This window comes from Paenibacillus aceti (assembly GCF_003614185.1).
Classification (GTDB): domain Bacteria; phylum Bacillota; class Bacilli; order Paenibacillales; family Paenibacillaceae; genus Fontibacillus; species Fontibacillus aceti.
Genome location: NZ_KZ987724.1, coordinates 2,611,462 through 2,656,198 on the forward strand (window position 1 = coordinate 2,611,462; position 44,737 = coordinate 2,656,198).

At 47.4% G+C, this 44,737-nt stretch carries 47 protein-coding genes (1 of these 47 cut by a window edge); 13 read left to right on the top strand and 34 right to left on the bottom strand.

From position 1 onward, the window contains the following. The 27 genes from BFJ94_RS11680 to BFJ94_RS25395 form a co-directional block, all read right to left on the bottom strand. Positions 1 to 346, bottom strand: the 5' end (the start) of a protein-coding gene (locus BFJ94_RS11680) for an FtsX-like permease family protein (RefSeq protein ID WP_162944248.1). 1,421 nt of this gene lie to the left of the window's left edge; 346 of the gene's 1,767 nt are visible here — the first part of the coding sequence; the start codon lies at positions 344 to 346; the stop codon falls past the left edge of the window. Continuing rightward, a complete protein-coding gene (locus tag BFJ94_RS11685; RefSeq protein ID WP_120462832.1) occupies positions 340 to 1,047 on the bottom strand; it encodes an ABC transporter ATP-binding protein in 708 nt (235 codons plus the stop codon). Before BFJ94_RS11685 ends, BFJ94_RS11680 begins: the two co-directional genes overlap by 7 nt. A 28-nt stretch (positions 1,048 to 1,075) precedes the next feature. Continuing rightward, positions 1,076 to 1,666: a TetR/AcrR family transcriptional regulator gene (locus BFJ94_RS11690; protein WP_120462833.1), complete on the bottom strand. Its 591-nt coding sequence runs from the start codon at positions 1,664 to 1,666 to the stop codon at positions 1,076 to 1,078. 191 nt (positions 1,667 to 1,857) lie between these two features. Next, on the bottom strand, positions 1,858 to 2,571 hold the full coding sequence (locus BFJ94_RS11695) for a GntR family transcriptional regulator (protein WP_120462834.1): 714 nt from the start codon (positions 2,569 to 2,571) through the stop codon (positions 1,858 to 1,860). A gap of 11 nt (positions 2,572 to 2,582) precedes the next feature. After that, positions 2,583 to 3,599: a sugar kinase gene (locus BFJ94_RS11700; protein ID WP_120462835.1), complete on the bottom strand. Its 1,017-nt coding sequence runs from the start codon at positions 3,597 to 3,599 to the stop codon at positions 2,583 to 2,585. Then, positions 3,592 to 4,347, bottom strand: coding sequence for a 2-dehydro-3-deoxy-phosphogluconate aldolase (gene dagF / locus BFJ94_RS11705; RefSeq protein ID WP_120462836.1), 756 nt, complete (start codon positions 4,345 to 4,347; stop codon positions 3,592 to 3,594). The genes BFJ94_RS11700 and dagF overlap by 8 nt, the downstream gene beginning before the upstream one ends. A 1-nt stretch (position 4,348) precedes the next feature. Beyond that, entirely contained in the window at positions 4,349 to 5,452 is a 1,104-nt protein-coding gene (locus BFJ94_RS11710) for a DgaE family pyridoxal phosphate-dependent ammonia lyase (RefSeq protein ID WP_120462837.1), read from the bottom strand. Further along, positions 5,418 to 6,611, bottom strand: coding sequence for an amidohydrolase/deacetylase family metallohydrolase (locus tag BFJ94_RS11715; RefSeq protein ID WP_120465203.1), 1,194 nt, complete (start codon positions 6,609 to 6,611; stop codon positions 5,418 to 5,420). The genes BFJ94_RS11710 and BFJ94_RS11715 overlap by 35 nt, the downstream gene beginning before the upstream one ends. Positions 6,612 to 7,345: 734 nt before the next feature. Beyond that, on the bottom strand, positions 7,346 to 7,567 hold the full coding sequence (locus tag BFJ94_RS11720; protein ID WP_120462838.1) for a phage holin: 222 nt from the start codon (positions 7,565 to 7,567) through the stop codon (positions 7,346 to 7,348). A gap of 4 nt (positions 7,568 to 7,571) precedes the next feature. Continuing rightward, positions 7,572 to 8,477 (bottom strand): glycoside hydrolase family 25 protein, encoded by a 906-nt coding sequence (locus tag BFJ94_RS11725; protein ID WP_120462839.1) that lies wholly within the window; start codon positions 8,475 to 8,477, stop codon positions 7,572 to 7,574. A 53-nt stretch (positions 8,478 to 8,530) separates the two neighbouring features. After that, on the bottom strand, positions 8,531 to 8,791 hold the full coding sequence (locus BFJ94_RS11730; protein ID WP_120462840.1) for a hemolysin XhlA family protein: 261 nt from the start codon (positions 8,789 to 8,791) through the stop codon (positions 8,531 to 8,533). 403 nt (positions 8,792 to 9,194) lie between these two features. Continuing rightward, the gene (locus tag BFJ94_RS25620) at positions 9,195 to 12,560 is read right to left on the bottom strand and encodes a phage tail protein (RefSeq protein WP_205571022.1); all 3,366 of its coding nucleotides are present in this window, start codon (positions 12,558 to 12,560) and stop codon (positions 9,195 to 9,197) included. A 119-nt stretch (positions 12,561 to 12,679) separates the two neighbouring features. Then, positions 12,680 to 18,082, bottom strand: a complete 5,403-nt coding sequence (locus BFJ94_RS11740) for a phage tail protein (RefSeq protein WP_120462841.1) — start codon at positions 18,080 to 18,082, stop codon at positions 12,680 to 12,682. Continuing rightward, positions 18,082 to 18,369, bottom strand: a complete 288-nt coding sequence (locus BFJ94_RS11745; protein WP_120462842.1) for a ketopantoate hydroxymethyltransferase — start codon at positions 18,367 to 18,369, stop codon at positions 18,082 to 18,084. The genes BFJ94_RS11740 and BFJ94_RS11745 overlap by 1 nt, the downstream gene beginning before the upstream one ends. Further along, a complete protein-coding gene (locus tag BFJ94_RS11750; RefSeq protein ID WP_120462843.1) occupies positions 18,366 to 18,950 on the bottom strand; it encodes a putative phage tail protein in 585 nt (194 codons plus the stop codon). The genes BFJ94_RS11745 and BFJ94_RS11750 overlap by 4 nt, the downstream gene beginning before the upstream one ends. Further along, positions 18,943 to 20,022: a baseplate J/gp47 family protein gene (locus BFJ94_RS11755; RefSeq protein WP_120462844.1), complete on the bottom strand. Its 1,080-nt coding sequence runs from the start codon at positions 20,020 to 20,022 to the stop codon at positions 18,943 to 18,945. The genes BFJ94_RS11750 and BFJ94_RS11755 overlap by 8 nt, the downstream gene beginning before the upstream one ends. Continuing rightward, positions 20,015 to 20,413, bottom strand: coding sequence for a DUF2634 domain-containing protein (locus BFJ94_RS11760; protein ID WP_120462845.1), 399 nt, complete (start codon positions 20,411 to 20,413; stop codon positions 20,015 to 20,017). Before BFJ94_RS11760 ends, BFJ94_RS11755 begins: the two co-directional genes overlap by 8 nt. Further along, entirely contained in the window at positions 20,410 to 20,751 is a 342-nt protein-coding gene (locus BFJ94_RS11765) for a DUF2577 domain-containing protein (RefSeq protein WP_120462846.1), read from the bottom strand. The genes BFJ94_RS11760 and BFJ94_RS11765 overlap by 4 nt, the downstream gene beginning before the upstream one ends. Next, positions 20,751 to 21,704 (bottom strand): XkdQ/YqbQ family protein, encoded by a 954-nt coding sequence (locus tag BFJ94_RS11770; protein ID WP_120462847.1) that lies wholly within the window; start codon positions 21,702 to 21,704, stop codon positions 20,751 to 20,753. Before BFJ94_RS11770 ends, BFJ94_RS11765 begins: the two co-directional genes overlap by 1 nt. A gap of 17 nt (positions 21,705 to 21,721) precedes the next feature. Continuing rightward, positions 21,722 to 22,405, bottom strand: a complete 684-nt coding sequence (locus tag BFJ94_RS11775; RefSeq protein WP_120465204.1) for a LysM peptidoglycan-binding domain-containing protein — start codon at positions 22,403 to 22,405, stop codon at positions 21,722 to 21,724. 1 nt (position 22,406) lies between these two features. Continuing rightward, complete coding sequence (locus tag BFJ94_RS11780; protein WP_229717156.1) at positions 22,407 to 24,515, bottom strand: tape measure protein; 2,109 nt, start codon at positions 24,513 to 24,515, stop codon at positions 22,407 to 22,409. Positions 24,516 to 24,752: 237 nt separating this feature from the next. Next, positions 24,753 to 25,172, bottom strand: coding sequence for a phage tail assembly chaperone (locus tag BFJ94_RS11785; protein ID WP_120462849.1), 420 nt, complete (start codon positions 25,170 to 25,172; stop codon positions 24,753 to 24,755). An 11-nt stretch (positions 25,173 to 25,183) separates the two neighbouring features. Further along, on the bottom strand, positions 25,184 to 25,651 hold the full coding sequence (locus BFJ94_RS11790; protein ID WP_120462850.1) for a phage tail tube protein: 468 nt from the start codon (positions 25,649 to 25,651) through the stop codon (positions 25,184 to 25,186). A 13-nt stretch (positions 25,652 to 25,664) separates the two neighbouring features. Next, positions 25,665 to 26,993 carry a phage tail sheath family protein gene (locus BFJ94_RS11795; protein ID WP_120462851.1) on the bottom strand — a complete coding sequence of 443 codons (1,329 nt, stop codon included), beginning with the start codon at positions 26,991 to 26,993 and terminating at the stop codon, positions 25,665 to 25,667. A gap of 1 nt (position 26,994) precedes the next feature. Next, complete coding sequence (locus tag BFJ94_RS11800) at positions 26,995 to 27,243, bottom strand: hypothetical protein (RefSeq protein WP_229717155.1); 249 nt, start codon at positions 27,241 to 27,243, stop codon at positions 26,995 to 26,997. Further along, positions 27,221 to 27,676, bottom strand: a complete 456-nt coding sequence (locus BFJ94_RS11805; protein ID WP_120462852.1) for a phage tail terminator family protein — start codon at positions 27,674 to 27,676, stop codon at positions 27,221 to 27,223. Before BFJ94_RS11805 ends, BFJ94_RS11800 begins: the two co-directional genes overlap by 23 nt. Then, the gene (locus tag BFJ94_RS25395) at positions 27,673 to 27,849 is read right to left on the bottom strand and encodes a hypothetical protein (RefSeq protein WP_162944249.1); all 177 of its coding nucleotides are present in this window, start codon (positions 27,847 to 27,849) and stop codon (positions 27,673 to 27,675) included. Before BFJ94_RS25395 ends, BFJ94_RS11805 begins: the two co-directional genes overlap by 4 nt. Positions 27,850 to 28,140: 291 nt before the next feature. Between BFJ94_RS25395 and BFJ94_RS11810 the strand changes: the two genes are divergently transcribed. After that, positions 28,141 to 28,953 carry a copper amine oxidase N-terminal domain-containing protein gene (locus BFJ94_RS11810; protein ID WP_162944250.1) on the top strand — a complete coding sequence of 271 codons (813 nt, stop codon included), beginning with the start codon at positions 28,141 to 28,143 and terminating at the stop codon, positions 28,951 to 28,953. A 54-nt stretch (positions 28,954 to 29,007) separates the two neighbouring features. Here the strand turns inward: BFJ94_RS11810 and BFJ94_RS11815 are convergent, their stop codons facing one another. Both BFJ94_RS11815 and BFJ94_RS11820 read right to left on the bottom strand, forming a co-directional pair. Then, positions 29,008 to 30,714, bottom strand: a complete 1,707-nt coding sequence (locus BFJ94_RS11815) for a DUF4127 family protein (RefSeq protein ID WP_120462854.1) — start codon at positions 30,712 to 30,714, stop codon at positions 29,008 to 29,010. A gap of 205 nt (positions 30,715 to 30,919) precedes the next feature. Beyond that, a complete protein-coding gene (locus tag BFJ94_RS11820; protein WP_120462855.1) occupies positions 30,920 to 31,438 on the bottom strand; it encodes an ArpU family phage packaging/lysis transcriptional regulator in 519 nt (172 codons plus the stop codon). 286 nt (positions 31,439 to 31,724) lie between these two features. Between BFJ94_RS11820 and BFJ94_RS11825 the strand changes: the two genes are divergently transcribed. The 4 genes from BFJ94_RS11825 to BFJ94_RS11840 all read left to right on the top strand — a co-directional run bounded on the left by BFJ94_RS11825 (position 31,725) and on the right by BFJ94_RS11840 (position 34,550). Next, positions 31,725 to 32,099, top strand: a complete 375-nt coding sequence (locus BFJ94_RS11825; protein WP_120462856.1) for a helix-turn-helix domain-containing protein — start codon at positions 31,725 to 31,727, stop codon at positions 32,097 to 32,099. A gap of 123 nt (positions 32,100 to 32,222) precedes the next feature. Beyond that, positions 32,223 to 32,828 carry an ImmA/IrrE family metallo-endopeptidase gene (locus BFJ94_RS11830; RefSeq protein WP_120462857.1) on the top strand — a complete coding sequence of 202 codons (606 nt, stop codon included), beginning with the start codon at positions 32,223 to 32,225 and terminating at the stop codon, positions 32,826 to 32,828. A 3-nt stretch (positions 32,829 to 32,831) separates the two neighbouring features. Further along, positions 32,832 to 33,167 (top strand): hypothetical protein, encoded by a 336-nt coding sequence (locus tag BFJ94_RS11835; RefSeq protein ID WP_120462858.1) that lies wholly within the window; start codon positions 32,832 to 32,834, stop codon positions 33,165 to 33,167. Positions 33,168 to 34,007: 840 nt separating this feature from the next. After that, the gene (locus tag BFJ94_RS11840) at positions 34,008 to 34,550 is read left to right on the top strand and encodes an NADPH-dependent FMN reductase (protein WP_120462859.1); all 543 of its coding nucleotides are present in this window, start codon (positions 34,008 to 34,010) and stop codon (positions 34,548 to 34,550) included. 73 nt (positions 34,551 to 34,623) lie between these two features. Here the strand turns inward: BFJ94_RS11840 and BFJ94_RS11845 are convergent, their stop codons facing one another. Continuing rightward, positions 34,624 to 35,001: a MerR family transcriptional regulator gene (locus BFJ94_RS11845; RefSeq protein ID WP_120462860.1), complete on the bottom strand. Its 378-nt coding sequence runs from the start codon at positions 34,999 to 35,001 to the stop codon at positions 34,624 to 34,626. A gap of 94 nt (positions 35,002 to 35,095) precedes the next feature. On the opposite strand from BFJ94_RS11845, the gene BFJ94_RS11850 reads away from it, so the two are divergent. The 6 genes from BFJ94_RS11850 (at position 35,096) to BFJ94_RS11875 (ending at position 39,623) form a co-directional block, all read left to right on the top strand. Next, the gene (locus BFJ94_RS11850) at positions 35,096 to 36,022 is read left to right on the top strand and encodes an aldo/keto reductase (protein WP_120462861.1); all 927 of its coding nucleotides are present in this window, start codon (positions 35,096 to 35,098) and stop codon (positions 36,020 to 36,022) included. 188 nt (positions 36,023 to 36,210) lie between these two features. After that, a complete protein-coding gene (locus BFJ94_RS11855; RefSeq protein ID WP_120462862.1) occupies positions 36,211 to 36,690 on the top strand; it encodes an RNA polymerase sigma factor in 480 nt (159 codons plus the stop codon). Next, complete coding sequence (locus BFJ94_RS11860; protein WP_120462863.1) at positions 36,687 to 37,007, top strand: zf-HC2 domain-containing protein; 321 nt, start codon at positions 36,687 to 36,689, stop codon at positions 37,005 to 37,007. The genes BFJ94_RS11855 and BFJ94_RS11860 overlap by 4 nt, the downstream gene beginning before the upstream one ends. A 96-nt stretch (positions 37,008 to 37,103) precedes the next feature. Then, positions 37,104 to 38,285 carry an oxalate decarboxylase family bicupin gene (locus tag BFJ94_RS11865; protein ID WP_120462864.1) on the top strand — a complete coding sequence of 394 codons (1,182 nt, stop codon included), beginning with the start codon at positions 37,104 to 37,106 and terminating at the stop codon, positions 38,283 to 38,285. 229 nt (positions 38,286 to 38,514) lie between these two features. After that, complete coding sequence (locus BFJ94_RS11870; RefSeq protein ID WP_120465206.1) at positions 38,515 to 39,096, top strand: bifunctional transcriptional activator/DNA repair enzyme AdaA; 582 nt, start codon at positions 38,515 to 38,517, stop codon at positions 39,094 to 39,096. Then, positions 39,096 to 39,623, top strand: a complete 528-nt coding sequence (locus BFJ94_RS11875; RefSeq protein WP_120462865.1) for a methylated-DNA--[protein]-cysteine S-methyltransferase — start codon at positions 39,096 to 39,098, stop codon at positions 39,621 to 39,623. The genes BFJ94_RS11870 and BFJ94_RS11875 overlap by 1 nt, the downstream gene beginning before the upstream one ends. Before the next feature lie 3 nt (positions 39,624 to 39,626). Here the strand turns inward: BFJ94_RS11875 and BFJ94_RS11880 are convergent, their stop codons facing one another. Beyond that, the gene (locus BFJ94_RS11880) at positions 39,627 to 40,028 is read right to left on the bottom strand and encodes a DUF2871 domain-containing protein (protein ID WP_120462866.1); all 402 of its coding nucleotides are present in this window, start codon (positions 40,026 to 40,028) and stop codon (positions 39,627 to 39,629) included. A 211-nt stretch (positions 40,029 to 40,239) separates the two neighbouring features. Here BFJ94_RS11880 and BFJ94_RS11885 point away from each other — a divergent pair, with 211 nt between their 5' ends. Beyond that, positions 40,240 to 40,536: a YusW family protein gene (locus BFJ94_RS11885; protein WP_268238243.1), complete on the top strand. Its 297-nt coding sequence runs from the start codon at positions 40,240 to 40,242 to the stop codon at positions 40,534 to 40,536. A 78-nt stretch (positions 40,537 to 40,614) separates the two neighbouring features. On the opposite strand, the gene BFJ94_RS11890 is transcribed toward BFJ94_RS11885, so the two are convergent. Further along, positions 40,615 to 41,304 (bottom strand): DNA alkylation repair protein, encoded by a 690-nt coding sequence (locus BFJ94_RS11890; protein ID WP_120462868.1) that lies wholly within the window; start codon positions 41,302 to 41,304, stop codon positions 40,615 to 40,617. Between the two features lie 95 nt (positions 41,305 to 41,399). Then, entirely contained in the window at positions 41,400 to 42,479 is a 1,080-nt protein-coding gene (locus BFJ94_RS11895; protein WP_120462869.1) for a Gfo/Idh/MocA family protein, read from the bottom strand. A 346-nt stretch (positions 42,480 to 42,825) separates the two neighbouring features. Between BFJ94_RS11895 and BFJ94_RS11900 the strand changes: the two genes are divergently transcribed. Beyond that, positions 42,826 to 43,635 carry a lipase family protein gene (locus BFJ94_RS11900; RefSeq protein ID WP_229717153.1) on the top strand — a complete coding sequence of 270 codons (810 nt, stop codon included), beginning with the start codon at positions 42,826 to 42,828 and terminating at the stop codon, positions 43,633 to 43,635. A 322-nt stretch (positions 43,636 to 43,957) separates the two neighbouring features. On the opposite strand, the gene BFJ94_RS11905 is transcribed toward BFJ94_RS11900, so the two are convergent. After that, positions 43,958 to 44,737, bottom strand: a 780-nt coding sequence (locus BFJ94_RS11905) for an ABC transporter permease (protein WP_120462870.1), incomplete at its 5' end; no start/stop codon positions are given.

Consider the following 44,737-nt stretch of genomic DNA (forward strand, 5'->3'; position numbering starts at 1 on the left):
TACCAATTTCCTGTTGATGCTGACTAAAATAATGCTTGTAAAACAGAGATGTTACCAGAACAGTTATCAGCAAAAGACATATCAGGAATGTCGCAGCCAAGGACGCATTGGATCGCAAAGCAATCAGCAGGGCATGTTGTTCCTCTGACAGCGCTCCGCCACCGCCATATTGTGAAATAGTATTTAATCTATCCAAGTTCTTATCTACGGAAAACTGAACGAAGAAATACATAAAAGAAGTTAGCATGATGAATAGAAAAATAAGCATGATGTAGCTCTTATTTTTGAATATGCTCCTTATGACTTCCTTGCAAAAAGGCCTTTCACGCCCTTGAATAATCAACATGAAATCCCCCATCTAATTTCATCTGCACGAAGCGGATTTTCATTCCATCTGTCATTATGAATAAATCCGTCCTTCATCGTAATTATGCGTTCAGCAGTATCTGCAATTTTTAGATTGTGAGTTACGAAAATAATCGTTATACCGTACTGCTTTTTTATGAGGTGCAGCAATTTCAAAACACGTAGGCTGTTTTCTTCGTCTAATGCTCCCGTAGCTTCATCACAAAACAGAATTTTAGGATTCTTAATGATCGCCCTGGCGATCGATGTTCTTTGCTGCTGTCCACCAGATAACTGCGAAGGGAATTTGTGCAAAATGTCATCAATTCCAAGCATCTCGGTAATATCCTTAAAGGGCAACGCTTTATTGCTTTGGGAAATTCCGATCCGAATGTTCTCAGCTACTGTTAAATTAGGGAGCAGCAGATAGTTTTGAAACACACTACTGATTTCATGCTTCTTAAATTTAGATAGCTGGCTATCATTCAATGAGGTCACTTCTAAATCTTGATAGAATACTTTCCCTGATGTAGGACGTAACAGCCCCGCCATAATATTTAACAATGTAGTTTTGCCTGAACCGCTAGAACCGATAATTACATTAAAAGAATTGCGATAAATCGATAGATCTACACCTTTTAATACCGTTTCATGATGATTGAATTTCTTTATTATTTTTTCAGCTCTTATTAGGGTCTCCACTTAAATCCCCCCGTTCCCGTTACATAGATTAGCTTATTAATTTTTTTAGTAGCTCGATCTGCTCTTGAATCAAATTCGGTGAAATGGACGTACTCAGCGCCAAAATATTCAATCCTTCAAGTGTAATCACGATATGCCTTGCCGTTCTCTCAACGTCCTGTTCATCCAAATGCACAATTTCCTTCCGTCTAATGCCATAGAATAGAATTTCTGATAGAATGGCTACCGCATCATTAAAATATTGATCTAAAGTTTTCTGGGAACTTCTCTTTCCTTGGGACAGAAAGTATTCATAGACGGCTACTCTAATCGTATTTTGGGTATTTAATAATTCATTCTTCTGCGAGCTGAAAAACTCGTTTATCGTCTCTAAAGCACTTACTTCATTTTTCATGCTCATCGCAAAATAAGAATAGTCCGCCTCTTTCCCCATTGCCAAAATATCCTCAAAAATCTGCTGTGTGGAACCATAATACTTGTATAGTCCCCCTCGGCTTATGCCGCATTCTTCAACGATGTCTTTCATTGTTACAGTGGTATATCCTTCGCGAATGAAGACATTTGTGGCCTTCTCCAAGATGTATTTCTTTTTCTCCATCGCTTTTGGTGTTAAAGACATATAGGGCTCCCTCCAATATCGAAAAAGTGACACATGTGTCGATAATCATAATTTACGACACGCGTGTCACTTTGTCAAGATGCATAACGGAAATGAGGTACGCTATTTAGCGAGAACAGGCTGCTTCTCTACGGGATCAACCCACAGGAAACAGCCTGTTCGTGTCAGAACGCTATTTTCACGTCGCCAAGTTACATTTCATAATTCACCACATAATTCTGTAGTGCTGTGTTGTAGTAGCCTACGCTGAACTCGATGAGTCTTCCCAGCAGATCATACGAGTAACGCAGCCGCTCTAAGGCTGGGGTTCCAGCCGTTAGCTGCAAGGCTTGCAGCACCGGCTCCGGCGGTACAGTAACTCCGAACTCGTCACGAAGCTTGTCGAGACTGAGCTCCCGTTCCTCCAGCAGCTCATATAGGGACCCCGCATCCAAATCCTCCAGACTGATCGATCCCGCCTCTGAAATCAGATAATGCGTATAGTGGATATAAGGACTACCATCCAAATAATAGATCCGTTCCAAACATAGGCACTGCTTCCCGAACCGACGATATAACTCGCTGTCCGCATCGTTCTGGATCATCTCGGCGCGGAGCCATTTTTTCTCGATACGATGCCCCTGCTCCACCAGAATCTCGGTAAAGTGCTTCCACTTGGACAGCTTGGACGCAGCTCTATTGCGGATCACCTTCGTTCCCCGCCCGCTGCTCTTCTCGACATAGCCCTCCTGGGCCAGCTCCTGGATCGCATTGCGAACGGTAATCTTGCTGACAGCAAACTCCTGCTCCAGCTGCGGCTCGGAAGGGATATTCTCGCCCAAAGGATATACGCCGTGCAGAATCCGTTCTTTGATTATATTTTTAATTTGCAAATAGAGGGGTTTATCTTTACGGGACAAGCTCAACTGTCGTTCAACTACCTTTCTACGTCACCTGCGGATGCCGTCATTGCTCGCAGCACCTCCGGCTCGGAAGCCATCGGCGTATCCCCGGACACTGTATGGGCCAGCATCGCTGCGGCTGCGGCGAACTTAACTGTCTTCTCCAGCTCGAAGCCCTCCAGCACGCCATGGATAATTCCGCTGGCATAGGCATCTCCAGCCCCTATTCTATCATAGACGGAAAAGGTCAGCCTATCCGAATAAGCAAAGCGACCGTCTCGCAAAAGAAACCCGCGCAAAGAATGCTCATTACTGCTATGAATGGATCGATGAGTTCCGGCAATTACAGAGATTTGATAACGCTCCGCCACCTGTGGCAGCAGCTCCTCAAGCTGATCCTCGCGCTGCTCCTTGGTCGTGCTCATGCCAAGCGTATGCAGCGCATCCTGTTCATTCATCATCACGATGTCTGACAGCTCCAGCATTTCCTCATAATGCGGCTTGGCCTTGACATGGCCGTCTTCTCCCCACAAGGAAGGCCTGTAATTGCAATCGAAGATCACTGTCCCGCCGCGCTGCTTGACCGCCTGGGCCAAGGCTTTTATATGCTGCCGCACCCCGTCGTTCATCGCCAGAGCTATGCCGCAAAAATGCAGCGCATCGATTTCTCCGGCAATCGCTTCATAATCATAGGCATCCGCCGGAGCTGTATTGAAGCTGCTCTCCAGTCGATTCGTATACGTCACCCGGCTCGGTCTGGCGCCGAATCCATTTTCGAGGAAGTAAAGGCCTATATATTTTCCGTTTCGTTGAACCAAGGAAGTATCGATCCACAGCTTGCGCAAGTAAGCCTCGGCTGCATCGCCAAGCCCATTCTCCGGCAATCTCGTAATCAGTTTCCCTTGATGCCCGTAGCGAGCCAGTGCTGACACCACATTAACGCCAGTTCCGGAAAAAGAATAGTTCAGTGTGCTTGCTTGCGACAGCAAATCATAGCCCGGCACCTGCAGCCGCATCATCACTTCGCCAAAGGCAGCGATACGCTTAGGCATATTGATCCGCCAGCCTCTTCATAATCGCGGTCAGCTCGCGTACTTGCTCGGTATTAGTCTTTCCTGTATCTTTATCGATAATCGAGGAGTACACATGCGGGATAACCTGCTTCACTCCAGCTTCCAGGGCAATCGACAGAATCGGCTCAAAATTGTCCATATCAATCCCGCCGGTCGGCTCCAGTGCGAAGCCCTCTTCAGCACAGGCTACCGCCAGCGCGCGATACTCCTCTTCACGGCTCAGACCCTGCATCGGGAAGTATTTCAGCGCGTTACCGCCCATGTCTCTGACTAGAGCAATCGCCGATTTCACCGGCACAATCGCCTGGTCAGTTGCGGCCGCACTGATCGGTCCTGTGGAAATATTAACGAAGCCTGGCTGCCCGCAAGGGGAGACGAGGCTGTTGATCCAGCTGTCCTTATCGCCCAGATTGGCGCGTGTTGCTCCTACTGCCGGGAACACTTGATTGATATGGCTGCCCGGGTAATGCTTCACTATTTTTGCCACGACTGCTGCCTGGCGGTTATCCCCCGCTCCGAGCCCGATAGACACCGCTTCCTCAATCCCGCTGCCATGTTGTTTCATCGACTCGACAGCTTCTTCCACGGAGGAATAGTTTTTGGAGAGAACGCCGACCAGGACATAGCCTTCCGCCGCTTCGAAAATCTCCTTCGCATTGGCAACATCCTTCGCCAGCACATTCAGGGCCACACGCCCTCTATAGAAACGCTTATCAATTAGAGCCATCTTATTTACCTCCTGCTAATTCACGGATTCTGGATTCAATAACGTGGATATCATCGCCTAACAGCGGGCGCGGATCGATATCGAAATAGCCTTGTCTTACCCCGTAATCCCGTGTATATACGGCAATGTCTCCATCCTTGAGACCTGCTACTACATCCTTGGCTGTTACGCCAGCTTGCTGCGGATCAATTTGTACTCTAGCCCGGAAAATAGCCCGTCCCGCCTCATCCTGCACGATTGTAACTTGGATTCCGGCTAGCTCGTTCAACGGCATTAACACTTGCAGGGCTTCTTTTTCCTGTTCACTATGGTCTTCCTTCACCATGTATTCATCCAGCGCCTGCAGCAGGCCGAAGGATGTCTCCTTCCCGACCTTCATGCTGCGGCCGATGCCTGACAATTGCACCTTCACCCATTCGATATAGGTACGTTTGCCAGCCACAATGCCTGAGGTCGGGCCTTCGATCGCTTTGGAGCCGCTATAAATGGCCAGATCAGAGCACTTCACGTATTTCTGCAGATCCTCCTCAGCAGCCGCATCCACAATAAGCGGAACTCCGTTGCGCTGTGCCACCGTCCACGCCTCTTCAACCGAGATCATGTTCTTCTGTACAGCATGATGTGATTTTACATATAAAATAGCTGCGGTCTTGTCGGAAATCGCGTCTTCGATATGCTCAGCGCGGCCTTCATTGGCATAGCCGACCTCAACCAGTTTGCCGCCGCCCAGATAGACCATCGTCTCCACCGGAGCGCCGTATTGTACATTGTGGCCTTTGAGAATAATGATCTCATTCTGATAGATCGCTTCCTGATGAAGCCGCTCGCTGGGGCGTCGCTTCCCCTTGGTGACGATCCCGGCGACAGAGAGCGCGATTCCGCTGGACGCCGAATTGACGACAACCGCCGCTTCCGAGCCTAAGATCCCGGCAATGTGGTCTCCGGCTTTATCGACCAGATCGGCGATTTCCACATAGCTCTGCCCACCCTGCTTCATAGCCTCCATCACGGTATCGCTCGGTGCGGATACGCCAAGAATGCTCATGCGCCCACTGGCATTGATGACACGCTTAAGGCCGTACTTCGCATTTAATGAATGTCCCATTCGTATACACTCCTTTGGCTTTGATGAGCTGATTCGTCGTCCGCTGCTCCCCTTCCGAATCGGTCAGTATGGCGGATTCCTGCTCCAGACTGAATAGCGTTAAGTTGGCCACATCTCCGGTGCGGATGCGTCCAAGATCTGGCCGACCCAGCCATTCGGCAGCATTCGTCGTAACAGCCGCGATGATCTGTTCGAGCGGATAGCCGAGCAGCAGAAATTTAGATAGCACATTGGCCATACTGTACACAGGGCCGTTCAACCGGTTGCCGCGGTATATGTCCGTGCTGATCGTATTCGGCGAAATGCCGTATTGCTTGGCCGCTTCAGCTACTTGGAAGGAGAAGCTGGCTGTCCCATGGCCCACATCCAGATGTACGCCCCGGGCTACCGCCTCCTGCAGTACCTGGAGCGGCTGTCCCTGCTCATCGAACAGTTTGTTCTTCTTGCCATTTAAATAGTGCGTAATAATATCTTTTCGCTCTAATAATGGAATTACCTCCGTAATGTCCGGAGGAGCTGAGCCGATATGCACCATTAACGGCAATTCCGTCTCGATCGATAATCTCCGCGCCGTCTGCAGCGGCTTGACGCCATTCCCGCCGACCACGCTGTTACTGATCCGCGCCTTCAGGCCGACGATTACATCGCTGAACGTATCGACAGAAGCGAGCACCTTGCCGCGGTCAATCCACTCGAGATTAGACAGCTCGTCGATTCTTTTGAGGCCGATCCGCGAAATGTTCAGGAACGCGAACAGGTTGGTCATCGCTTCCTGGCTGCTCCGGGCCAGATCCATGATCCGGTCCGCCCCGCAACTCCCGGCATCGACGATCGTCGTAACGCCCTGCTTCACGCCGATCTCATCAATCTCGTCCCCATAGGGATCAAACTCCGGGAAGGCATGCACATGCATGTCAATCCAGCCGCTGGAGACATAGCTCCCCTGACCGTCGTACACGGTGATGCCGTCTACGGATTGACTCTGACTGGGCGTTCCCAGTCTATCATCGGCCGTAGTAGTGTCGTTCTCCACTTGAGTCTGAGCGGGGATCCCCTGGCCTACCGGAGTGATCCCGATAATCCTGCCATCCTCAATCACGATGTCGATTTCCTCTCCATCCACGCGCTTGACGTTGTGAAGAATAAATCTATCATCCATCCCTTTCACCACACATTTCAATAGATAAGGTAGTTCAAAAAGTCCACCTTTGATCCCTTGGTAGGCTGGGACTGGACAATTTGAACCCCAACATAACATTATAATGTTTACGATAGCACGGAATCGGCGATTAGTAAATATAACGTTATAATGTTTATGGGGAGAAGGGAGAGGGTGAGTGCGAGGAAGGGAAGGACGGTGGGGGCGAAATTTCTAATGCAACTACAGAACGCTATTTGCCCAAAAACAACGATAAAATAATTTTAACGATACACCATATCCTTATTTCAGGGAAATCGGGCCTCAGGAGCACTTATGTAAACCAATAGCGATACCCCGTTTCGTTACAATTTCCATGGGGCTGTTTAGGCGCAAATAGCGATATGACGTTTCGTTAGAAAGTGGAGAGTTGAAGGCAACTGCCGTTCGAGTTAAAAATATACTGTCCTGACTGCGTCCGCTATAAACCAGACATAATAATAGAAAGAAAGCCTGGTTGATTACGTAAGAAGGGGGACATCATGTCATGCCTAAATCGAAGAATGGATTCCGTAGTTGGGGAAAAGCGGTATTGTGGATCTGTCTGTTCGGCATTTTGCTGGCTTGTTGCTATGTAATGTTGATGTTGGCGAAGTGAGGAATAAGATATCGCCCTTCGATCATCGGACCGAACGGGCGATATCTTGATGGTATATTCAATTCGTCCAGCCCTCTCTTAGTGTAAATAAAGCTTGTTAGAGATTATATCCGCCGCTGTTCGGCTTGGTCGGGTTCGAGATAATGCCCAGAGTAGCCAGAAGACCCAGAATGACATCCGTGATCATCAAGATTTCCTGCTTCATCACATCCGTTAAATCGAATAATCCAGTCAAATGTCCGATAAGCTGAATAAGGAGCAGTAATTGAGATATGATACTGACCCATAGCGCGTAGTTGCGCCATCTTTTCTTATTCATCGTATTAGCCTCCTTGCTCAATCTGCTTCAATTTTTCTTCCAGCTCGCTGATCCTCGCTGTGTTGCCTGCAATTAATTTAAGGAAATTTGCTCTTAATCTATTTATCACGATTGCTGTCTCTTCTCTCGTAATCGGCGCTCCCGGCCTGGTTCCATCGAAGTAGCCGTTCGCCTTGGCCTCCACCCAATCCTTAGCAGCCCAATTGCTGACTTGATTCACATCGCGTTCGCTCACTTCCGTCTCCTCCTTCTTGGATCCGTACTTCCTCCTCAGTTCAGCCACGGTGCCGTCGAATTCATTCAGATCTACCTGACCGTTAATCCCACCCACGATCCTCGATCCATTAGGTAATGTGCCTCCGTCTTTGCCATCGCTATATTGCCAGAATTCCCAGCGGGTCCAGCCAGAAGCATCCACGGGTGTCTGCGTGCTGTACCTTGCGATCCAGAGCGGGTATTGACTCAATCCGCTGAAGTTGCCAATGAAAGCCGGATAGGTGTAGAGGATCGGCCGGACTCCGGTTAATCGTTCTATCTCAGCTAGAAAAGCCTTGGCCACCGCATTAGTCCCCGCCGCGCTTAAGCTGCCGGACTTCGATTCGTAGTCCAGAACAGGGGGCAGGTCGAATTTTACTCCCTCCGATTGCATGGCGCTGAAGAATAACTGCGCTGCAATTCTCGCCTTAGCCTCTGTTACAATCGAATTGTCCAAATAGTGATATGCACCAACCAATAATCCCGCGGCTTTAGCGCCCCGAGCATTTTCTATGAATCTTTCATCTATGCGGTTCTGGGTCGCCTTAATAAAAGCGAATGAAATCCCGCTTGCCGCCACCTTCGCCCAATCAATCTTACCCTGCCAGTGAGAGACATCGATGCCTTGGGCATTGCCTTGTTTTCTCATTTGCATAGCTATCACTTCCTTTACTGTAAAATATGCTAGATACCGCTAGCGGCTTGTACTCACGCCCCACCCTGCAACTTAATTGCCGTTAAAATAACTCCGATGACAATCGTAATAATCGACGCCGCGATGGTGCGCCAGAGCCACTTCTGGGCATCTTCAATCTTGTCCAATCGGTGGTGGGCCGACCGCGCCGAGGATAGCGCCTCTACCGCCGTCTCATTCGCCGCAATCGCTCGATCCAGCTTATCGTCCATATTGTCCACCTTGGTTTCTACTCTCGTAATCCGCTGTAGCACCTCAGTTTGCACCCCGTCCATCCCCTTTCCCCCTTTCAAAAGAAATGCCCCCGGTATCCGAGGGCAAAAGAATAACCGCTTCCATTATGGTTTGCGGTTTCTTCTAGTTCTACTTCTTCATAATTTTCTGTGAGGTATTCGAGATCACACACCGATCTCCCCGCTGCTGTTCTTGTAAATAAATTGCCCTAAGCCAGCTAATTGAACGTTCGTAGCATCTTTAATTAGTCTAACTCGTATCAAACAATCAGGTGCATACCTTCTAAATTTACGGTCATGCCGGACAATGTAATGATTGATTGTATCGTCGCTTTGTCGAAATCCGCAAATTTTACAGCTTCGACGACGCCCTTTGATTTAAATATTATGATCATCTTCAACACCTTTCTTTTTAGGCGGTTAAACCCAAGGCCAGTTTGTGCTTTCACTGGTAGGCAAGCCAAGTGTATGTTCCCGGCGACATTACGGGCAGCAGGAAGTTACGTGCGCCCACAAAGGCGGGATCCCAATCTACGATAGCTTTACCTGATACGTTCCCGGTGTTAGTAATAGTTAAGCTCAGTATATCTAGCCCGCGACTAGCGAGGAGTCTCATATCGCGCCTGTACACGCTCACATAGCTGTTTCCCGATACGTCAGCGAACATGACTATGATGCTTGGCTGGAAATATAGACCCGTAGCCTCTTTGCCGTATGCATAGATAGACGGGCCGCCACCTAATGTGTCATCCTTGTGGAAGAAGTATTTCGAGTCACTTGACGCCACAGCTAGCGTTCCAGTGGCAAACTCTTTGCCCGTTTTGATCAAGGCAATCTTACTCGCCAGCTGCGGAAATGTGTCGCTGCCTGATGCTGATACCCCTTGGTCAGTAATGGCGGCGGCGACTAGGCTCTTCCCATTACTGACATTTATAAAAAGCTCGTTGAGAGCGGCGACCGTGTTGCTCTTATCGGTAGTCTTGAGATTTGCCAGATTACCTACTGCATTGTTAACGGTATCCAGTCGCGCAATGTCTGCCGACGCTGCTGGAGCGGCTACTTGCGCCCTTCCTGTACTGTCTCGCAGAACTAACCGGTTGGCAGTCACTGCGGATGTGGCTCCATGGGCCGTTGTAAGGTTAGCATGATCATCTACCGTACCCTTAATTGCAATGTCGTCGGCAGCGTTTGGCGCCGCTACCTTAGCTCTTCCCGCGCTGTCGCGCATCATAATCCGGCTAGCCGTTGCGGCATTAGTAGCTCCATGCACGGCTGTAGAATCAGTGTGTGATTTTAAAGTATTGTCAACATATGCCTTTGTCGAGGCATCAGATCCGTATACTGGGTCTGCTACTTGGGTTCTTCCGTTAGCTGACCTGGACATTAAGGAGTCGGGTATCGGTGCGTATGTAGCCCCGTGTACGCCTGTTGTTGCTGATGCGTGAGAATCTAAGTCTTTACGATTATTTTCGGTGTAGGCTTGAATGTACATGTCCGCAAAGTCCTGACGATCATTCTGAGCTTTTAGCTCGTCTGAACTACTAACAACATCGGATAACGTGGCGCTAATACCCGCTTTATAGCTTACGTCTAATAGCGTGACGTTGGCTAAATAGTTGTATTTGTCTAATGTTGAGTAGGTCACGTAGTAATCGGCGTTGGGTTCAATGGCTGCCTCATTAATAGATTTAGCGTTATCTGCTCCTAACTCCCACCAAGATGCATGTGAAGGTGCTCTAGTCAAGATTTGCCACGAATCATTGTCGAAGTCAGCTCCTTTATACACGGCTAATATCTTTGACACTCGTCTTGATAGCTTGGTAGTATCTGTGCCATTGATATAGTAGGCTTTTTCATTCGGGCTGTAGTGTAGGCACGCCTTCTCCCTCTGAATAATCCCAGTCTCGACCGTGAGCTGATTGCCGCCTGGATGAAGCAATATCCCCCCCTCAGTCTTGATCTGCTTGATCTCAGGCACGCCAAGTGCATAGTCAATAGTAGCCCATGCTGTCCAACCTGGTGCCTTATTCTTGGACACGTAGTCACCTGTATTTGTTGCAGGTGCTTTGCCATCTAAAATGGAAACCCAACTGTTGTAAATCGATCCATTATTCCCGTTAGCTTTCCATCCATTCATCAGAGCTTTTAGAGCAATCGCATTTGGTTGTAAAGCTGTCGTCCAACCTGCAATTGATCTATCAACGGTAACATAAGCTCTAGTAGAAATCTCCATCTGATCAGGTCTTGTCTTCACCACACCTACATTCCCCAACACCTTACCATCGTACCTAATTCCACGGGACTTACGAGCCTGCCATGGCGGATTACTATACACATCCGTCAAGAGTAGCGCAAAGGCATCGGTACTGTCTGCACCGTAATTCCACGGGAGAGACCCATCCAGCGCAAATCCCCGTTCAACACGCTTAACCAACGTAGCGCCTTGCAATCCCACTCGTACCTCGTCACGTACACCCTCAACCTCTGCAAGTTTCTCAGAGATGATAAGTTGTTGCGGCTTCGCGGGTTCAAACGGCGTGGCTTTATCTCCAAGTTCAAGTTTCCAGTTTTTGTAGGTAAATGTTCCGGCAGCCTTAGTAGTGAGTGAGACCATGAGTTGGACTACGCCCTCGGGGACAGTAAAAGTGTGCGGGACTGGATGATCACTGTATTTGAGTGCAACTAAGTTAGCTCCATTTTTGTCTTGCCCGGTGATGCTAGTAAAGCCAGTAGCCTCTATGTTAAATGTATACTTTTGTCCTTTTACTGTGGGTACATACATGTGGGTATGCTGATTTGGCCCGGTAGCATTAAGTGTCATTTCGTAAGGAGCTGTCAGCGTAGCCCTAGAGTTTAGAGCGTCTGGCTGACTAGGTAATAAGTTTTTGCTGGGATGAGATACAACAACACCATCTGCATGCTGCACACCGTCCACATGCGGAAGGTAGTCCCGTATGTTGGCTGCTGTAATGTCTACTCCTATACGGTTGTATAACTCTTCTGACACTTCATACAGACCAGCCCCATCCCATATCACTGCTCCTGTGCCGCCTACAGGCTCTTGGTTATATAGGTATAGCCCGATGTTGTCATAATCCTTGGTGGTCGCAAGCTTAACATATGCCACTCCGCTGCCGGTAGTTGTATTACCAGATGCAACAAGTTGCTGAGAGGCTGCCCTATCAAAAAAACTCAATCTAGCGTTTCCGGTTGCTATATTGGTGTAGTCAGCGATAAAAACGTACCACTTATTAGCTGTTAATTTAATAGGTTCGGCATGTGTGCCTTTATAAGCAGATGCTACACCTCTTTGCGGGTTAGAGTCAGTTACCAGAGCATTAATTCGCTGAGCTTTTAACCCGTATTTCACGTTTTCTGAGGTGATGGAATATTTACCAGAAGCCAAGCCACTCCACCAGATGGCCACTCCGCTATCACCATTAGGAACCTCAAAATTCCCATAACTCCCCAGCAAATTCACCAACGTATTACCATACACCCTAAACTCCGCCCCACTAGCCTGATCCACATCGATCACGGACGTACCAGGGCCTAAGGTAGTAGTGAGGTCCACGCGATCAAGCTTGCCATCGGTGTAGGCTTTGGCGTTGTCTTCGGCGGTTTTGACCGCCTTGGGGGTGGCGGCACGGTCCTCGGCGGTGCTGTTAGTGGCACTGAATAGTTGAACAATTCCTGGCTTGGTTAGGGATGCTGGCTTCGTATTTTGCTGCAGATTGTTAATCTCTTGGCCAAGGCTATTCATGTCTTCGGGCTTTACGGTGTCTGTTAATTTCCAATTTGTCTTTGCCATTAAGCACTTACCTCCTTCACTTGAATATTCTGTACAACAATAGCGCTACTCTCGCTACCCATTTTCTTTGAATGCTGCAGTATTATCCATTGATCAAAAATTATATTTCGTACGTAAACCTATAATCCAAATGCATACCAGTTACGAATATATAAACTTTCATAATAAGATTGGCTAATATTTGAACGCAAACTAACAGTGAATCCATTAGGCGACCAAGTAATGGAAGTAGATACTCTTAAGTTAGAAGTTCCATCCCTACCTGTGGTAGTAGATGAATAAAGTTCGGGGGACCTATTAACTCCTTTAATAAAACACGCATCCCCCGAAACATTCATATACTTACTATCCCAACCGCTATCATAATATTCGAAACCACCGCCATAATTAATCATGACTACTATTGGACTAAAATCTAAGTTATTAATTTCTATAGACTTACCCTCTGTATTTCCAGAGGCCTGCTTGATACTGATCTGCCCAATTTTTTGAGCTAGTATCGAGTTTGAATCAGCCGCACTAGCTGCCACACCTTTCGCAACAATTGCTGATATAATAGCATTACGATCTGCTGTAGTTAATCGTTCTAATAATCCAGTAATCCCAAAGATACTTACGTCCTTGGGAAGATTACCAGCCACTAGATTAGGATCGCCTTTTACATACCCGTTGCCATTATGGTATCCCGATGCAATAATTTGATTAGCTGTATTGGGTGTAATTATTTTGGCACCTTGATTGGGCATCGTACCAGTTAATCCATTTTTACCGGCATTGCTAAATGTTTTTCCAGCTAATACATCCCCGGCCGTAACATTGCCAGTTGCTTTTATTACTTTAGCCATCTTACTAATTAATTCATCCCAACTGTCTTTCGTGGACGCTGTCACTCCCAAGGCAATGAGGGCGTCCACTACTTCTCGTTTACGCTCATTGCCAATTGTAAAAGTTTCATTGATCGCAGCAACTAAGCTTGTCTTATTCGTTGTCTGCAAATCAGTTAGGGTACCTATATCCTTACGGTTATTCTCTGTATATGCTTGAATATATGTGTCCGCAAAGTCTTGACGGTCGTTCTGAGCTTTTAATTCTACTACATCATCAACAACATTAGTTAAAGTAGCGCTTAATCCAGACTTGTATTGAATAATCATATAGAGCGGATTAGTTGAATACTGTTCTCTGTCTTTGGGTAAATAAGTGATATAGTAGTTGGCATTAGGATCTACCTTTTCTGCCGGGGCTTGAGCGTACTGAGTACCGTTATTACTACCAGAATTCATTACAATCCAAGAATGATCAGGCTTGTCATCTTTATATACAGTTAAGATTCTTCCAGGCCTTCTAGTTGGTTGTGTACCTTGTGTTTGGCTATTAATAAAGTACATAGCTTTATTTGCGCTGATTTGAATTTTAACTTTCTCTCGCTGCACCACACCAGATTCTATTTCCATCTGGTTGTTTTCTGGGCTTAAAGATATGCTCCCTTCAGTCTTAATTGGCTCAATTTCTGGTACAGACAACACATAATTTATAGTAGCCCAGCTATCCCATCCCGGTGCCTTATTTGCTGATACATAGGCTTCTGTATTGCTTGCGGGTGCTTTTCCATTTAGGATGGATACCCAACTATTGTACACAGATCCATTGTTTCCGTTGGCCTTCCAGCCATTGGCTAAGGCTTTGATCGCATTTGCCCCTGGTTTAAGAGAACTATTCCATCCAGAATCCATATTATTTACTGACATTGCAAGGCCGTTTGAGCCCGTGCTGATCTGATCTCCTGCAGAAAACTTAACTAAACTCATAGATGTAAGCCGTTTTCCGTCATAACGAACACCAGATAGCTCTGTAGTGTTTGGTTTAGCTCCGGGTAGTTTGGTAAGAGGTATATAAAGTTGTCGATAGGTTTTTCCAGTGTCGTCCCCGTTGAGCTGAGTTGGATATGTTCCATCGATGTGTACACCAGTAACTACACGACGGATAAGGGTAGATTCTGTTTGGCCTACTCGTACTTCATCTTTTATTCCTTCTACCTCAGCAAGTATCTTCGGGATAATAAGTTGTTGTGGTCCAGCTATTTCAAAGTCAGTAGCCCTGTCTCCTAGTTCTAATTGCCAGTTTTTAAAGGTAAATGTCCCCGCTACAGAACTTCCAAAGGCCAGACTAAGTCTCGTACAATTAGGCGGAGTCGTGAAAGTTGTGACATATCTTCCAGACCCCGAGTTCAGTTCACCCAGGTATTGGTTAGTTCCATCTGCAAATAAGTTACGGTAGCCTAAATATGCTTGTCCAGCAGAAGCTTCCATACTCGCTTTCAATGTGTAGAGGGTGTTAGGTTTGACATTAACGGTGACGAGGCTGGCTTGATATTTCTCTGTCGCGTTAAGCAATAATTCGTAGGGAGTCGTTACCTTTGCATTAGCATGTATTGTATCTGGTTGACCAGGCAACAAGTTTTTACTTCGTTTGGTGACTACCACTCCATCTACATATTGCATATCGTCTACATGCGGAACATATTCTCTAATGTTAGTTTCATTAATATCCACACCTATTCGCTTATAAAGCTCTTCAGATAGCTCGTAAATACCTACTCCATCCCATTGAACCCATCCTACAATCCCTTTAGATACACTGTTATAAATAAGAACTCGAAGATCATTTGTGTCGGTGGATGGAGAGTATTTTATAAAATGAACCTTGCTTGAATTAGACTGTGATGTCTCCGCTACGTAGTTACTAGCAGTCGTTCCGTCTCGATATACAGCCATTTTTGCTACGCCTGTACCATCTGTAACTGCATCAGCAATAATTACATATTTTTTTCCAGCTACTACGGATAATCCTGATTGCATAGCATAACGAGTTGATCCAGTGTCATCTGCACTAGACGTAATTCGTTGCGATTTCACACCGTACAAAGCATTAGTACTTACGAGAGTAAATACTCCAGCCTGTGACTTAGTCCAACTATCAGCCAAGCCATCATTATTACTATCCACCTCAAAGCTACCATTTTTCACCTGGTTAAACTCTGTTCTCCCATGAATAACAAAGTTAGTCATACTAGGCTGATCAGTTGAAACTATAGTTACTCTTGGTAATAAAGGTTGGCTAATATCCGTTCGATCAATCTTTTCACTGATTAAAGACTCCAAATCCCGCCGCGTATCTTCAGCATGAGCTTGGATGTAATCATCCGCGAAGTCTTGGCGATCGTTCTGAGCTTTTAGTTCCGATATATTGCTAACTGCATCAGAGAGTGCGGCATTAATGCCCGCTTTATAACTTACGTCTAGCTGATTGACGTTGGCGGTGTAGTCGTATTTGTCTGCAGTAATATAAGTTACATAGTAGTTTTTGCTAAGGTCTACGTTTTCAGGTACTGCTTCCGCCCATGAATTATTATTAGTGTTATTTACGAGAATAGACCAACTACGATTATCGAAGAATGACTCCTTGTAAATACTCAATATCCTTCTTGGTCTGCGGGACAACTGTGTTCCTGGAGTATTGCTGTTAATATAATACTTGTTGGTTCCGGTGCTGAAATGCAGTACGGCTTTTTCTCTTTGTATAAAGCCTGTCTCGACTGTTAGCTGATTTCCCCCCGAATGAAGTGATATAGTCCCCTCAGTCTTAATAGGCTTGATCTCCGGTATGGCAAGCGCATAGTCCATGGTAGCCCATGCAGTCCAACCATGAGCTTTGTTCGCGGCTACATAAGATTCAGTGTTGGTCACCGGGGGCTTACCGTCTATGATGGATACCCAGCTAGTATATTTTGTGCCATCGTTATTAGTGGCCTTCCAACCGTTCATTAGTGCTTTGATTGCGTTTGGAGTTGGATTCAAAGTTTGTATCCAACCTGATTCAGAATTTGCGACCGTAATACCAGCTTGACTGGTAGCTGTATAACAATTGATCAAGTCAGCTTCGTAATAATCAACACCAAGTAATTTTCCAGTTGACTTAAGTGCTTTACCAGTGTACTTAGTTCCTCTAGCGATATTAGGTATCCTATTGTCTATAGGTGTACTAATTCTCATAAAACCTGAATAGTGAGTTAGGTTATCACCGGAACTTGTCCACTCTCTACTACCATCCAGCTTAACATCTCTTTCAACATGCCTAATCAACTCCGCTTTATCTAGCCTGATCCTTACCTCGTCACGATAACCACCAACCTCCGCGAGTACCTCCGGGATAATGAGGTGCTGCGGCTTCGCTGGCTCAGAGTCTGTCGCTTTATCTCCTAGTTCTAATTGCCAGTTTTTAAGGACGAATGTTCCCGCACCTTTGGAGTAAAACACGATTCGAATAAACGCCGTGCCCGCCACGGTTGTAAAAGCAAGACTCCCGTTTGTAGTATTAGGGGAGTTTAACAGCCTCAAGTCCCGGTCATACTGCTGCAATGTGCAAAATATGGTTACGCCATTTGTCCCTGACTGCTCTGCTGTGTACACGTACTTAGTGAGCGGAAGAGCAGGGATATAGCCAAGGTATGAAAACTGGTCAGTCACTGTAGCATTAAGGGTTAATTCATATGGCGCTGTCATCCGGGCGTTAACGTGTAGCGTTGAAAATTCACTAGGCAACAAGTTTTTACTAGGATGATAGACAGACGCTCCCTGCACATGCTGCACACCATCCACATGCGGCAGGTAGTCTCGGATGTTGTCCGCTGTGATGTCTACGCCTATACGGTTGTATAGCTCTTCAGAGACTTCGTAAAGCCCCACGCCGTCGTATTGCGTCCACCCGACCACGCCCGTATCTATAGAATTGTACACCAAAATGCTTAATTCGATAGCGTCACTAGGTACGACAAACTTAGCAAACAGCACCGTATCTACGCTGGAATACGACGAAGAGATTATATGGTTAACGGCTTCTTCGTTATTTTTAAATACACGTATCCAAGCGCGACCGCCATCAACAGCAGCGTCAGCTATCATTACATGATACGATCCGCTTTTTGGTGCTGTAATCCTTCTATATACGTACCTATATGGAGTTGTATCACTCTCTGCTGACGTGATACGTTGGGCTTTTAGTCCGTGTTTGACTCCGGAAGTCTCCAAAGAACAGGTACCTCGTGTTCCGCCTGATGGCTTAGACCACCCATCCGCCACTCCATCCCCATTACTATCAATCTCAAAATTCCCATAACTCCCAAGCAAGTTCACCAACGTATTACCATACACCCTAAACTCCGCCCCACTAGCCTGATCCACATTGATCACGGACGTGCCAGGCCCCAATGTTGTAGTTAGATCCACACGATCAAGTTTGCCATCGGTGTAAGCTTTGGCGTTGTCTTCGGCGGTTTTGACCGCCTTCGGTGTGGCGGCGCGGTCCTCGGCGGTGCTGTTGGTGGCGCTGGATAGTTGGACAATACCTGGCTTGGTTAGGGATGCCAGCTTCGTATTTTGCTGCAGATCGTTAATCTCTTGGCCAAGGCTGTTCATGTCTTCGGGCTTTACGGTGTCTGTATATTTCCAATTTGTCTTTGCCATTAGGCGCTTACCTCCTTCACTCGGATATTCTGTAGAAGCAATGTGTCGCTGGTGATAGGAATATAGACATTATTCGTGCTTATGACATTGTTGCTGCTGTCTTTCAGCTCAATTTTATTAATGGTTGACACCAGGGTGGCGGGGACGATGTACTGCATTTCGATCGTTGATTTATTTACTCTTTTCAGAGTGAAGCTAGTTATTTCCTCTTTGCCATTCAAGACTACCTTGGCTATCTTTCCATTTGTATAATTGGCTATTTCCGTTAAAAAAGAACTAATCATCATTTCACGACCACCTCCGCACCCAGATCAGCAAATGCCTTACTTCCCAATTGCCAGCCCCCGTCCAATTTGTAATTCCAGGTTATCGTTTTCCTGGAGATGTGCTCACTGAATAAGAGTTCATCCTCCAGGCTTGTCTTCTGCTGATAGACTATATTTACAGGCTTTATGACCCTTATCGTATGTTCAACCTCTTTAAAGACTGCGGCATTCTCCATACTCGTAGTCACTGTTAACATAAATTTCTGCGGATCCACACTAACGATGACCAGCCCCGCCCCCACCAGAAAATCCAGCCGCTGCTGCAAGTATCGCACCGTGAACGGCGGTTTGGTCGAGTAGCGGTTGATCAGCCGCTTGCGACGGAAGTCCAAGGTCTCGGCCTGTGGATCGGCCTGGATGCCGAGCATTTTCTCGCGCCGCTTGATCGCCTGCTCCGAGGCCGTCAGCACGAACTGATCCTGCAGCAGCCGCTCCATCGCCTGTTCAACGCTCATCAGTTCCCGAGCCTCCGTCTCTGCCAGCTCGCGAAAATCGAGAATATCATGATAATATTCCGGCAAGTATTCAAGCAGCCTATTCATTCAGCTTCACCTTCCCTAGCTGTGGAATCTGCTCCTCTGTAAGTTGAATATTGCCAGCCTTGCCATTAAGCAGCGTTTGGCTAACATCAACTACACTGGCTACCGTTAATATACGGGCGTCCACTTGAGCGACACGTACAGCCAGAGCCGATTCATTGGCCCAATTTTGCCTGAGCTGTGCAAAATAAGACTGCAGCGCCTCCTCCACATCATTCTGAACCTGCCCGATTGTAGTATCATTTGCGAGCATAAGCGTGGCCGTTACGTCAATCACGACGGCTTCCGCGCCGGCAACGGTCACCGTATGCCCGATCGGAGCAAACCCAATCCCCTCACCATGATTCGTCTCCGGATCCAGGACCGTCTGAACTTCTTCCATTAAAGCCTTGGATGGAGGCGTATACTGCGATGAGATCATCGTCGCCTTCACCGTCCCGCCGCCCTTCCAGACCGGGAATATTTTCACCCCGCCAACTCCGTCCATCGCATTGATCTTCTGCTTGTAATCCGCAACATTTCCGCCAAAAGGCTGCTCATTGACGATCTCCAGATACCTCCGTCGCAAGGCTTCATCACTCTCCGCATCTTCCCCGGGAACGAGCACCTCTGCCAGTTCAGCCCGAGCAAGACCGTCGATATATTCGATCGGCAGCAGCGTCCCGAACTCCTGATTACCAGCGGTTCCCGCCGTCTCGCATTCGAGAATCCATTCCCCGGTCTTGATTTTGCTGATCGCGGTATAGTCGAGATCACGGATCGAGAATCGGCTTCCAGCCGGAACATCTGTCGGAACTTGCCCGGATGCGAAGAACAGGCCTTTCCGCCTGGCTTTGGTCGCCGGTTCCCGTTCGATCCCGAACTCCAGCGTCCGCCTCTCCAGATACTCTCCCGTAGCCGTATCCGCAAAAGACAGATTGCTGTTCACATCCAGTTCCACATACATCTGGGCCAGTTCAGCCGCCGCAGGAGCCAATGCGTCATAAATGATGCTTCCCTCCCGCTTATCGATCTGCTCCGGCACCCGTCCCAGCATCCGCCGCAGAATCGCTTCATACGTCTGATGCTCATACATTTGCATTCACCTCCATCCGAAAATCGCCATAAAGCGAGTGAACCAGGAACGAAGCCACGGCTTGATCCTCTTGAATATCTACTTGAAATTCCGTAATCTCGGAAATTCGGTCATCCTGCAGAAGCGCTTCGGATACCCGTCTGTTCAGCTCCGCTCTCACATAACCACTATTCCTGCCAATCAAGCTATGTCCCTCAAATCCGTAATTATTGCTATAAATCAGATGAGCGAACCGCTCTGTTTGCAGGATTTTATAGACAGCTTGTCTTACAGCATCCAGTCCATCTGTCATACCAGCCATTCGGTTATTCTGAAAATCCAGCCTGTAGGTCCGGCTCGTCTCTTGAACCTTCTCCAGCTCAGGAGTTAAGTTGCCTCCAATCGGTATCATGACTTCACCACCCGATCCCATACGACATATTTCTGTCCACCTTGAACACGTAGCAGCAGCACCGAGTCTCCCACTTTCAGACCTTTTCGGATAACCACTTTCTCCAATAACGCTTCTTTGGTGGGGGCTTCACTCGTATCGTGCTTATGCTTCAGGTCAATTTCATATTTCTGCAGACTTTCCGTCACCACCAAAAAATCCTCTTCGAGCGTGAATCGTTGATCGACATTCACCTCAAGAGGATTTACTTTTACTACGGTCCCGAACATCACCGCCACCGGATTACCGGCGCCCACGGCTTCACTGCCGAGCTTTCTTATTTTATCTCCAAGTGCCATTAAATCACCTTCAAATCCAAGCTAATCGTATAATCTCCCCCGCTGAAGCGATGCGAGCACTCGTCGACCAAGTAGTATTGATCGATGCCCAAATCGGTAATTTTCACGTTAATATAGGACCCAGCCCTGACGGACGGATGCCCAAGAGCCTCGAGCTTGAGCTTCTTCGTCTCCCGGTTCTTGATTTGCTGCAGCTGGTCAAGCAGTTTATTGATCTGGGCCTCATTCATATTGTCATCGACCTTCTCGAAATACTGCAGTCGTCCCCACTTGGCGATATTCGCGCTGTCCTCTGCGGTGTATACATCGCGATGCCCCGTCTCTTTATTGTCCTGCACCAGCTTGAAGCGGTTATACGTCTCATTATCGATACTCTTCTCAAAAGAATACCCAAACATATAAGCTTCATCACCAAGCACCAGCTTGAGCCGCATATCCTTAGCATCACGCACCGCCAGCGCCCCGAATTCATCAAAAAAATTATAGATTTTGCCCGTATTAACCACGGTGTGATCGAATGCTTTACAAATCATATCAAGCAGCTTCTGATTATCCTCCACCATCGAGGGAATGCGGTACTTCGTATCGACGACATGCCCCCATTTCAGGCCCGAATCATCCGCAATGCGCTTGACGATGGCTGCGGCCGTCATATTCTTGAACACATAGGTCTCATTCGTGGACAAATATCGAATCTGGTCATAGCATTTGACCTTAATCTGCTCCTCTTGATCGCTTCCAATAGTAAAAACATAACCGTAAAAAATCGGTGCATCATCCCACTTTACTCTCACGATATCCCCATTGTTAATCTTGATATGATCAGCTGCAATAAAGGAAAAATCAAAGCTGCCCGGCTTGCCGATCCGAGAGGTTTTCCAGGTTGCGTCCGTGACCAGCTCGGATAGATCCCATATAGAGCCTTCCTTATTATCCAGCAGCAGCTCCAGCATCCGGTTGTCCTCCCTTCTTACGGCAGCTTAATGATTTTGCCGATCGGTAATTTCCTTAACTCACTGTCCTTAATGCCATTCAGCTTCTGAATCTGCTTATACTTGGAGCCATCACCCAGGAACTTCTTGGCTACCTTCCATAACGAATCCCCGGCCACCAATTTATAGGTCTTGGGCTGAACTCTTGTATCCGGGCGAGTCTTTGATTCGGTGCCGCTCTTTTTATCCGTTTTAGCTCCGGTCTTGGAATCATCTAGGATCTCCGTCTTAATAGCCGTATAGAAGCGATATTCCTTAAAAGAGATTTGATACTTAATATCACCAACCGCTCCACTGCTTTCCGACCAGGAGAACTTCTCCACACTGACATCCATGAATATATCTATAGAACCTCCAGTGAAGACCAGACGCATCGGCTGCTTGGAACGCGACCATTTCTGGATCCTCTCCACATAATGCTCCGGTTCGAACAACCTCTCTTCCGCTACACTCGCCCCCGGGAACCAACTCGCTGGAAATATACCCTCAAAAGACAGCTCAGCAAGCTTCACGTTCCTGAGCACGTTGATCTCACCGAGCTTCGATATGTCATAAGTTTTATGATTACCGGATTCGGAAACCTCGATCTTGGCCGGTAGCACCGGAAACTCAATCGCTTCCTTCTCGTTATTGTAAGAGAGCGTCAAAGAATAGTTACTCATCTTATCCATACACCCCCGCAGCGGAAGCAGCGATTTCCTCTTCCAGAGTCTGTTCTATACGAGCCACGATCGTATCGATATCCGCTCCATTGTTCACTGGGCCTGTCGTTACCTGAACCGTCGGCGTTAGAGAGACGAAGTTCTGAATCGACTTCATTTCGGCCAGCTCCCGCATCATTTTCAAATCTTCACTGCTAATGTCTACCGAATTCTCGATCTGCCCTACTTTATCGACTTTTCCAACATTGGGGATGGAGTTTAGTCCGGGGATCATAGAAGAAGCAGCGCCTGGAATCTGAGAAGCTGGTTTATAAGGACTAGATGAAATATCTAAGCCATCCGTCGGATTTTTGAACTTATCAGTGAGAGAGTTCTTAAATTTATTTGCCCCATCCATCATTTTTCTTGTACCGTTAATTCCGATACTTTTGCCCTTATCATAATTTTCACCTACATCTTTATACGCAATATGACCGAAATCAACCTCCGTTTTTACAGGCTCTTCCAGCGAATTTCTTATGCTGTTCACTTTATCGCTAAGGGCATGGATATTATTCTCGTCAAACAACTCAGCCGTTTTAAAACTTGTCCCGAATATGTTATTCACACCATCAACGAACCAATTGAAGCCTTTCAAGGCTCCGTTGATAGCTGATAAAATTGTCGTCATAAAGCCACCAGCAAACTCTTCAACAGACAGTAACATATTATAGAAATGGTCAATGAAGAATATGGCCAAATCATAGATCAGCTTCTTGACGTAATAAATAGCTTCAAAGAATAAATTTACTGTAGACTCAGCAAATTGAACAACCGCATTGATAATTCCTACAATGATATTGTAAACAATCGCATACAATGCGAAAAAAGCGCCTACGACTGCCCCGATCACTTCCTCTGCAGAAATTCCAAAATGGATCATAGCAGCAACAAGGAGACCGATTATAGCAGCTACTAGAAGAATCTGCCAATTTGCCATCATCCAAGCCCCTACTGCGGTCAGGATCGGAGAAACCATCCCCCAGAGCTGTACAATTAACAATGGAATCAGCGCAGCTAATGTAGTCAATGTCTGTTCCATGATAGGCCAATGGGTCTGAGCCACTTGTCCCAACCAGATTGCACCGTCAATCAGCATATTGATTAGCCCCATAACCACACTTAGCCCTGTTTCTAACCCGCTGAAGAAAGAGCTTACTCCCGGGCTATTCAACAGTTCACTCAGTTTCTGGATAATAGGATCCAGACCGCGGATTGCCGTGTTTTTGATGCTATTGAAATGATCACCGAATGTCTGCGGAAACTCAGAGAACTTCTCATTGATCTGATCAGATGCCGCGAACATTGCGTTTTTAATAACATCGGAGGATAGTACACCGCTGGATGACAGATTGACCAGTTCCTCCCGCGACTTTCCGGTATAATCGGATACCGCCTGTGCTAGCATAGGGGCATACTCCACCATCGAGCTGAAGTCGCCACCGCTGAAACTTCCCGCAGCCATCATTTTCGTAAGGTTGTTCATGCCGGACTTCTGATCGCCTCCGCCCATACGTATGGACTGCTGCGCTAATTCATGAAAGGCTATCATTTCATCATTATTATTGAATGCATCTGGAGCCATTTGACCGAGCTGACTGACCTCCGCCGCCGCTTCCATGTAATTTCCCCGTGAGCGCTGGGCCGAAGCAAATACTTTATCCTGCAACTTCTGCGTCGTCTGAAGATGATCATTAATCATATCAAGGCGAGCGAATGTATTTACATAAGCATCACTAAAATCCATCGCTGAACTTATACTTTTTACAGCAGCTTTCGCTATTTTGAATGCCTTGACTATATCTTCAAGATTCTTTTTAGTTTTCTCACCTAATTTGTCTTGCGCTTTGGCGCTAGCCTCGATATTCTCCTTAAACTCATCCTCCACTGGAATAATTTCTGCGTCAATGATGATTGGCGGTTTTTCCAGCCTTGAGGTAAGAGCCTCGCCCGGATTTATCACTGTCACTTCAGGTTCATAAACTACAGGCAGCGAAAAAGGGCTCGGAGCATCAAATACCGGCTTGCGCATGTTAGCAGCAGAGTCGAATAGAGCAAGGGCATTCGTCATCGTCGCCAATGGAATTCTACCTCCCTTCCAAAATAGTAAAAGCACCCTCCTAAGAGAGTGCTTAGATCCAATAAACTCATCTCTTTCCCGCTTTCTTCTCCGCCTGAATCCGCACCTGGATCATGGCGATCAGCGCGGCCTTCTTGCGCGGTTCCAGCTCGACGAAGTCCCAGGGCATAATGCGAAGCTTGTGGAGGGCGTAGTAGGCGTAGTTCGCCTCACCGTCGCCCTCTTTAATTAGTTTTTTACTTCTTCAGCGAGGTCATTGACATCTCTGTCGAAGCCATTAATCTCCTGTACCTTCTGCAGGAGAGTCGCATACTCTCCTGGCAGCAGCATTTTGCGCAGCAATTGATCGGCACCGAGCACGCCATAGGATTTCTGCAGATCAGCATCCTTAAGATCAGGAAACACAACGCTGGCCACGACGAGCTTGGCCAAATATTCATCCGAGTTCGTGTCCAGGGTGACGATGCCCTTTTCCTTGATTTTGCGCTGGGAGGACTTCCGGATCGCCTCATTCTCATCCTCCGTCATACTACGCAGCTTCCATGGCACCGGCTTGCCGGCTTCATTCTTGAACCGATCCGAAATGATAACGTCCTCTGTAATCTCCGACACTACATTCTGGGCAAAAAATACACTTAAATTACTCATGCTGCTCCTCCTTAAATTCCTTGAATAGTATTGAACGCATCGAGAATGTCATAGTCCTCAAAGGTGAACGGTAGTTCCTCATCCAGCATGTCGTCGCTGGTCGCATCAAGCTTGGCCGCAATGACGCTGTCGAGATTACAATTCTGCAGAATAACGGTCTGTTTGCCCGTCGAGCTGCCCGGCTGCTCATTCACAATCTGCAGGTCGAACCAGAAATCCTTGCCTGTACGAATATAATCGCGCATCAATTGGCGGAATACCGAGGATACATAGTAAATGGTTAATGTGCCGCTGCCCTTCCAACCCGCAGAGCGCTGCGGAGTATTCGTCTTGCCTAGAACAGGAACGTCAACCTTATTCTTCTCGATCGTCGCTTCGATCGTCTTCGCATAGAAGAGCTCCTCATTCCGCCCGTCGATAATGACGAACGCCTTCCCGTGTTTACCGCTAATTGCATCTTGTTTATTGAAAAATGCCATGGTCTGTCCCTCCTTATTGAACTGAAATGCTCATGTAAATTTTCTCTGCACTATCGACTGGCTGAACCGCAAGCTGAATCCAGACTGCATCTACATCCTGACCCGGCAGCACCTCGATATCACTCTGCGAATCGAAATTCTGAATCGCTCCGATTCCCTGCAAGTTATCCAGATAACTGATAACCTCACCCTTCAACAGATTGCGTCCGTCCGCATTGTTATCCGTCTTGCCAACATAGTTCTGGCTAAAGATATATTGAATATCCTTCGCCATCGAATCGAGAACACGCAGCACCCGGTTCTTGCTGAACTTCTTATCCTTATCGGCTGTAAAGGAAGTCAAGGTGTTAATGTCCTGTTCGATGACTACATGCCCATTAACCACACTGAGTACCATCTCACCCTTGTTCAAGGCTTGTACGATCTCGGAATTTGTAAATTTCGGCGCTACATCAACCGCATTCGGGATCGTCGTATAGGTCAGCGACTCATTCACATTGGCCGCCGCTTCCATCGCCGCGATTTCCCATAGCAGGTAGGTAGGCTCTACCGTCAAGCCATCAGCAGTAACGATGCCGTTCTTGAGACTAATGACGCCTTCATAATCGGCTCCAGGGTAGTTATGAACGATCGTCTGGAACTTCTTGCCTTCCTGCTCGCGCAGACGCTTCGTATAAGCGACCGCCAGCTGCTTCACAGCACTATCGTCCACTGGAATACCGAGAACATTGAAATCTTCTGCCTCAAACGCAGCCAGTGCATCGGAATATTCACCCGCACCTCCGCTGCCGTTCGCTCCGCCTGCCAGAGAAGTTCCTGCGGTCTCCGTCAATGCGCCGCTTCCCGCGAACTCGACGAACTCATTCGCCAACAGCTTCTCGGCCGTTTCAACGGTCTGCACATCCACCTTCTCACCATCGAGCAGCGTCTTCACCTCGAAGAAGCCTTCATAGTCCAGACTGGACTGAATGACGATCTGCAGATCATTCCCGCGCGTACCGCCATACTTCGCTGTTGCTGTCAGGCTCCCCAGCTTAGCCGTCGCCTTAACGGCACTGTCTGCCCCAAGACGATAAATCAGAATTTTGCTGGCATGGGCCATCGCCGCCGTAATATGGCGAATCCTTGCATCGGTTGGTCGGAAGCCAAGTGATGGCAAGCACTGCTCCAGGAAGATCTCGCTATGCAAGACGGTAATCCCGCTTTTCCCCCATGAAAGGGGTGCCGGAAAAGCAACGATCCCGCGTTCTCCAAGAGCGCCGATCGATTTTGCCTCCGATTTGAAATTAATATAAACGCCAGGTCTTACCTTGTTCTGAACTGTAAATGTTCCACCCGCCATTTTACTTCACTCCTCTATGTTTAAATTGATTGATTCTCGCTTCTGCTTCCAGCTTCGTGTAACGCTCTCCATCCTCCAGCACGACCGCCAGAATATCCTTCAGCACGCCGGGATAAAATTGCGAAGCCAGAAACTGTGCCTTCGAGTACCTGACCTCCGAACGCACTTGATCCTCCGTCTGTGCCTCAGCTGACATATCCGCTGCTGCATCCAGATCCTTCACCTGCTTAGTTTTCTTGTTTGCTTCCATCTTTCAGAATCCCCTCCTCCTTGAGCGTTCTCATTTTGGATTCATCCACCGGCGGGAGCCAGACCAGGAAATGAAAGCTAAAGTCAAAATGCAATATCCCATTCCGGACCTCATGCCTCATCTGCGTCCCTGTATATCTGGCACCGTCGATATCGAGCTCTCGAAATAATTCGTAGAGCTGCTCCGCCACGTCAAGCACTGACATATCGAGACTTTCAGGCTCAGCCCTGGTCACGTACTGCACTTGAAATGAACAAACCCGGTGATAGCGCAGATTTAGCTCCTGCTCCTGAGATGTTTTTAACAATTCGGCATAAAAATAAGGCCCTTCGGCCTTCGCGATCCTCCCGCTGTACACCGGGATCTTCGGGAAACGTTCAGCTAGCGACCGGATGACTCCGGTCTGAATCGTATCGAGGCTTACCTCAATCATGCACTCGCTCCCTTCATCCCTTTATCCTCCACCACACACCGCGGCAGGCTGCAAAATTGCTTCGTGCCTTCGAGCCGCCCCCATATACAGCTGATGCACAGCTCGGGCTGCTTCCACTCCGTCTCGGTGAGAGGCGCTGCGGGCGGATTTTTGTTATTTCTGCTGATTGGCATTCGCTACCCTCCCAAATAAGAAAAGCCGCTGCAATTAGCTCAGCGACTTCTCTCGTTCTATCGGCGAATCGGGCTTCATGGCCCGTCCGCCTGATTCTCACAATACAAATTTAACACGCCTAAAAGGAAATGAACGGTCATGCAGAGGACAATAAGCGGACATATGTTCGTATTTTGCATTCTACTGAGATTTAGTTAATTTGGTACAGGACAAAATGACTAGAAACCCTTTTGCTGTTCATCACGTCTATAATATAGACGGCTATTCATTCTATGACTTTGGAGGTACATATGCTGAAAAAAATGATCTTATCCATACTTGCTTCGGCCCTACTGGCGATCTCCGCCATTTCGACCTCCAGCTTTGCGAGTTTTGCCGCTGTGAAACTGGACAATGGGAAGCTGCAAAATAATCGGGTGCTCATTCCTCTACGCGATGTATCCCAGCATTTAGGCGCTCGGGTAGAATGGGAAAGTCAGGACCAGCTGATTACCATTATCAAAGATGACACCACCATACAATTAAGAGTGAATTCCAATCAGGTTCAAGTTAATGAAGCCGAGGTCATGCTCGATGTTCCGGCGCAACTGGATCATGGGGGAACGACTTATGTGCCGCTGCGTTTTGTCAGTCAGACCCTCGGGGCAGACGTGAATTGGGATCAGAAGCTCAAGCAAGCAGCGATTGCCTTAGAAGATAAAGAGATTGTGATAAGTATGAAAGTGGAACCCCCCTCTGCCGCGCAAAAAGCCACGATGATCCGGTTACAGCAGCTGGCCGATAAATTGAACGAGGCTAATGATATTTCGACCATGAAGCAGGTTCGCGAGTATTTCCAGCCCTACTTCACGGATAAATTCATTAATTTGATCATTAAGGATAAGGGGCTGCAGAATAAGTACGAATTTAAGGATCTTACCTCCCCAGCCTTCTACACAAGCATGACAACAGGGCGATTCTCACAAGCGATTGATATAGGAAGGAACGAACATGGGAATTTGGTGACGATGACTCGACAGGCTCAGCTAGTCAATATCGATGGGCTCTGGAAAATCGATAGTGTGGTCTTCAAAAAAGATGAGATTCCTGTTTCCGGGGTTTAGAATGTGGACCTCCTACCCACCGTCAAGAAGGATAGGAGGTTTTTTTGAGTGGGATTAATGCAAAGTGACCTCAGGATTCAACGTAATTTCAAAAGCGCGCCCCCATAAAAAGTCTGGATTTTCATAGGGAAGGACAACGCTGCTATAACCCGCCAGACTCCCTGAAGCTCCGCGGATTTGCTTGATATTCCTGGCGCAATCTGGACTGCCGATCAAGAAGGCTGGCTTGCCTCCCAGTGTCGCTACATGAGTCTGCATCCGATCGCGAAGTACACCGCGCATATACTCATAATCCTCCGGCGGGTTGAACAACAGCATGTTCTGATCCGTAAACCCCTGCGGAAGATTGCTGTATTTGCCGTGGCTGCGGGAGTAAGTCCGAATTTCGCCAATGGCCACCGCTTTATAGAAGTAATCCTTCAAGAAGCGCTTGAAGAGCAGTGATCCGTGGGCATTGACAGCTGCTCCAAGCGCCTTCTTCCTTGTCTCCGAGACCAGGAATGAGTAACGCGCCTCGCCCATCCCTAGCGAAATTCCGATTTTATTCCCGGCTGTATTCCAGCCACTATATCCCAAGAGTCGGCCTGTGTATGGGCTTTCCAGCAAAGCTTCCGTTACGGCGGCATTCGCAGCCCCTTGCCCCACAAAATCAACGACTACCGTCGCAATGCCATGGGCTCCATTCGTATTAATCTGGTTCATCGCACTGGTCACTTCAGCAGAGCTCGTGATGGCAATAATTTCGATATCCGGGCAATGAGCTACATATTGACCGCCGATGATATCAATATGTCGCAGGATATTATCATGTACACTCATATATTCATAAGGGTTAATAATCGTAGAACCATGAGGGCCATAATATCGAACCGCAAATTTAGTTCTGGTCCTTCTCCGATGCAATTGATGGGCCATACGAGCCACCAGGGAATGACCAAGACCGTCTGCATCAGGTAAAATAACTGCTCGATCCGGATTCTGTCCCTCACAGCCTCCAAGTGATTGGTTAATGTAGTTCTCCACAAAGCGGATTTCATTAATTTGCACCCCTTCTGTCTTGGCATCATCGACGCCAATAGCCAGAAAATCGATATACCCCTGGCGCACCAGCCGATCCAGCACGTAATAATTCGTTTTGAATTTATGCTGCCGGGTGTTGTAGTAGGCTGTCTTATCAAACTCAGTGGTATCCCCGTACTGTGTGTCATCATCTGATGTGTTATAACCATTCAGAATATCGTCGAAGGTCGTATACGCTTTGCGTGGCTGGCCCATGAAGCTGCGGGATTCCACATAGGTATCATAAGTAAGCCCCTCGGTATAGGTCGTTGTAGCCAGGCGCATAATCGTATCCAGTACATAGATCGGCTTGCGGGGATAGTCCTGTTTGATTTTACGAATGACATCGAGTAGCTGAATAGTAGTAGCGTCATAGTTCGGATAGGCTCCTCCTCCATCCGCCCGTAATCGCCTGCTGCCAATCAGTCCACCATACGCCAGCATATCCGTCGAAATAATGAAGCCGTCGACCGCCGCCGCATGGTCCAGAATGAACTGACGAATCTTCGCTGTATTCCCGAAGACCGGGGAAGAGGTGCTGAGAAGCTGATCCCCTGAAGCATCCGCTACAGAATCGAGGCGATTCCGAATGTCGGCCTCATGGGGTGTAATCAAATGCAGACCTGCCGATTGACCTTGCTTGACCACATCATCCAGATTCACAGGACGGTCATCAAGCGGAACGTACAATACTTTTTTCATCACATAAATCTCCTTTTTCAATGTTCTCCTTATAAATAGAGAAGAGCCGCTGAAATATGCTTCAGCGACTCTCCTGTTTATAAGGGTGGTATGGCTCAATACCAATTTAACATGCTATAAAGCTAGTCAGCGGACATTCAGCGGACAAAATGCGGACATATGTTCCTGTTTTATTATTTATGAAATCATGAAAAAAGTCGGCATTTCAGCCGACGACATGCTTCGTATTTCTCCGCTCAGTATATTCTTTTACCCTCCCGGGCACCTCATCTTCATATACTTCCAGCTTCATCGCCACCGCCAGAATGCGAAGCGCGCTCGCCTTGATCCGTCGATAGGTTCTATCGCTGATCCCCATCTCACCACAGTTGATGAAATCATATTCTGCCTCGCGGCTCAGATAGCTCCGTTCAATAACCTCACGCTGCACCACCGATAAACTGTCCATCGCCTTGTCCAGCAGCTCAGATTTGCGAATCAGTTCCGCCTCCCGATCCACATTCGAGATGGCCAGATGCTCCGACGGCTTGTTGATCTGATTGGTATTCCCGTGATACCTTGGCTCGTAACTGGCCGTTATCCCTGCTTCACGGCGGATAAAGCCGACCTGCCGGTAATGTCGCACCTCTTCCAGGCGCTGTTCGACAGCCGCTCTGGTCGCAGCCTGATGAATGGGCAGATTATCAAATACAGTCAGATAAATATTCGTGTTTCGCTTCGCCACTTCAATCCCTCCCAAGATTCACAGCTATATATAATAATGAGATCACTTGAAAAGCTAATGCCATTTTGGTAACTTATAAAAGGCTACTATTCGAACTCTTTCTCAACTATCACTTTATACTTGCAACAGCTCAGCCCCTTCTTCAGTCATTTTTACCGATTCGGTAACTATATCTCGATTATATATTACCATTTCGGTAATGTCAATCTATGTAATTCTGCAAATATACCTTACCATTTTGGCAACCTTATGCTATAATAGTCTAAACGGTGAAAGAGGAGTCATTATGCAAACCCTTGGTGATCGTATTAAATATCTCAGAGAATTAAAGCAACTTACCCAAAAGGACCTGGCCGCCAAAGCCGGGCTCACGGTCGTCCAATTGTCGCGTTATGAGACGAATGACCGCAAGCCTGATCCGGAGTCGCTGCGCCAAATTGTCGATGCGCTGGACACCAGTGGGGACTATCTGCTAGGCCGGACCCAGGACCCTGCGCCTATGAAGGAAGCAGCCACCAATATGTCTTTTTATGGTGGTCCGGAAAGTTATACCGATGATGAAATTGCCATGATGGAAGCAGCTCTGAAGGCGTACCGTGAACAGAAGAAGAAGCTGCTGCATACAGACCAAACAGATAAAGAGGATGCCGAATCAAAATAATATAGAGGATTCTTGGTCTCTGACGAAGAATCTTTAATCATGGAAGCTTAATCCAGCCCTTACCGTAGAAGGGCTATTATTTTCAATACATAGCGAACATACATTCTTATTCGAGGTGGATTTATGTTATTCTCCTATTACCAGGAAACTCCTCTGGAGCAATGGATCAGCACGGAATATATGAGTCATGGGATTATGGCTCCAGAGCAGCTAGATATCGATCATATCGCCCAGGCCTTTGGCGTGGAGCTGATCTACGAGGCTTGTCCCTCCTTCTCCGATAACGAGGATAAAGTGATTTTTCTGAATAAGCAGACGCAGGAGCTCAATGCCCGACTTATCTTCTTCCATGAGCTATGCCATGTGCTGCGCCATGCCGGGGATCAGCGGGTCATGCCTCATCTTTTCAAGCATGCACAGGAGACGGAAGCCGAGCAATTTGTCCTCTATGCTGCCGTCCCTTTCTATATGCTATCGAGACTTAGCATTCCAGATCAGCACTGTGAGGCGATTCCCTTTATAGCAGAACAATTCCAGGTAACGCCGGAGCTTGCCGAGCGAAGACTGGATCAGGTACAGCGCCGAGTCCTATACGGCACTCTGATCGCGGCGACCCGCGAAGCAGATCGGAAGCAGGCAGCCCCTTCCTGGTCCCCGGAGACCAAGCGGATGCTGAGCCAATTGGAACGTCAAATCAGCGGCGGTCATGGAGGACAAGGAGGGATTTAAGCAATGCGGTTAGCTGTATATTGTGATTTCATATCCGAAGGCATGCATCCCTTCCAGCTCATTATCCGGCCTGAACCTGGGGAATTGGACTGGAGTAAGACGCTCTATCTACCGTTATCCGGCCCGTTCGAACCATTTGAAGCCGAGCAATTCGGCGACCTGATCGGGGCCTCGATTTTGCTCGAGGATCTCGTGGTCGGCAAAGACTCCCCGCAGCAGATCGGCATAGCGCTCCCTCAAGTCGCCGAACGTTACCCGGGGGCCGACATTTCTCTGCTTATCCTGCAAATTGCCGATGTGGAGGAAATATTGGGGTACCGCTGGGGGCAGCAGCTATAATTTGTCTACTCTCCCTTCCGTACAAACTCAAGAACTGCAAATATACGGGAGGTTCGCCAAAGTTACCCATTCCGAGAAAATTCCTGCAAATATGCAGGCTTTACGACCGGAACTCACCTGTTCTGGGGAAATTCCTGCAAATATGCAGGTTTTTCTAACCTTTTCCGCGAAACCGGACCGAAACTTAGAAAAAGGATGCATTATCGCAGGAATTTACCAATATCGAACGTGATACTTGCGAAATTCCTGCATATTTGCAGCTTTGGAGAAACGCGGACTTTGCACCGAGCTCTAGCGAAACGTGGTAACGCTATTCGCGCCCAAAAGAGCCCTTCGAAAATGTAACGAAACTGTTGGAGCGTTACTCCACTCAAATAGCCGCCTAAAGCCCGTTTTTTGCACAATTAGCGATATGGTGTTTCCTTAGATTCGAGCCAAGCTTGTTTTGGAGCAAATAACGTTATGGTGTTTCGTTAGATTAACATTGTGAGCGACATGAGGATTAACCCGTGGATTCATCATTGAATTTTTTCTTTTTGCCTAGATCAGAATCACGGATGGAATCTCCCATTACGCCTCTCCTGCTCAATATCTTAATATTGATTACTGTTTCAAAAATTTCTTAACTAACATTTAGTTAGGTACTTGATTAAGTAAATACAGTGTGTTATATTCATATCGTGATTAAAAAACACCATGAAATCATTTGTTCATTAAGGATGAAAACATACTCTGTGGAAGCTATTAAGTAAGTCGATCCGGTCTCCGGCCGATCCACAGAATGTTCTTATTCTTAACGAAAGTTTTTTACTAAATTAATATTTTTGAGGAGGATTTACTATGTCCAAGTTGAACATCGGTATTATTCTAGGAAGTACACGTGATGGCCGTCTAAGCCCGCAGGTTGGTGAATGGGTGAAGAAAATCGCTGACGAACGCGGAGACGCGAACTATGAAATCGTAGATATCGCTGACTTTAAGCTGCCATTGCTGGGTGAAGCTGATGCGTCGGAGCAAGCAGCGGCTTGGAACAACAAGCTGAACAGCCTGGACGGATTCGTCTTCATCGTTCAAGAATATAATCACAGCATCTCGGCGGCACTGAAGAACGCCCTCGACTATGCTCGTGAAGCGTGGTTTGATAAAGCGGCTGGTATCGTAAGCTACGGCTCTGTTGGCGGCGCTCGTGCTGCTGAGCATCTGCGTGGAATCCTTGGCGAATTGTCCGTTGCCGACGTTCGTGTTCATGCGGCATTGTCCTTGTTCACAGATTTCGAGAACTTCTCGGTGTTCAAGCCGGCTGATCTCCACCTGACTAACCTGAATGGGATGCTTGACCAAGTTCTCGCTTGGAGCGGTGCTCTGAAAACTTTGCGTCAATAATACCTTCCCCCCGAACCATAACAAAAGCCCTCATCTCTCTGTGTAGGAAGAGAAATGAGGGCTTTATTATGATCTAATGATGCGTCGAGAACTTCTCTTTATACATTTGCGGCAGATGATTGATCTTGTATTCAATCGTCTCCAGGCTGCGCTGGGTGTCTCTGATCTGCTGCTCTACATTATGCTTATGCTGAATCAGAATCTCCAGCCCCTTATCCACAACGGCATCATTATCCGTGCAATACTGGATGAAGGTGCGGATATCCTTGATCGGCATGCCTGTATTTTTCAGACAGCAAATCAAGTCAATCCATTCTATATCCTGATCGTGGAACACCCGCTTACCCTTCTCACGGTCTACAAAAGGCAGCAGCCCTTCTTTATCATAATATCTGATCGTGTATACGGACAGGCTCGTCTTCTCGGCAACTTGTGATATAGTATAACCCAACCTGATCTCTCCTTTTATTACACGCGATTTGACATAGAGTTCACTCTAGGCTTTATTCTATTATTGTAGAGAATATGAAGGGAGAATGTAAAGCATGAAGTACATTAACATCGCTGGTACAGATTTGAAAGCGTCAAATATAGTCATGGGCAATATGCGCCTGAAGCAGCTATCCTTGTCCGAGGCCGAGAAGCTGATCCGCACTGCGCTGGACCATGAGATCAACTTCTTCGATCATGCGGATATCTACGGACCTTCCTACGGAGAGTGCGAATCCCATTTTGCGGAAGCGATCCAGATGAATCCTGAAATCCGGGAACAAATGATCCTGCAGAGCAAATGCGGTATCCGTCCCGGTTATTTCGATTTCTCCAAGGAACATATTATTGAAGCAACGGATGGAATACTGAAGCGCCTGAAGACAGAATATCTGGACGTGCTGCTGCTCCATCGTCCCGATACCTTAATGGAGCCCGAGGAAATTGCTGAAGCGTTCGATCAACTGCACCGCAGCGGCAAGGTTCGCTATTTTGGCGTATCCAACCAGACCCCGAACCAAATCGAGCTACTGCAAAAATATACTTCCCATAAAATAATAGCTAACCAGTTACAGCTCAGCATTACGCACACTCCGATGATCGATTCGTCCATCGCCTTCAATATGGATGTCGATCAATCCGTAAACCGTGATAGCGGTGTTCTGGAATACTGTCGTCTGAAGGACATTACAATTCAGGCCTGGTCCCCATTCCAGAAGGGCTTCTTCAACGGGCCTTTCCTTGGCGATCTGGAGAATTATGCGGAGCTCAATCAAATTATCGATAAGCTGGCCGAGAAGTACGGTGTCACCAATACCACCATCGCGGTCGCCTGGATCACACGCCATCCTGCCAATATGCAGGTCGTGCTCGGAACGACAAATGCACAAAGGCTGATCGATTCCTGCCAAGGCTCCGACATTCCGCTCACTAGAGAAGAATGGTACAGCATCTATAAAGCAGGCGGCAAAATCATACCGTAAGGGCCAACAATACGGGTCCTCTCAGGGAGAGAAATTTCTATCATTTCTCTCCCTTTTTGCGTTGTCTGACTCTCTACGAGCAGGGAGTGCCATCGTTTCTGTTGAACACATCATACATAACAAAAATAAAACGGGGAATTTTGAAACGCTTTTGGATCTCGAGAGTCTTATGAATAGGAGGTGAGAAAGTGCCAGATTTCGGTCAGATCTACTCGGAACATTTTTCCGATGTTTATAAATACGTATTGTCCCTTAGCAGGGATGAAGCGATCGCGGAGGAAGTGACACAGGAAACCTTCTTCAAGGCCATGCAGCATATCAACCAATTCAATGGCTCCTGCAAACTGTATGTATGGCTCTGCCAAATCGCAAAAAACACATACTTTACATTTTGTAAAAAGCAAAAGCGCAGTATAGCCTTGGACATGAATCCAGAACAGCCAGATACAACCAACCATTTGGATATGGATTATTCAGATAAAGAAACAGCCAGACGGCTGCATGTTCTGTTACATGTTCTTAACGAGCCGTATAAAGAAGTTTTTACTCTGCGTGTTTTCGGCGAGCTGCCTTTCTCACAGATTGGAGAACTGTTTGGAAAGACGGATAGCTGGGCGAGGCTGATTTTTTACAGAGCAAAAAAACAATTACAGGAGGCACTAAAATGAATCTATCTTGCGAAATTATTAGAGACCTGCTGCCGCTATATCATGATGGAGTGTGCAGTAATGATAGTAAGGCTCTGGTCGAGGAGCATCTGATGTATTGCGCGAACTGTAGGACCGAGCTAATAGCAATGGATCATACGTTCCCTATGAACATGATGGAACAGAATTTAAAAGAAGCCGAAGCTGTAAAAAAACTGTCTAAAGAATGGAAGGCTGAGCAGCTGAAGTCGTCACTAAAAGGAGCGTTATTCACGCTATTAACGGTTATTGTTTTCGTTCTTGTTCTTTATCTATTCATCGGTATAGAGATAGGCTGAACCGCAATCCGAATTAATATTATCCAAGCCCAGACTCATAGATATATGCTGAATGGGCTCAAAAATGATGCCCAGACTCAAGGAGGGATCTCATTCATGGCGAATTCGGAACAGAGTAACTGCGAGCCCCCTCGCATTCCCCAACCGATCCGCCGCGACGGTGCGGGTGGGCCGGATTATGGGCCGCGGGATGTGATGAGAGACCGGGAAAATCCGGATATGCTGGTGCCACCGGTCACCGATTCCGGGCTGCTGCCCAATCTGGTTATGTCTTTCTCCGACACCCATATGCAGCTCAACGAAGGCGGATGGTCGAGGGAAATTACGGTGCGGGATCTACCTATCGCCAAGACACTCGCAGGCGTCAATATGAGTCTGGTGCCGGGAGGGGTGCGGGAATTGCACTGGCATCAGCAGGCGGAATGGGCTTATATGCTACTGGGCAGCGCTAGAATCACAGCGGTGGATCAGGAAGGGCGGAATTTTATCGCCGATATTGAGGCAGGGGATCTGTGGTATTTCCCACCCGGTATCCCGCATTCCATTCAAGCGCTTGAGAATGGATGTGAATTCCTGCTCGTCTTCGATGACGGGAATTTCTCGGATCTCAATACGTTATCCATTTCAGACTGGTTCGCCCACACGCCCAAGGAGGTTCTATCCGCCAACTTCGGCGTCACCGAGGCTGCATTCGCTGGTATTCCCAACGAGCAGCTATATATTTTCCCAGACAAGGTTCCTGGACCGATAGCCAGTCAGGAAGTCAAGTCCCCTTACGGAACCGTTCCGGATCGATTCAACCATAAGCTGCTAGCGCAAACTCCGCTGAAGACGCCAGGAGGGAGTGTTCGCATCGCCGACTCCTCCAACTTTCCAATTTCCAAGACGGTCGCAGCGGCATTGGTCGAGATTAAGCCCGGCGCAATGCGGGAGCTGCACTGGCACCCAAATAACGATGAGTGGCAATATTACCTGACTGGCCAGGGCCGGATGACTGTATTCGCCGGGAATGGAGTCGCACGTACCTTCAATGTTCGCGCAGGAGATGTCGGTTATGTCCCCTTCGCCTTCGGGCATTACATTCAGAACACCGGAGATCAAACACTATGGTTCCTGGAAATGTTCAAGAGCGACCGCTTCGCAGACATCTCATTGAACCAATGGATGGCTCTTACGCCGCGCGAGCTTGTGGAGGCAAATCTGAACGCTACTCCCGAATTGCTGGATGCCCTCCGCAAAGAGAAATGGCCCGTTGTTAAATATGACATGTTAAAATAAACTGAAAAACAAGATAGCAAAAGAGCTTATTCTCTCGTTGAGAATAGGCCTTTATTTTCTTCCGAAATTTCGTTATCTTGCTATTACAGCCTAAAATCAAGCTTTCATCATCGATTGGGAGTATATTAATATACGAAGCTGACATAAAACCGGGGGGATACACTTGAGGAAGCCAGCCGAATCAGGAACTTTACCAAATACTGAACCATCCAGTACTGAGCACGAAGCCATCTCCTTTCATCCAATAGAGCTGACTAGCGAACGATGGAATGCGGTAATCAACAACGATCCAGCTTATGACGGAAAATTCTTCTATGCTGTCAAGTCAACGGGGATCTTCTGTCGTCCCTCCTGCAAGTCGAGACCACCGAAGATCGAGAATATCCGCTTATTTGACACGGCTGAGCAGGCACTGGCACACCATTTCCGCCCCTGCAAACGCTGCAAGCCTACTGGCGAGCGGATGCCCGACGATGAATGGATACAGCTTGTCACCGATTATATCGAGCAGAATTATGGAGCGAACCTCACACTGGAGGTTCTCGCCGAGGCCAGCCACGGGAGCCCCTACCACCTGCATCGAACTTTCAAAAGAGTCACAGGCCTCACCCCGGTCGAGTATATCCAGCAGGTACGAATGAACAAGGCAAAGCAGCTACTGCTCCAATCCGAGCTAGAGATATCCAAGATCGGAGCTAGTGTAGGAATGGCCAATACATCTTATTTCGTCACTCTTTTCAAAAGACTTACCGGGCTCACCCCGGCGCAATATCGCAAACAGCAGCATCCCCCATTAGGAGGTCATATATAATGAAGCAAAAATCACAAACGACGGTATATTGGTCACGCTTGACGTTGGCAGACTGGAGCCTTTATCTGGCGGCTACGGCTCAGGGGCTATGCTATGTGGGTTCTCAGAATAAGGATTTGGAGGAACTGACCGACTGGGTATCCAGGCATTACAAGGAATATCAACTTGAGCAAAATGATCCATTATTACTCCCTTATGCAACCGAATTAACGGAATACCTGCTGGGAAAAAGACAGGGCTTCACACTCCCGACCGCACTTGAGGGGACCGCTTTTCAGAAAAATGTGTGGAATGCCCTCACCGCAATCCCTTATGGGCAGACCTGTTCTTACTCGGACATTGCCAGTGAGCTCAATAAACCAGCGGCAGTTCGTGCAGTAGGCACGGCAATCGGGGCGAATCCCCTCCTCATTACGGTCCCCTGCCATCGAGTGATAGGCAAGAATGGAGCCTTAACCGGTTATCGCGGTGGGCTCGATATGAAGGCGCAGCTGTTACAGCTTGAACGGAGCTGCTCGGGTAATTGAGTCTTACTGCTGCTTAAACGCTTTATTCAACAGCACCATGAACCAAATCAGAGCGAGCCCTATAATCCCATGGGCCATGCCTGCCATATGGCTCAGTCCATTCAGATCATTGCCGTTCACCTGCAGGATTCCGCGCACGGTCATGGAGCCGATGGTCAGCACGAGACCGATATTATAGACGATGAACCAGGCATTATAGGACTTGACCTGATGCACTGAGAAGAGCTTCGACAGTATCAGACTGATCAAGAAGAACATAAAACCGAGAATCAGCACGTGGGTATGCAGGACATTGAGCACGGTATACCCATCAAAGCCCTGGATTTTCGTAAATTCCCGTGAGAACACGCCGAAGCCGAGACCGATCAATAAATAGATAAATGCGGCTATGTAAGATTTTTTCATCGATACCCCTCCAAATATTTACTTTACTTCAGCCCCTATTGTAATGAACTTATCGCAGGATTGTAATCACCCGCACGGGTTGTTAAAAGATTGTTCACATTTGCGAACCGGGAGAGCTGCCGTTCTTTGTTAGAGTGTCTATTGAGATAAATGTCACATGAATTAAGAAAGGAATGACAGCACCAGCATCTCCAACTTCCTCGAATTCGAGCTGGAGGTTGACTACGCCCAAGGGCAATATGAGGTGGATTTCAGTAATCATCACGGCAGGATTCAAGCAGAGATCGAGGATGAACGGGGACAGACGAATAGCAAGCTGCAAGGAACCGCGGCGCTTAAGCAGCTTGAAGCGATTCTGCCTAAGTTAGAGGTTGAGAAAACGACCGCTAAGAAGGATGCGATTGCCCGTACCATGTCTGCCTTCAAATTAGCCGATAATTATCGAGAATTCGAGCTTGAAATCCGTTTTCCCGACGGGGATAAAATCACCTTCAAATCCAATAAGTAAGCTATAAACTTAAACCCACCGTTAGTAGGCCATCAACCTTCAGCGGTGGGTCTTTATTGACTAAGGTAAGGAGATTATCTAATCAGCTTTGCGTTTCATGCCGCGAATGATCTGCTTGGTCGCTGGGGCTATCCGATAAGACTCGGTAATTTTCTGCAGGGCCTTATTATAGGTGAAAAGATCGAGCGAGCTATGCTGTAAGTAGGCCATCGTCGGCTCCGGCAGCTTGATAAAGCAGATGGAGATCGCCCAGGCTACGGCCATTTTGACATAATAGCCCTCATGCCGGATTCCATCGAGAATTTGCAGCACCCGATCGATATATTCCTCCAGTACATAGTATTCAAGCAGCATGACCACCCCGAAGCGGAGCTCATATTCCTGGTCAGAATGAAGATAAGGCTGCAGGAACGTCCACACCTCGTCCAGATGCGATTTCGTTAGCTTTAGTCCGACGCAGAAGCTGTCGCATACCGACCAGTTATTTATTTTGGGCACAAACTGCGCTGTGTATTTCAGCATTTCATCGATATCCTTCGCCGCATAGCCGATCACCATCCCTTGGAGCATCGTCTCTTCGAAATAGTCGTCCTCCGTCTCAGCCAGATAGGCACGCCAATCGGTACGGGTGATCCGCTTCGCGATTTTCCTCAAGGCCGGCAGACGTACCCCGACGATATTATCGATATTCGGAATCAGCTTCGCATTGAACTTGCGGTAGTCCTCCTCAGCTAATTCGAGAATCTGTTCCTTGATCGTCTTCCCCATTATGTATCCTCCATTCTATATACAAAGAAAAAAGCCCAACGGCTCTTGTGCATCTCACAAATTACCGCCAGGCTCCCTTCCATGATATATATCGATTACTTATTAGCAGGCTCGTAAACGTCGAAATCCTTGACTACTTCATTCGTCTCTGCTGCCTTGAATATAGCCTCGATCAGATTCAATACACGCAATACTTCTCTATTCTTGACGATCGGCTCTGCTTTGCCTTCAAGCACATCCGCGAAGTTATCGTAGAAGCTGCTCGGACGGTGATATGGCTCCGGCAAAGTGCCCGTAATCGTCGCTTCTTCGGATGGAGGTGCCATCGTCTTGGTTAATCCGACACCGGCACGGATTGGTTTAGGCTCTATTTTGCCGACTTCATTATTTCGGGTTACCGTTCTTCCGGTCAAGGACCAGTCTTCAATAATCGCTGTTCCCTCTGTCCCTTTGACATACCATCTTGGCAAGGTGATGAAATTCGTCGTTCCTACTTCAACACTGGCTGTAACGCCATTCTCGAATTGCAGCACAGCTTCGAAGCCGTCATCGACCTCATCGCCGAGAATAAAGCTAAGCCGACTCTTGACGCTAGTAATCTTGCTGTCGATCATATCTACCATTTGGTCGAGCAGATGAACGCCCCAGTCGAGCAGCATGCCGCCGCCATATTTCTTAATATGACGCCAGTCGCCCGGAATCCCGTTCGCGCCATGCACTCTGGATTCAATTTGGAACAGGTCGCCGATCGTTCTTTCATTATACATTTGCTTGATGATCAAGTAGTCCTCATCCCAGCGGCGGTTCTGGTGCACCATGAACACCTTGCCCGCTTCATCTGCGGCAGCGACCATCTCTTCGAAATCACTAGTAGACATCGTAACAGGCTTCTCGCAAATGACATGCTTGCCAGCCTTCAAGGCTTGAATAACGAGCTCTTTGTGCACGTCATTAGGTGTTGCGATCAAGACCACCTCTACCGATGCATCGTTCAACACCGCTTCAAAACTATCATAAGCCGGGAAGCCCGCTTGTCTCGATACCTCGCGACGCTCCTCCAGCACATCATAAGTACCTTTTACTTCTACTCTTCCATTCTCTGTGATCAGGTGGCCGTGATAGCTGCCCATTCCCCCATAACCTACGATGACTACGGAATGCTTAGCATGACTCATGATTTTATCTCCCTTCCCTTGTGTAAAACAGTATGATATATTTCATCCCTCAGAGCGAAGCAATCAAGGGAATTCACTTGATTCACTGCACTGTTCTAGTTTATTTTCTAACAACCCTGTTGTAAATGCAAGCGGATTCAGCGAATTCGACATAATTCTTACTTTTCAAAATATCACTCTACTCAGGATGATTATTTAAGCTCATTCTATCAGCATTAGCCCCATCTAGCTATTATAAAATTGCGACAAAGTGAGATCGATCTACGATTCACGTATTCCTTAAAATTCATCTGGGGAATAGGTATCTCTCCATGCTCACCCTAATATATTGTAGGAGAAGGGCGGGATGTATGTGAGATCACAAATGGAACTGGAGAAATGGTCGATCTTTCTAGCTGCAATCTGCGGACAAACTTATGAACAATTCTCGAATCCGGATGGTTCCTTCGTGGTTCCCCCTAATTATTCGGTCAGGGATACCATCGAAGCGAAATCCATCATTAACGAATGGGAGCCCTTCGGGTTCATTTTGGAGTCTGCGAATGATATTATCGTAGCCTTTCGCGGCACCAGTACGGCAACGAATTGGATCTCCGACATCATCGCCACCCAGAGAAAATTCAAATATGTAAAAGAGAACTGCCTGACGCACCGCGGCTTCACGGACATTTATTACTCCGCTCGAAGCCGGATCATGTCCACACTGGCCAAGCTGCCTTCTGACAAAACCTTGTTTGTCACGGGACATAGCTTGGGCGCTGCGCTGGCGACATTATGTGCGATCGATATAGGAGCTAACAGCGAATTTGCTTCACCCTATCTGTTCACATACGGGGGGCCTCGTGTCGGTGACCCTGCCTTTTCTAAGGCTTTTGCCAAATACGTTCCGAGCAGCCATCGCATCGCCAATGAATTTGACGTTGTAACCCATGCTCCGCCCTCCATCTACAAGCTCCCCAAAAGCCAGAAAAGATACTACTACAGCCATGTCCCGACCATCTTCACCCTTAACTTCCAAAACGGCTCCTTCGGCGGCAACCATGTGATAAGCAGCTACTTCGCCGCGCTCTCCAAGCTCCAGCCACAATATGCCCAATTGCTCTGTTCAGCAAATCCGGGATTCTGTCCGGTCGGGGGATCGGAGAAGGATGAGTAGCTGTTCCGAGGGTAGGCCAAGGAGGGGGCAAGGCGGCTCCAAGGTGGCTCCAAGGAAAATTCCTGCAAATATGCAGGCTTCCCCCCTCAAAACCACCCACTCAGAGGAAATTCCTGCGAATATGCAGGCTTTTCCTCACTTTTCTTCTGAATCAAGCTGATATTGAGAAAATACCTGCATTATCGCAGGAATTCACTCCCCCAGGTCGCAATATTGGCAAAATTCCTGCATAATTGCAGGCTGTTGATACCCCCCTGAAAAGTCTTCGCTTATTCGAAAGATAAATCTTTGATCCAAGAGTAACTGGTACTATATAGCCACTTTAACTCCTCCTAAATACGTTACGGTACAAAGTACGCATGACTTTAACAGGGCGCTGACGTTTACTCATAATATCAGTAATTGACTGATAAGCTAGATTAAGTCCGGGGTTCATGGTGGCAATGAGCGAGAAGATGGCAAGTGCCCCCAAAGCTAAGGCGACATCTGCAATATGCATATCAGGATACAAATACTCGCCCCCAAAATAGCTCATCGGGCCTGGACCAAGATAGATGCCTTTGGCGCTAAAGATCATATTAAGCAGGAATGCAGGTATAAAAGCAGCGATCAGGGCACCTACCGATAAGAAGAATGCTTCATTAAAAATAATTCCATAACATTGTATACGGCTGTAACCAATTGCACGTAATGTGCCAAACTCCTGCATGCGTTGATAAAGATTCATACGAATAGCAGAGCGCATTCCGATAGCTATAACCATAATTAGGAATATGATAAATAGATTAAACAACCCCTTCAATGCCATCGACATCGTCGGGTACAGAAGAGACGCTGACTGCCCTGTTTCAGCATACAGTGCTCCATCTTCCAATGCCGCATTCAACTGTTTGGCAAATTCCTTACTGTCACTGGAATCGTTAAGATATATTTTTACAATATCGAAATATCCTTTGTCATACTGAAACATCTCACGAGCATCCTTATCCGATGTGAATCCGTACCAATTGTCCCAACCTGCTCCGTTGTTATAAATTCCTCCAACCATAAATTCCTCTACACGAATTTCTCCAGCAGGAGTTACTGCATTAAGATTCACTTT

Coding starts and splice junctions, on each gene's coding strand:
- BFJ94_RS11690 (WP_120462833.1), bottom strand. CDS start 1,666: ATGTCTTTAACACCAAAAGCGATGGAGAAAAAGAAATACATCTTGGAG.
- BFJ94_RS11700 (WP_120462835.1), bottom strand. CDS start 3,599: ATGCCTAAGCGTATCGCTGCCTTTGGCGAAGTGATGATGCGGCTGCAG.
- dagF (WP_120462836.1), bottom strand. CDS start 4,347: ATGGCTCTAATTGATAAGCGTTTCTATAGAGGGCGTGTGGCCCTGAAT.
- BFJ94_RS11710 (WP_120462837.1), bottom strand. CDS start 5,452: ATGGGACATTCATTAAATGCGAAGTACGGCCTTAAGCGTGTCATCAAT.
- BFJ94_RS11715 (WP_120465203.1), bottom strand. CDS start 6,611: ATGGATGATAGATTTATTCTTCACAACGTCAAGCGCGTGGATGGAGAG.
- BFJ94_RS11720 (WP_120462838.1), bottom strand. CDS start 7,567: ATGAATAAGAAAAGATGGCGCAACTACGCGCTATGGGTCAGTATCATA.
- BFJ94_RS11725 (WP_120462839.1), bottom strand. CDS start 8,477: ATGCAAATGAGAAAACAAGGCAATGCCCAAGGCATCGATGTCTCTCAC.
- BFJ94_RS11730 (WP_120462840.1), bottom strand. CDS start 8,791: ATGGACGGGGTGCAAACTGAGGTGCTACAGCGGATTACGAGAGTAGAA.
- BFJ94_RS25620 (WP_205571022.1), bottom strand. CDS start 12,560: ATGGCAAAGACAAATTGGAAATTAACAGACACCGTAAAGCCCGAAGAC.
- BFJ94_RS11740 (WP_120462841.1), bottom strand. CDS start 18,082: ATGGCAAAGACAAATTGGAAATATACAGACACCGTAAAGCCCGAAGAC.
- BFJ94_RS11745 (WP_120462842.1), bottom strand. CDS start 18,369: ATGATGATTAGTTCTTTTTTAACGGAAATAGCCAATTATACAAATGGA.
- BFJ94_RS11750 (WP_120462843.1), bottom strand. CDS start 18,950: ATGAATAGGCTGCTTGAATACTTGCCGGAATATTATCATGATATTCTC.
- BFJ94_RS11755 (WP_120462844.1), bottom strand. CDS start 20,022: ATGTATGAGCATCAGACGTATGAAGCGATTCTGCGGCGGATGCTGGGA.
- BFJ94_RS11760 (WP_120462845.1), bottom strand. CDS start 20,413: ATGATACCGATTGGAGGCAACTTAACTCCTGAGCTGGAGAAGGTTCAA.
- BFJ94_RS11765 (WP_120462846.1), bottom strand. CDS start 20,751: ATGGCACTTGGAGATAAAATAAGAAAGCTCGGCAGTGAAGCCGTGGGC.
- BFJ94_RS11770 (WP_120462847.1), bottom strand. CDS start 21,704: ATGCTGGAGCTGCTGCTGGATAATAAGGAAGGCTCTATATGGGATCTA.
- BFJ94_RS11775 (WP_120465204.1), bottom strand. CDS start 22,405: ATGAGTAACTATTCTTTGACGCTCTCTTACAATAACGAGAAGGAAGCG.
- BFJ94_RS11780 (WP_229717156.1), bottom strand. CDS start 24,515: ATGACGAATGCCCTTGCTCTATTCGACTCTGCTGCTAACATGCGCAAG.
- BFJ94_RS11785 (WP_120462849.1), bottom strand. CDS start 25,172: ATGAGTAATTTAAGTGTATTTTTTGCCCAGAATGTAGTGTCGGAGATT.
- BFJ94_RS11790 (WP_120462850.1), bottom strand. CDS start 25,651: ATGGCATTTTTCAATAAACAAGATGCAATTAGCGGTAAACACGGGAAG.
- BFJ94_RS11795 (WP_120462851.1), bottom strand. CDS start 26,993: ATGGCGGGTGGAACATTTACAGTTCAGAACAAGGTAAGACCTGGCGTT.
- BFJ94_RS11800 (WP_229717155.1), bottom strand. CDS start 27,243: ATGGAAGCAAACAAGAAAACTAAGCAGGTGAAGGATCTGGATGCAGCA.
- BFJ94_RS11805 (WP_120462852.1), bottom strand. CDS start 27,676: ATGATTGAGGTAAGCCTCGATACGATTCAGACCGGAGTCATCCGGTCG.
- BFJ94_RS25395 (WP_162944249.1), bottom strand. CDS start 27,849: ATGCCAATCAGCAGAAATAACAAAAATCCGCCCGCAGCGCCTCTCACC.
- BFJ94_RS11810 (WP_162944250.1), top strand. CDS start 28,141: ATGCTGAAAAAAATGATCTTATCCATACTTGCTTCGGCCCTACTGGCG.
- BFJ94_RS11815 (WP_120462854.1), bottom strand. CDS start 30,714: ATGAAAAAAGTATTGTACGTTCCGCTTGATGACCGTCCTGTGAATCTG.
- BFJ94_RS11825 (WP_120462856.1), top strand. CDS start 31,725: ATGCAAACCCTTGGTGATCGTATTAAATATCTCAGAGAATTAAAGCAA.
- BFJ94_RS11830 (WP_120462857.1), top strand. CDS start 32,223: ATGTTATTCTCCTATTACCAGGAAACTCCTCTGGAGCAATGGATCAGC.
- BFJ94_RS11835 (WP_120462858.1), top strand. CDS start 32,832: ATGCGGTTAGCTGTATATTGTGATTTCATATCCGAAGGCATGCATCCC.
- BFJ94_RS11840 (WP_120462859.1), top strand. CDS start 34,008: ATGTCCAAGTTGAACATCGGTATTATTCTAGGAAGTACACGTGATGGC.
- BFJ94_RS11850 (WP_120462861.1), top strand. CDS start 35,096: ATGAAGTACATTAACATCGCTGGTACAGATTTGAAAGCGTCAAATATA.
- BFJ94_RS11860 (WP_120462863.1), top strand. CDS start 36,687: ATGAATCTATCTTGCGAAATTATTAGAGACCTGCTGCCGCTATATCAT.
- BFJ94_RS11865 (WP_120462864.1), top strand. CDS start 37,104: ATGGCGAATTCGGAACAGAGTAACTGCGAGCCCCCTCGCATTCCCCAA.
- BFJ94_RS11875 (WP_120462865.1), top strand. CDS start 39,096: ATGAAGCAAAAATCACAAACGACGGTATATTGGTCACGCTTGACGTTG.
- BFJ94_RS11880 (WP_120462866.1), bottom strand. CDS start 40,028: ATGAAAAAATCTTACATAGCCGCATTTATCTATTTATTGATCGGTCTC.
- BFJ94_RS11890 (WP_120462868.1), bottom strand. CDS start 41,304: ATGGGGAAGACGATCAAGGAACAGATTCTCGAATTAGCTGAGGAGGAC.
- BFJ94_RS11895 (WP_120462869.1), bottom strand. CDS start 42,479: ATGAGTCATGCTAAGCATTCCGTAGTCATCGTAGGTTATGGGGGAATG.
- BFJ94_RS11900 (WP_229717153.1), top strand. CDS start 42,826: ATGTATGTGAGATCACAAATGGAACTGGAGAAATGGTCGATCTTTCTA.